The 57,671-nt window shown below is 46.6% G+C and carries 41 protein-coding genes; 4 read left to right on the plus strand and 37 right to left on the minus strand.

Translation table 11 applies throughout. The annotated features are described in order from the left end of the window. Window positions 1–143 precede the first annotated feature (143 nt). From ACDJ59_RS15315 to yicI, 4 genes are all read right to left on the minus strand, one after another. Complete coding sequence (locus ACDJ59_RS15315; RefSeq protein WP_413403943.1) at window positions 144–1,445, minus strand: MFS transporter; 1,302 nt, start codon at window positions 1,443–1,445, stop codon at window positions 144–146. An 82-nt stretch (window positions 1,446–1,527) separates the two neighbouring features. Continuing rightward, the gene (locus tag ACDJ59_RS15320; RefSeq protein ID WP_413403945.1) at window positions 1,528–4,476 is read right to left on the minus strand and encodes a glycoside hydrolase family 3 C-terminal domain-containing protein; all 2,949 of its coding nucleotides are present in this window, start codon (window positions 4,474–4,476) and stop codon (window positions 1,528–1,530) included. A 19-nt stretch (window positions 4,477–4,495) separates the two neighbouring features. Further along, window positions 4,496–5,506 carry a phosphotransferase family protein gene (locus ACDJ59_RS15325; protein ID WP_413403947.1) on the minus strand — a complete coding sequence of 337 codons (1,011 nt, stop codon included), beginning with the start codon at window positions 5,504–5,506 and terminating at the stop codon, window positions 4,496–4,498. Window positions 5,507–5,581: 75 nt separating this feature from the next. Further along, window positions 5,582–7,900 carry an alpha-xylosidase gene (gene yicI / locus ACDJ59_RS15330; RefSeq protein WP_413403949.1) on the minus strand — a complete coding sequence of 773 codons (2,319 nt, stop codon included), beginning with the start codon at window positions 7,898–7,900 and terminating at the stop codon, window positions 5,582–5,584. A 172-nt stretch (window positions 7,901–8,072) separates the two neighbouring features. On the opposite strand from yicI, the gene ACDJ59_RS15335 reads away from it, so the two are divergent. Further along, a complete protein-coding gene (locus tag ACDJ59_RS15335) occupies window positions 8,073–8,993 on the plus strand; it encodes an AraC family transcriptional regulator (protein ID WP_339198817.1) in 921 nt (306 codons plus the stop codon). A 167-nt stretch (window positions 8,994–9,160) separates the two neighbouring features. Here ACDJ59_RS15335 and ACDJ59_RS15340 read toward each other — a convergent pair whose 3' ends face one another. The 20 genes from ACDJ59_RS15340 to ACDJ59_RS15435 form a co-directional block, all read right to left on the minus strand. Next, a complete protein-coding gene (locus tag ACDJ59_RS15340; protein WP_413403952.1) occupies window positions 9,161–10,081 on the minus strand; it encodes a hypothetical protein in 921 nt (306 codons plus the stop codon). A gap of 385 nt (window positions 10,082–10,466) precedes the next feature. After that, complete coding sequence (gene ade / locus ACDJ59_RS15345) at window positions 10,467–12,326, minus strand: adenine deaminase (RefSeq protein ID WP_413403954.1); 1,860 nt, start codon at window positions 12,324–12,326, stop codon at window positions 10,467–10,469. Between the two features lie 311 nt (window positions 12,327–12,637). Then, a complete protein-coding gene (helD, locus tag ACDJ59_RS15350; RefSeq protein WP_413403956.1) occupies window positions 12,638–15,013 on the minus strand; it encodes an RNA polymerase recycling motor HelD in 2,376 nt (791 codons plus the stop codon). Window positions 15,014–15,258: 245 nt separating this feature from the next. Then, the gene (locus tag ACDJ59_RS15355) at window positions 15,259–15,690 is read right to left on the minus strand and encodes a pyridoxamine 5'-phosphate oxidase family protein (RefSeq protein WP_413403958.1); all 432 of its coding nucleotides are present in this window, start codon (window positions 15,688–15,690) and stop codon (window positions 15,259–15,261) included. A gap of 210 nt (window positions 15,691–15,900) precedes the next feature. After that, window positions 15,901–16,968 carry an FUSC family protein gene (locus ACDJ59_RS15360; protein WP_413403960.1) on the minus strand — a complete coding sequence of 356 codons (1,068 nt, stop codon included), beginning with the start codon at window positions 16,966–16,968 and terminating at the stop codon, window positions 15,901–15,903. Between the two features lie 300 nt (window positions 16,969–17,268). Beyond that, on the minus strand, window positions 17,269–17,991 hold the full coding sequence (locus ACDJ59_RS15365) for an HD domain-containing protein (protein WP_083656915.1): 723 nt from the start codon (window positions 17,989–17,991) through the stop codon (window positions 17,269–17,271). Window position 17,992: 1 nt separating this feature from the next. Next, entirely contained in the window at window positions 17,993–19,432 is a 1,440-nt protein-coding gene (locus tag ACDJ59_RS15370; protein WP_339300573.1) for an NAD-dependent malic enzyme, read from the minus strand. Between the two features lie 210 nt (window positions 19,433–19,642). Further along, the gene (locus ACDJ59_RS15375) at window positions 19,643–21,715 is read right to left on the minus strand and encodes a beta-galactosidase (protein WP_413403963.1); all 2,073 of its coding nucleotides are present in this window, start codon (window positions 21,713–21,715) and stop codon (window positions 19,643–19,645) included. Between the two features lie 89 nt (window positions 21,716–21,804). Next, entirely contained in the window at window positions 21,805–22,890 is a 1,086-nt protein-coding gene (locus ACDJ59_RS15380) for an arabinogalactan endo-beta-1,4-galactanase (RefSeq protein WP_413403965.1), read from the minus strand. A gap of 32 nt (window positions 22,891–22,922) precedes the next feature. Then, the gene (locus tag ACDJ59_RS15385; protein WP_017689296.1) at window positions 22,923–23,801 is read right to left on the minus strand and encodes a carbohydrate ABC transporter permease; all 879 of its coding nucleotides are present in this window, start codon (window positions 23,799–23,801) and stop codon (window positions 22,923–22,925) included. Window positions 23,802–23,830: 29 nt separating this feature from the next. Next, entirely contained in the window at window positions 23,831–24,721 is an 891-nt protein-coding gene (locus tag ACDJ59_RS15390) for an ABC transporter permease (protein ID WP_076326911.1), read from the minus strand. A 189-nt stretch (window positions 24,722–24,910) separates the two neighbouring features. Then, entirely contained in the window at window positions 24,911–26,596 is a 1,686-nt protein-coding gene (locus ACDJ59_RS15395) for a sugar ABC transporter (RefSeq protein ID WP_413403968.1), read from the minus strand. A gap of 123 nt (window positions 26,597–26,719) precedes the next feature. After that, window positions 26,720–28,348: a response regulator transcription factor gene (locus tag ACDJ59_RS15400; RefSeq protein ID WP_413403970.1), complete on the minus strand. Its 1,629-nt coding sequence runs from the start codon at window positions 28,346–28,348 to the stop codon at window positions 26,720–26,722. Between the two features lie 73 nt (window positions 28,349–28,421). Continuing rightward, entirely contained in the window at window positions 28,422–30,176 is a 1,755-nt protein-coding gene (locus ACDJ59_RS15405) for a sensor histidine kinase (RefSeq protein ID WP_036609555.1), read from the minus strand. 298 nt (window positions 30,177–30,474) lie between these two features. Continuing rightward, on the minus strand, window positions 30,475–31,173 hold the full coding sequence (locus tag ACDJ59_RS15410; protein ID WP_413403973.1) for a hypothetical protein: 699 nt from the start codon (window positions 31,171–31,173) through the stop codon (window positions 30,475–30,477). A 181-nt stretch (window positions 31,174–31,354) separates the two neighbouring features. After that, complete coding sequence (locus tag ACDJ59_RS15415; RefSeq protein WP_413403975.1) at window positions 31,355–32,884, minus strand: ABC transporter substrate-binding protein; 1,530 nt, start codon at window positions 32,882–32,884, stop codon at window positions 31,355–31,357. A 133-nt stretch (window positions 32,885–33,017) separates the two neighbouring features. Continuing rightward, complete coding sequence (locus tag ACDJ59_RS15420) at window positions 33,018–33,926, minus strand: carbohydrate ABC transporter permease (RefSeq protein ID WP_017689303.1); 909 nt, start codon at window positions 33,924–33,926, stop codon at window positions 33,018–33,020. A gap of 17 nt (window positions 33,927–33,943) precedes the next feature. After that, window positions 33,944–34,930 (minus strand): ABC transporter permease, encoded by a 987-nt coding sequence (locus ACDJ59_RS15425; protein WP_036670214.1) that lies wholly within the window; start codon window positions 34,928–34,930, stop codon window positions 33,944–33,946. A 180-nt stretch (window positions 34,931–35,110) separates the two neighbouring features. Beyond that, complete coding sequence (locus tag ACDJ59_RS15430; protein ID WP_076318456.1) at window positions 35,111–36,724, minus strand: helix-turn-helix domain-containing protein; 1,614 nt, start codon at window positions 36,722–36,724, stop codon at window positions 35,111–35,113. Further along, window positions 36,699–38,498, minus strand: a complete 1,800-nt coding sequence (locus ACDJ59_RS15435) for a sensor histidine kinase (RefSeq protein WP_282321978.1) — start codon at window positions 38,496–38,498, stop codon at window positions 36,699–36,701. Before ACDJ59_RS15435 ends, ACDJ59_RS15430 begins: the two co-directional genes overlap by 26 nt. 398 nt (window positions 38,499–38,896) lie before the next feature. Between ACDJ59_RS15435 and ACDJ59_RS15440 the strand changes: the two genes are divergently transcribed. Then, entirely contained in the window at window positions 38,897–40,339 is a 1,443-nt protein-coding gene (locus ACDJ59_RS15440) for a hypothetical protein (RefSeq protein ID WP_413403979.1), read from the plus strand. A gap of 19 nt (window positions 40,340–40,358) precedes the next feature. Here the strand turns inward: ACDJ59_RS15440 and ACDJ59_RS15445 are convergent, their stop codons facing one another. The 5 genes from ACDJ59_RS15445 to ACDJ59_RS15465 all read right to left on the minus strand — a co-directional run bounded on the left by ACDJ59_RS15445 (window position 40,359) and on the right by ACDJ59_RS15465 (window position 45,303). Next, window positions 40,359–40,934: a DUF4269 domain-containing protein gene (locus tag ACDJ59_RS15445; protein WP_413403981.1), complete on the minus strand. Its 576-nt coding sequence runs from the start codon at window positions 40,932–40,934 to the stop codon at window positions 40,359–40,361. A 20-nt stretch (window positions 40,935–40,954) separates the two neighbouring features. Beyond that, window positions 40,955–41,161, minus strand: coding sequence for a YwbE family protein (locus tag ACDJ59_RS15450; RefSeq protein ID WP_026081155.1), 207 nt, complete (start codon window positions 41,159–41,161; stop codon window positions 40,955–40,957). 214 nt (window positions 41,162–41,375) lie between these two features. Next, entirely contained in the window at window positions 41,376–42,164 is a 789-nt protein-coding gene (locus ACDJ59_RS15455) for a polysaccharide deacetylase family protein (protein WP_413403983.1), read from the minus strand. A 66-nt stretch (window positions 42,165–42,230) separates the two neighbouring features. After that, window positions 42,231–43,169: an aldo/keto reductase gene (locus ACDJ59_RS15460; RefSeq protein ID WP_413403985.1), complete on the minus strand. Its 939-nt coding sequence runs from the start codon at window positions 43,167–43,169 to the stop codon at window positions 42,231–42,233. A gap of 109 nt (window positions 43,170–43,278) precedes the next feature. After that, window positions 43,279–45,303, minus strand: coding sequence for a Na+/H+ antiporter (locus ACDJ59_RS15465; protein WP_413403987.1), 2,025 nt, complete (start codon window positions 45,301–45,303; stop codon window positions 43,279–43,281). Window positions 45,304–45,504: 201 nt separating this feature from the next. On the opposite strand from ACDJ59_RS15465, the gene ACDJ59_RS15470 reads away from it, so the two are divergent. Continuing rightward, the gene (locus tag ACDJ59_RS15470) at window positions 45,505–45,804 is read left to right on the plus strand and encodes a hypothetical protein (protein ID WP_413403989.1); all 300 of its coding nucleotides are present in this window, start codon (window positions 45,505–45,507) and stop codon (window positions 45,802–45,804) included. 96 nt (window positions 45,805–45,900) lie between these two features. On the opposite strand, the gene ACDJ59_RS15475 is transcribed toward ACDJ59_RS15470, so the two are convergent. Beyond that, window positions 45,901–46,383: a MarR family winged helix-turn-helix transcriptional regulator gene (locus tag ACDJ59_RS15475; RefSeq protein ID WP_036609579.1), complete on the minus strand. Its 483-nt coding sequence runs from the start codon at window positions 46,381–46,383 to the stop codon at window positions 45,901–45,903. A gap of 270 nt (window positions 46,384–46,653) precedes the next feature. On the opposite strand from ACDJ59_RS15475, the gene ACDJ59_RS15480 reads away from it, so the two are divergent. Further along, window positions 46,654–47,769 (plus strand): FAD-dependent monooxygenase, encoded by a 1,116-nt coding sequence (locus tag ACDJ59_RS15480; RefSeq protein WP_413403991.1) that lies wholly within the window; start codon window positions 46,654–46,656, stop codon window positions 47,767–47,769. Window positions 47,770–47,886: 117 nt separating this feature from the next. On the opposite strand, the gene ACDJ59_RS15485 is transcribed toward ACDJ59_RS15480, so the two are convergent. The 7 genes from ACDJ59_RS15485 to ACDJ59_RS15515 all read right to left on the minus strand — a co-directional run bounded on the left by ACDJ59_RS15485 (window position 47,887) and on the right by ACDJ59_RS15515 (window position 57,577). After that, entirely contained in the window at window positions 47,887–48,114 is a 228-nt protein-coding gene (locus tag ACDJ59_RS15485) for a hypothetical protein (protein ID WP_413403993.1), read from the minus strand. 213 nt (window positions 48,115–48,327) lie between these two features. Further along, entirely contained in the window at window positions 48,328–50,904 is a 2,577-nt protein-coding gene (locus ACDJ59_RS15490; RefSeq protein ID WP_413403995.1) for a beta-mannosidase, read from the minus strand. Between the two features lie 90 nt (window positions 50,905–50,994). Beyond that, window positions 50,995–52,581, minus strand: a complete 1,587-nt coding sequence (locus ACDJ59_RS15495; protein ID WP_413403997.1) for a helix-turn-helix domain-containing protein — start codon at window positions 52,579–52,581, stop codon at window positions 50,995–50,997. Next, entirely contained in the window at window positions 52,578–54,359 is a 1,782-nt protein-coding gene (locus ACDJ59_RS15500; protein ID WP_413403999.1) for a cache domain-containing sensor histidine kinase, read from the minus strand. The genes ACDJ59_RS15495 and ACDJ59_RS15500 overlap by 4 nt, the downstream gene beginning before the upstream one ends. Window positions 54,360–54,389: 30 nt before the next feature. Then, window positions 54,390–55,244 carry a carbohydrate ABC transporter permease gene (locus tag ACDJ59_RS15505; protein ID WP_413409829.1) on the minus strand — a complete coding sequence of 285 codons (855 nt, stop codon included), beginning with the start codon at window positions 55,242–55,244 and terminating at the stop codon, window positions 54,390–54,392. Window positions 55,245–55,283: 39 nt separating this feature from the next. Further along, window positions 55,284–56,162, minus strand: coding sequence for a carbohydrate ABC transporter permease (locus ACDJ59_RS15510; protein WP_413404001.1), 879 nt, complete (start codon window positions 56,160–56,162; stop codon window positions 55,284–55,286). Between the two features lie 101 nt (window positions 56,163–56,263). Continuing rightward, on the minus strand, window positions 56,264–57,577 hold the full coding sequence (locus ACDJ59_RS15515; protein ID WP_413404003.1) for an extracellular solute-binding protein: 1,314 nt from the start codon (window positions 57,575–57,577) through the stop codon (window positions 56,264–56,266). Window positions 57,578–57,671: the final 94 nt, after the last annotated feature.

The raw sequence follows: 57,671 nt of genomic DNA on the forward strand, positions 1-57,671 counted from the left end.
TCATTCTGAACCTAAAAACGCGTTTACACCGAGAAAGCAAATTCATCCGCTTTCTTAGGCGTAAACGCGTTTTTTATTAGAACAGATCTGAATGTTAAACTTAAGACAGCATGGAAATGAACGTAGCATTCAGTACCGTCTATCTAAAATGGACTTTTCTTGCGACCTATGGGAGCATACCCTCTGTTTGTCTCGATCACATCCATAGATGTTTCATCCTGTTTCTGCTTGCTTCCTGAAGTAGGTTGGTCTCCCTTATCCGGCTTAACTGCAAATAATGTGAGCAATCCGCCCACTGCGCCAGACGCGGCGAGCACACCAAAAAGCAAGAAATGATGAGAACCGATCAGCAAAGAAACGACAGGTGGACCGAGAGATACCCCAATGAATCGCATGCTGCTGAACAGAGCCGTGATTGTGCCCCGCTGTTTTTTGTCCACGCCTTCTGTAATCAAGGCATCCAGGCATGGTAACGTTGCGCCTATTCCGGCACTTCCCAATGTGAAAAGACCTACTACAACATAGATATTATCAAATAAACCTATAACGCCAAGGGATACCGTCAGAAGCGTAAGCCCTGCGAAGCCAAGCCATTTCATTCGCGTTTTGTTCTTGCCAATCCACTTCCCTGCCAGGAAAGAAGACAGACATAGCGCTGCCAGCGGAATCGCAAGGACAAGTCCTTTAAGAACACCTTTCAGGGCGAATTCGCTCTCCAGCGTTTCGGATAGATAATATAACACACCAAAGATGACAAACATGCAAATACCGCCGATTGCAAACAACGCATACAACCAGCGTCCCTTTTCTTTCAAGACGTCACGAATGGATGCCACAAATTCAGAAAAGGTGGGAGGCTTTTCTTTTTTCCGGGGAGTCTTCACCAGGAAAATAACAAGAACCAGCGAAAGCACACAAAGTATAGGAATAGCCATGAATGGCGCATACCACAACCAGACCGCCAGCGCTGCACCCAGAATCGGACTTATGACTTTACCAAACGTATTCGAGGTCTCAATGATACCCAGGCTTTTGCTAACTTCGTTCTCATCATTGAACATGTCCCCAACCAAAGGAATAACGATAGGAAATGCGCCGGCAGCACCTATTCCCTGCAATAACCTGCCACCCAGAATGGTCCAGTAGGCTATGTTTCCGTTCAGCATCCATGCTGCTACACCAGCGACAGCACCTCCGACGGCTGCAATAACGAGGCTGGGAATGATAACTGCTTTTCTGCCAAACCGATCCGACAAGTACCCTGCAAGAGGAATAAGCAGGATGGCAACTACAGCGTAGACTGTAATGAGCATACTGACCTTAAATGCAGATACCTTCAACTCACGTTCGATCTGTGGCAGGATCGGTATAAGCATGGAGTTACCCAAGGTCATAATTAAAGGGATGGAAGCAAGTGCGACGAGGTCCCACTTTTTATCGTTCATACCACAACCACCTTTACAGATTCTACACACAACAGCATTATTGTGCTTGTTTCGGAGGTTGATTATTCAGGACATGCTACAACTACAACAATCTAAAGTGCCGTAACGCTGCTCCACCTAAGAAGACAATATATAGCTCATTCACCTTATGTGGCGCCACAAGCGAACACTGGACCGTTGTCCACTTGATATCTTTCCCATTCACACTGCCTCCAGGTCCAGAAACTTCACACACACCGAGCAGTTCGCCCTCCAGTCCTCCGGAGCGAATCTCCAGTCTGCCCTCTTCCCCAAAAGCTGCCACTCTGGCTTCAAATCCTTGTACTTCTTGAACAGCATTATGGTTGAAAGCGATCCAGGACAACTGCGCCTCTCGATATAAGGGTTCTTCACGATTGATTGCCCGAACTGCCGAACGCCCTTCCAGACATTCATCCAGTAAAACACCTGCACAAGCATCGTAATTCTCGGCAAAGGTAAGCAAGTGCAGCGGACGATCAGGAATTGTCTCACCTTCAATTTCAATATCAGCCGACTGACGTATATCTGTGGAAGAACGCCCTGCCAGGATGGCCCAGGTCGCTGTCTCCACGCAGTATCGATCTCGGGTAACATCCCATAGCGCCAGCTTCTGAACAGGAACTTCGAATCTTATCGTAACACGCGTCCCTGCTTTGACATGAACACGACGGAAAGCAAGCAGTTGCTTCTGAGCGCGTTTCACACGCGAGGTATGTGAAGATCCATAGATCTGAACAACTTCATCACTGTCATGTTGACCTGTATTGTGTACCTCCACTTCAATCTTCAATTGATCTGTGGTGGTGGCTTCCGCCGTAGTATCACGACTTACACGAATCGCTTCGTATTCGAATTCCGAATAGGTCAGACCATGTCCAAATGCATATTGAACCGGTCCTTCATGATACATATAGGTCATACCATTCTGAATGATGTCATAATCCATCATGTCAGGAAGCTGTGATTCATCTTCATACCATGTCATGTTTAATCTGCCTGCCGGGGCATAATGACCTAACAGCACATCTGCAAGCGCGTTCCCCAATTCCTGACCTGCATGTGTCATATAAACGATTGCGCGGGCAATACCTTTCAACTCCTGCAAGGCAAATGGATAACTGCCCATAATGACAACTACTGTATTGGGATTGGCTTCACACACGGCTTTGACAAGCTCGACCTGACTCGGCGGAAGCAACAGACTTGGGCGGTCAATTTCTTCTTTGCCGTTGATGTATGGGCTGTTGCCAACAACAACGACAGATGCCTGACTGCTACGTGCAGCTTCTACGGCTTGTTGTTTTCCGCTTGTCACAATATCAATATTGAATGCAGAAGGTATCTGTGTATTGCCTGGTGACTGACTTGCGTGTCCAGATTCACCAACATCATTCGGATTTGTACCTGTAGCTGTAGTTTGTTCTCCTTGTGGCCGTGGTGGTGATACAGCAAACTGTCCCTGATATTCGCTCAGCCCAACAGGAATACCGTTCCATGTCCGCAAGGTGTTACTTCCATCCGTTAGAGGATCTATTCGAACAACTTCCTTCACAAACCAGCCACCAATCTCCGGTGCGTTTGCCTGATAGATGCCTTGCTCGGTTAAGCTAACGTATCGATTATTGTTCACACTTCTCAGCGTATGACTTCCCCAGCCCCAATCCTGATGCACGAACTCGGCTGCAGGTGTACTGCCCTCCTGCACAGCCACGATTGTACCTTCCGCACCAAGGGTAATAACCTTTCCGTCTACTGTCTTCAGACCAATACGATCATTCCCATCGACATAGGTCACGTCTGCTTCAGGTAGCCGATTACGCAGTCCATCGAGGACGGATACACGATAAGGCAGTGTGCCACTGTACCAATCGGTATAGACAACATCCGCAAGTGGCCCAATCACACTGATTTTCTGCAACACTTCTGGCTGCAACGGAAGCAATCCATCATTTTGGAGCAAAACAATCGATTCCGCAGCGGCACGATAACTGAGTTTGGCATGTTCCGATGCACATAATACCGACTCGGGAATAGACGCATATGGATTGAGCCCGGACTGATCGAGTTGTCCAAGTCGCATTCGCACACCAAAGATGTTGCGGATCGCTCTGTCCAAATCAGCTATTTCCAACAAATTCTGGTCAAGAGCCTCCTCCAGAGCAGATACAACAAGATCAACTTCATCCGTGAGACAATCCACTCCTGCCTTCAACGCACCTGATGCTGACTCGGCATGGCTGGTATGATAACCATGATAGTTCACCGTCTGTGACAGGTCTCCACCATCACATACTATGAAACCTCGCATCGCCCACTCACCCTTAACCACATCATTCACATATGGACTTTCAATGGCAGGTGTACCATTGATGGAATTGTAAGCTGTCATCATGGACAAGGCTCCACCTTCCACAAATGGTGTCTCAAATGCTTTCAAATAATATTCCCGCAGATTCCGCGGATCGATGCTGGATGAACAGTTTAGCCGATCTTTCTCATTATTATTAGCAAAAAAGTGTTTCAATGTAGCGACCATTTTCAGATAAAAAGGATCATTTCCCTGCATTCCTTTGACGAGAGCTGCCGACATTTCTCCCGTGAGGACCGGGTCCTCGCCATATCCCTCTTCCGTTCTGCCCCAGCGTGGGTCACGTTCCAGGTCAACCGTTGGTGCCCACAATGTTAACCCGTGAACTTCGGGATCACGGTGATGATATGCCCTCGCTTCATCGCCAATGACTGAACCAATCTCCCGCATGAGCCTTGTATTCCAGGTACTTGATAGACCGAGCGGTTGCGGAAATACCGTTGCCTCCCCTTTCCATGCAACCCCGTGGGCAGCTTCACCCCCAACGTTGTAGGCTGGAATGCCCAGTCTTGGTACAGCTGCTTCGCGTGTAGGAATTAGTCTGATCTTCTCCTCCGTTGTCAATCGTGCAATCAGGTCATCCAACCTTTCCTCAAGTGAAAGTGACGCATCCCACATCGGGTATTGATGATACTCCTTCATCCTTCATTCCCCCTGCGAATTAGTTAAGTCCAAGTTGCTTCCATTGCTCCAGTAAATCCAGCGTGCGCTGGCGATACTTCTGACCATCTTCAGGTTGATTGACCTGATGTTCATGAACGTAGGCATTAAAATACGAAGACAGTATTCGGTACGCTAGCCTGCGTGCCTGTCCTTCAGCGGATGAGTCCAGTGGACGATCATATCCTTCATGAAAAGCCGCTGATTCTGACGACAATATGGCTTCAAACTCCCTGTCGGCAAACATGGAACGATCTCCGTCGATGATGGCCGCAATGTTTAGCTCACCGTTTTCCACATGAACAAGTACGTTGGCTTCCCACAGGTCATTATGAACGAGAACCGGACGAGTCACTTGATCAAATAAGTCTTTATTTTTGATGAAAATAGCAGCGATCTCTTCTCCCACACCTGACATATAATCGGCTTGTGCCGCTTTAAGTGCCGTTTCTTCTGCAAAAGCGTGCAGCACCTCGGACCATTGATCCGAGCCTTTAATTGAACCGTCCCCCTGCGGCCAGCCAAACGATGCACCCTCGATCTGATGCATGATGGCGGTATAGACGCCAAGCTGATGATACAATCGCTCTTTGTCTATGTCTGAAATCGATGCGTGATCCAGCTGCTTACTCGGGATAAACGCCATAAACATGTACGTTCTTGGAATGATTAATCCGCTGTCATCACAGGCGATAATGTTGGGAGCAGGAATACCTGCCTTCCGGTAATATTCATACACAATCGGTTCAGCCGCCATCATCGTGCGTTCAAAAGAAAATAGGGGATCACTCGCAGAACCAGCCGCCATCTCTCCCCGCTCTGGAGCCAAACGTAAAATCACATCCGTATAGGGTGTATGTTCAAGTTGAATCCGATAGGTTGTATTAAAAAGTCCACCTTGCAGGAGACCAAACTCCTTTACTTTGGTATCGCTTCCAAAATTAATTTCTACCAGATGATGCAGCATCTCTGCTGATATCGTGCAGTGCAAACCCGAATTCATTGTACTCATTTCATTCAATCTCCTATCATCGTAGACAAACAGACGGCACCTTTCGGCACCGTCCTTTTCTTTTACTATATCATTTTACAGTTGGATTGTAAGCGCGTTTGCGCCTGTTGCTGCTGTAACGACAACACCATTTGCACCAGACACTTGGGAACCACCTTCAACGCTGGATACACTTTCAATACCGCGAAGTACGATGTTCCAAGGTTTGCCCGCACCTTCAGCACGAACATCCAGCACTGATCCATTACGTGTAACGTTAACTGTAAGCTCCTGTTCAGCCGCTTGGTTCACAACAACAGCTTGAGCCGTTTGACCATCAGCCAGTTCGAACAAGTGCAGGGACACATCATTCGCAAAGTCGTAATCCGGTTTGCTATCCACCGCACCTACAGCGATCAAGCTGTTTGGTTTGACCATCATTGGCAGTGTTTTGAAGTCATGGTTTTCACTGATCCAGCGTCCACCTTGTACTTTCGCTCCTGTCAGATAGTTCGTCCAAGTTCCTTCAGGCAGGTAATAACGCACATCGCCTTCCTTGTTGAAGATTGGAGCCACCAGGATTGAATCACCAAACATGTATTGCGTATCCAGGCTGTATGTTGTTGGGTCCTCTGGGAAGTCCAGCAGCATAGCGCGCATCATCGGAATACCTTTTACCGTTGACTCCACCGCAGAATTGTACAGGTACGGCATCAGGCTGATTTTGAGTTTGGTAAAGTCACGAACAACGTCCACGGATTCCTCGTCAAACAGCCAAGGCACACGATACGAAGTGCTTCCGTGCAGGCGACTGTGTGAAGATAACAGTCCGAATTGTACCCAACGTTTGTAGACATCAGGGCTCGCTGTGCTTTCAAAACCACTGATATCATGGCTCCAGAATCCGAAACCGGAAAGCCCCAGTGAGAGGCCACCACGAAGTGATTCAGCCATGGATTCATACGTGGAAGAACAGTCACCGCCCCAGTGAACCGGGAACTGTTGACCACCTGCTGTTGCAGAGCGTGCAAACAGGGCAGCTTCGTTTTTGCCAATCTTCTCTTCAAGCAATTCAAATACAGCTTTGTTATAGAGCTGTGTATAATAGTTGTGCATTTTAACGGGATCAGAACCATCGAAGTACACAACATCTGTCGGAATTCTTTCGCCGAAGTCGGTCTTGAAGGAATCTACACCTTGATCCAGCAGGACTTCCAGCTTGCTCTTATACCAGTTCACAGCATCCGGGTTTGTGAAATCAACCAGAGCCATACCTGCTTGCCACATATCCCATTGCCATACGCTGCCATCCGCTGTTTTCACCAGATAACCGTTCTCCATACCTTCATCGAACAAGTAGGACTTTTCTGCAATATACGGATTAATCCAAGCACAGATTTTAAGGCCCTTCTCTTTCAGACGTGCAAGCATGCCTTCCGGATCCGGGAACATCGCTTCATCCCATACAAAATCAGACCATTGGTATTCTTTCATCCAGAAGCAGTCAAAATGGAATACAGACAGCGGAAGATCACGTTCAGCCATGCCATCTACGAAATGGTTAACCGTTGCTTCATCATAATCCGTTGTGAATGATGTTGTCAGCCACAGACCAAAAGTCCATGCCGGTGGAAGCGCTGGTTTACCTGTTAATTTCGTATAATTATCAAGTACATCCTTTGGATTGTCACCGCCGATAATGAAGTACTCCAACGTCTCGCCTTCTACGCTGAACTGCACTTTAGATACATTCTCGGATGCAATCTCATACGATACGCGTTCAGGATGGTTTACAAATACGCCATATCCTTTATTGGACAAATAGAACGGAATGTTCTTATAGGACTGCTCACTGCTTGTACCACCGTCCTCATTCCAGGTATCGACGATTTGACCATTCTTAACAAACGGTGTGAAGCGCTCACCGAGTCCGTAAACGTATTCACCAATACCGAGATCAAGTTGCTCCCGGAAGTACGCTTCCTTGCTTGGACCTGTAATATAACCAGCAGCTCTTTGACCGCTACCTGTAATCCGTTTTCCTCCATACAGGAAGCTAATATCCCAACCGTTTGTTTTGTCGATTTGAACTTCCAGATTGCCACTTTTCAAAACAGCACCTTGTTCATTTTTTGAGATCTCAACGTTGGCTTCTTGTGTGTTAAGCTCAAATACAGGCCCTTTTTTCACGCCGCCTTTATGATGATTCAAGGTCACACGAATAACGTTAGGCATTGGTGAGCTGTACGTTGCTTTCAACAATGTACCGTTCAACGTGTCGCCTTTGGAACGAATATATTTAGTTGCCGCATATACGGTCACAGAATTATCTTTTTGCACAATATCACGAATGTCAGTCGGGTTTTGAATCTGGTACCCTTCACGAGTCATCCAGAATCCATCAGTAAATTTCATGTTTTCTTTCCCCCTTTGGTTATATTATAATAATATTGATATTAATAACGAATTTCTTCTCTTATTTTGACCAAATATATCACTATTTTGATAATAAACATCCGATTCTTGAACATCATCACCAATCTATGGAAACGATTACATTAATAATGATACAAAAGGAGAATCTGATATGGAACGTGAACGATTACGGGAAGACCGGATTCACGGCAATGCCATGTATCCCGTCAGTGTGTACCCGGATATTCAACAACTGAACGGGGATAGCATTCTGGATTGCCACTGGCATGATGAGATGGAGTTCACCATGGTGACCCAGGGCTGCGCCGTCTTTCAGATTGATATGAACACCGTTGAAGTTCAAGCTGGAGAAGCCATTTTCATCAATCGAGGTGAGATTCATGCGGGGTATCTGAAGGGCGATGTGCCCTGCGTATTCTCTTCCATTGTATTTAATCCCGAGCTGCTTGGCAGCCGTACCTTCGATACGGTCCAAGAGAAATTCATCGGTCCACTAGTACGCAAAACGGTGATTCCCCCCAGCCATATCAAGGCAGATGAGGATTGGGGACAAGAAATTCTGGATCACCTGAAACGCATATTTGCAGACCATGCCACCCGAACCGAAACGTGTGAAATGTCAACTAAAGCGTACCTGTACCTCATATTTGCCCGAATGTTCGAACATATGAGACCTGCTCCGCTCAAAGGCACTGTAGCTACAGGGAGTCATGACAAGGTAGAGCGCCTGAAATCCGTGCTCGGTTATATCCACAAACGTTATCCTGAACCATTGAAGCTGAAAGAACTAGCCGATGAAGCCAATATGAGCGAAGGACACTTCTGTCGTTTCTTCAAACAGATGGTGCAGAAAACCCCTGTAGATTACATTAACTATTACCGTGTTCAACAGGCCTGCGTTCAGCTTGAGAATACGGATCACAAAATTGTTGATATCGCCATGGATGTGGGTTTTGAGCATCTAAGCTACTTCATCACTACATTTAAAAAGCATAAAGCCACTACACCTTCACAGTATCGCAAAATGTTCTATGAGAACGTAGGAATGGAATCTGCCCTGGTTCAGGTGTAAAAGAAGAAGGTGCTCACAGCTCATCAGCTGCAAACACCTTCTTTATCTTTTTATCAACTTTCCTGGGAACGAGTGAGGTAAAGATCTGATCTGAGCCACATTGTCTCAGGTTAGAACTCATTTCATGTGCTGCTATCAGCCTTACGCTTTGAAGCTTAACATTGGCCTCACTTTTTCATTGTCTTCCATGAAGTGTACTCATGTACGGAGAAACCGTTAAAGGACGCATGCACTGAAGCCATTTTTTCGACCAATTTTAATTGTGCTTCCATATAAGCAGATCCCTCTTCATAAAAAGTAATGAAGTCGCCTTCCTTACTTTGCTTTGTTTCCACGGCGATTGAGATCGTCTTGCCAAGCAGAGCTGCTTCTGCAAGTTCATCCTTCGCTACACTATAGATTGCAGCAGCTGTATCGCGGTAAGCCATAATGGTGATGGAATCAAACTTGCGAATCATCCAACTGCTTACGGCCATCGTGGAACCCGGAATTTTGTAGTTATCGAGCCAGAAAGGCAGATCAGCCGCTACCGGCATCTTCATCCGCGATGCTCGCTCAACAATGTACTCCACATTGCCTTGCCACTGCGTAATCACACTAGCCTGATTGATTTTCCACTGCGGGTGCACATGTGGCTCAATATCCAGATGAATACCAGCAAACTTCTCATTAGGCAACGCCTGCGCCTGATATTCCTCGATCCAGTCTAAGAAAGATGCAATCTGCTCCCGGCTTTCCGTCAATCCCCACGCTGATCTTCCGTCCATGACGTCAACCGCAATGTTCTTGGCTCTCGCCTGACGGATAAAGCTTTTATAATCAGGAATTTTTATATCCCGGTTCATCTGCAGATAGATCGTATTGATCTTATTCGCTGTAGCGTAATTTAACACCTCTTGAGGATTACTTCGGATCTGGGTGGTATCCCACACCCAAGTCGCTCTCACCGGCACATCAAGTTTTCCATGAATCGTTGCATAACTGTCGACCGAACCATCCGCTATGGCTTTGGAAGAACAGGCTGTACTCGCACACAGGATCAAACAACTCAGTAATAAGATAAAACGGTAACCCCTTTTGCTTTTCATATTTGTACACTCCCTCTGAAGTTATCAGCTCTGACGTGCAAATCTGGATGAAATTGTGTCGTTTCATATTCATTTAATGGATACTTATTAGGTACGACGTATTTGGATTGCTTTTATATGCAATATCATCTTTAAGACTTACGACGAAAGAATCATATAACTATATTTCGGGAATTCGTAGTTCTGTATGTATAGTTCAAAAGTCACAATTATTCATTATTTTCAAATTCAATCCTTATTTCAGCATGACTTCAGTCATTATTGCCATATGTACACCAAGCTCCAGAAGACCTAGAAAGCGTTTTCTCTCAAAACACACCAAAAAACCGCCCTAAGGCGGCTTTACATGGAACCCTATTTAATGATGTCTGGTCGACATTTCCGTTCATTCGTTACCCGATAGAGCTACCGGTGTATTGTCAACCACTTCATCGAAAAGGGACACCAGTTCAATACCTTCTGCCGAGATCCGCACAAGACCCTTGTCAGACAAACGTAATTCTGGAATCACAACCAGCGCCAATAACGAAAGCGTCATGAACGCATTATTCAACGTACATCCTGCGGACTGTAAAGCTTCGCTGACTGCTGCCGATTGGGCTGCAACGACTTCAAAAGATTCAGTTGACATCAAACCTGCAATTCGCAGCGGGAATTCGGTTACCCCTGCTGCCGTTACCACGGCCACCCCACCTTGCATTCGAATGACACGGTTACCGGCTTCGGCCATCAGGGCATCATCATTACCGATAATCAACAGGTTGTGACTATCATGAGCAACTGTCATCGCAATCGCTGCAGGTGATTTGAAGCCGATGCCTCCAACAAGGGCTACCGCTCGATTCCCGGTTTGTTTGTGACGCTCCAATACCGCAATTTTGCATACTTCCCCTGAAGTTGAAACCACAACCTTGCCGTTCTCTACGGTAACAGGCAGATGTTTCTCATTTGTATCCACATGGTTCTCTGTCACATGAATGATTTTGGCACCAATCGTCCCCTCTGCAATCGGTGCAGCCAACTCCAGATCTTCCGGCTGAATATTAGCTTCTAACTTCACCGTGTTCAGCGCTTCCTCAGGGTACGTGAAGCTGTCCCAGACCGCCGTCATTTTCCCATTCTCGGCCACAACTTGCCCGGCAGCAATCGTCATGCCCACACGTACATCCGCCAACCGGCCGTCCAGCAGAATAATATCGGCTATGTTGCCCGGAATAATCGCACCAATGTCGCGCGCAACACCAAAGCGCTCAGCCGTGTTAATGGTTGCCATCTGGAAAGCCGTGACCGGCTTCACCCCTTGGGAGATTGCGAGACGAACAACAAAATCCATATGTCCTTCTTTGAGCAGCGATTCAGAGCTTCGATCATCGGTCACCAACATCATCCGGCGTGTATCCAGTCCAAGCTCAGTGCAGGCTTTGATCGTCTCTGCTACATCATGCCATGCCGAACCTTGGCGCATCTTCGCATACATCCCGAGCCGCAGACGTTCAACCACATCTTCCTTGGTCACACATTCATGATCCCCTGTAACCCCACTCGCTGCATACGCTGGCAGACGCCAGTCATCTGCTGCCCAGGTAAAGTGACCATCTGCCACTTTACCTGCCCGGAGGGTCGCCTGTATCTCCCCAATCATCGTCTCGTCCCCATAGACTACCCCAGGGAAGTTCATCACTTCACCAAGACCAATCATGTCCGGACCCCAGGAAAGAGCCTCAGCTACCTCTTCAGGTCCGATATAAGCACCTGTTGTCTCCAATCCTGGATGCGTGGAAGGCACACAGGAAGCCACCTGCATATAAGCTGCCATCGGTGTGGTCCGCGCTTCATCCAGCATCAGTCTCAGACCTTTGAGGCCGAGCACGTTAGAGATCTCATGTGGGTCAAAGAAACCTCCGGTCGTGCCGGAAGGCAATACCGCTCTCGCAAACTCGGTTACTTTCATCTGTGTACTTTCGATATGGCAGTGTCCATCCAGCAAACCAGGAGCGATATACTTGCCGTTCGCTTCAATAATCCGCGTATGTTCTCCGATGGTGTGGCTTACATCTTTACCGACATAAGCGATTCGAGCTCCTTGTACAGCTATGGACATCTCAGGCAAAATCTCGCCCGATATCACGTTTACCAGCGTACCTCCCCGAATGACCAAAGTCGCTGGCAAATCTCCCCGTGCTGTAGCGACCAGATCCGGTACACAATCGGCCATAAGTGGCCGTTCAAAAGATGATTTGTTCATTTTGTTGCCTCCTTTAAATAAACGATCCAAAAAAAATATATTGTTACGATTATATGAGTCCGGACTTCATGTGTAAAGAAAAATCACATCGATTGTGCTTAAATACAAATTATGAAGTCGTGTTTATCCACTGGACCCAATCCTTACGAATTCACGTTAGGAATTTTTATCAATACGATCACCTATATGGCTGTAACCTCATCACGTATAATTCCCTCGCTAAGCTAGCTTCTTCCCGATATATGTATCATATACAGAAAAACTCCCGTTCCATTGAACGGAAGCCTTCTTCATACATATGAAGTGTTATGTCAGTCCACTTGCGCAGCAGACACCTTGCCAAGATCATACTTTTCTTCCGACTGGGCGGTAATGAACGGACTCGGTGTGCCCACGCAGTAAACGTGCAGCAGATGCATCGCTCGTGTGCAAGCCGTATAGAACAACTTGCGTTCATGCTCCTGAGCATACTGCTCTGCAGAGCCGTCATAGATCAGGACAGCATCGAATTCCACACCTTTGGCCAGATACGCCGGGATCACATGAACACCCTGCTCAAAAGCCAGCGTCGTTTTCTTGATTAACTTCGGTGCTGTGGGCAGCGCCTTACTCAATGCAGCATGTACGTCTCTGCTCTCTTCGGCGGTTTTGCAGATAATTGCAACCGATTCGTACCCTTCCTTAATCAAGTGCTTGAGGTCTGTCGTGATGACATTCATATGACGCTCTGAATCAGAAGAAACGATCACTTTAGGTTTCTCACCGCTGCGGTTAAATGGAATAATCTCTTCCCCACCAGGCACCATACCACGGGTAAACTCTACAATCTCCCGGGTAGATCGATAACTTCTGGTCAGCTCAATGACTTCCGTGTTGTCTGGACCGTACAGGTTAGTCAAAGGTCCTGTCCCGCTAAGTACTGAAGAGTGGGCATAGATTGCCTGATTAAAGTCACCAAGTGCTGTTATTTTCGCCCGTGGGAACAATCTCTTCATAAATGCCAACTGAAACGCGGAATAATCCTGGGCTTCATCAATGATAACATGGCGAATATTGGAGTTAATATGGAATCCAAGCATAAGCTCACGCAAGTACAAGTATGGCGTAATATCTTCATATGCCAACTCCTGAAGCTTCAATCTGCGTAAAGTCATCTTACAGATTTCATCCCATTGAGCAGGCAGCACTTCGTCACCCAGCAATCGCTCCATCTGAGCCTGATCGTTGAATAGATGTGCATATAATTGTCTTATATCAACGAATCGTAAGGACTTAATCCATTTTCGCAACGGTTTGAGTCGGTCACTGACCACCATACGTGCCAGAATCCCTCTTTCCTGCTCGAAGTCATTAAACGTATGGGTCTTTCCTTTTTGCTTGCGCTTCAGCCGTTGATACGCACGTTGCAGATCCTCCGGCTCCATCAGATCAAGCTGCTGATCAACCCAAGGCGCATCCAGTTCACCTTTACCAAAGGCAGACAGTTCTTTCAGCATCCAGTCCCGTAACATCTCCAGTCGACTCACCAGCTTGACGGATGACTCGAAACTGTAGAATTTCTCAGCCATAGCCTCTGACGTGACAATCGCTCGGCCCTGGAAGCGAACCGGCTTGAATTTCATGCCACCTGACAACATACTTTCCTTATAACGTGTAATCACCTTGAGGAAAGTTTCGGACGACTTGAACCGAATGCTGGACATGCGAACATCGTAATCGGGATCTTCCGTCCCCGTAAGTACATATTCAAGCTGAATAAACGGATCTTCCAGTTGATATTCACGACCCAAACGGCGCTCCAGATACTCCTGGAAGGTCGTTTGCAACATGTTTTCCTCCCCAAGCTCAGGCAGTACCGTGGAGACATAACTGTTGAACATTGGATTCGGTGAAAAAAGAACCATCTGATCCGCTTGCAGATGCTCGCGGTATTTATAGAGAAGATATGCCACACGCTGGAGCGCCGCCGATGTTTTGCCACTGCCGGCTGCGCCTTGCACAATGAGCATACGTGTCCGGTCATTACGGATAATCCGGTTTTGCTCCTTCTGAATGGTCGCTACAATACTCTTCATCTGTGCATCCGAAGTTCGACTGAGCACGGCCTGCAACAACTCATCACCAATCGTAACCCCTGTGTCAAACATAAACCGGATACGACCATCCCGAATGACAAACTGTCGCTTCATCTCGATATCACCGCTGATCTCCCCACTGGGTGTATGATACGTGATTGGACCCGGTGCTCCGTCATAATACAGGTTGGAGATTGGCGCACGCCAGTCGTAGACCAGAAAAGATTCTTCCTTCTCATCCAGCAACGATGCAATACCCAGATAAATGCGTTCTGCATTTGGATACCCATCTTCCTTGAAATCAATGCGCCCAAAATACGGTGAATGATGCAGTCGTTTCATTTTATCCAACGCAGCTGCTGTATTTAGATGACTGCGCTCCCGATCGGACAATACCTGTGACTGCTGCCGCATGCTGGTTGAAGTCTCCCCAACATCATCCGCTTCGCTAAAGTTCATCGTGACTTCGTCCCAGAAGTCTTTTCTCATGCCAACCACTTCGTCACGGAAGGAACCAACTTCATCTTCCAGCGTTGTGATCTTGCGTTCAATCTGATCGGTCACGGTGTTGACCCGTTGTTGTTCCTCATTCCATTGCTGATCTGTACTCATATGTTAATAGCCCCTCTTTCCCCGGATTGTGTCCCCAAAATCCCATTTGACAAGCCCGAAAAGGCAATGGTATAATTATTAGAAAGTAAACATTTAAATTATATGTTAATTAGTTCTAATTTTCTGAAAACCATTTTTTATTGTACCAGTGACAACGTCCCGATGCAAGCGGAGGCGTTTTTTTGTTGTTTTCTTCTTCATTATTACCCAATCACCGGGTCCTCAACTGACTTAGCTACTCCTGCCTACTTTCGTAATTCTTCAATTGTCTCTTTCCAGCGTGTAATTGCTCCAAGTTCATCTTTTAATTGAAAGGTTATTCCTGAAGTGATCTCCGCATATGGCGCGTGATCCACACGTACATGGAGCACTTGTGCTTCAAAACGATCTCTCGGATGAACAGCCCCCTTCATCTCAGGCAGCCGTTCTACTTCTATACGGATATGCAGCAATCGATGTCCTTGAACCGCAATCAAGGTAGCCTTGCCTGTTTTGCTCATGTTCATACTGGTCTGTGTACCTTGCCATAGAGCCAGTCTAAGCTGATGCGGATTTATCGCAATCACTTCCCCCATACTAATCATCGCCTGATGCGGCCAATGATCCTTAGATACAGTTAGCAGTTGCATGGCTTCATGCTGTTTATGCTCCAGATTTGTCCCACTCAACCATTCCATTAGTTCAGCGTCCAATTCCTCTATAATCATGTCCCTATCCCTCAGTTCGTTAATATTCATTCATGCCCTTCAGCCATATGTATGACAAAACAACCCGGACACGATTGTCCGGGCTATGTTGTAACTACATTGTATATGATCGCCAAGCAGGTGCGCAATTCGCACTTAGAGAGGTTATTCAAAAAGTCTACTTTTGATTACGAATCATGCCTAAGGCCACTTAAGCCAATTCAAAATTTTGTCCTGTGATTCTTTGTCTTCACTGGCGCTATGCACATGTTCGGCAAGTCGATTCAAACGTTCCAACTGATATCCGTAATCATAAATCGCAGCAGCCACGATGGACAATCGTAACATCCCTTCCTTGTCGATATCAAACTGGGTGATCGCCTGCTCCATGAAACGGTCATTATCCAATACAAACTGTGCGGCCTCTTCGCCGTTCGGTTTCAGCTTATCCTCGAATTTGAGCAATGCATGCTCATGGAATTTGATAACCAGTTCCAGATGGGAGTCAAAAAACTGATCCATGGCCGTTGTCCGCGGTGCCTGGAAATAGTGGCGTTCCACCGAATCCAGCACCTCATACCCTTTTTGCAGACTCAGCAGCATCTGTTTGTAGACCACCATCTGCCGGGTTTCGCTGAATGTTGAACGTTTCATCTTTTTCTGTTCCTCTTCGAACAAGTTATACTTGTCAGACAAAGACTTAATGGAACCGCCCAGGTTGCTTTTCTCCTCCCGGAATACAACTTCCTTGATCTCATCCGAGATCGAAGTTCGCAGAAGCAACGACATACCGCTGAATACACTATGGATTTGCTTCACGAACTGTACCTTCGGTTTCGGAGGAAATACGGTAATGTTGATGAGAAACGCCGATACAATACCAACCAGTGTCAACAGAAAACGATTGAGTGCAAAATGCCAGTCACCCGAGGCTTCCATAATGGATACAACCGTGACCAGTGTCAGGCCAACCGTTTCACCCATATTCAATTTAAGACAGATCATGATGACAAGTACAATAATTAATCCAACGGCGATTGGCTCATTGGACAACACCATGCCTCCCACCAGGGCCACAATAGCTCCGAGTGTGGTCGTTTGCAATTGATCCAGGAAGTATTTCCAGGAACGATAGATGGAAGGCTGCATGGCGAATATAGCCGCGATTGCGGCAGGCACGGGAGATTGCGGGTTCAAGAACAGGCTGCTTAGGTACAAGGCAAGCGTGACCGCGATCCCCGTCTTAAGTACACGTGCACCAAACGACATGGTGGTGACCCCTCCTCTTTACCGAACCTGAAATTTCACATTTGATAATCATGTTCATTATTACCCCATATTTCTTTTTTTGCCTGAATTCATTCAGGAGAACGATTTATTGTACCATGTAAGGTCTTCCGTTGCCATGTCATAAGTCAGAGGTATTATGAAATTGATTTCTTTATGTATGTTAATACACATTATTAACCCAAAAAGAAGCAAATCTTCAAAATGGATTTTCGCCACTTCAAAGATTCGCCTCTGTAACTAATTATACCTCTTTGGAATAATCATGCTTATTATGCCTGCCTAACGGTCCGTGCCCTCCCATTCCCTTTTGAACTGGTCCACAAACTGCACCATATAATCATGACGCTGCTCCGCCAGCTCCTTGCCATAGGAGGTATTCATCAGGTCCTTGAGCTTGAACAACTTCTCGTAAAAGTGATTTATCGTTGTGCTGCGCCCATTGCGATATTCCTCACGGGTCATCTGCTCCCGTGGGGGAAGGGACGGATCGTACATCTCGCGCCCTCTGGCGCCTGAAAAGGCAAAGGTTCGCGCGATCCCAATCGCACCCAATGCATCCAGTCGATCCGCATCCTGTACAACCTGTGCTTCAAGCGAGCTGACCGCAGGACGCTGTCCTCCCGCATATGAGATGGTGCTAATAATACCCACAACCTTATTACGTATATCCGGGTCAAGAGGCTGGGTATCCAGCCAGTCATTCAGTTTGGCCATCCCGGCTTCCAAGCTCTCATTCAGCTTCTCATCCGGTACATCATGTAATAATGCAGCCAGTTCGCAGACAAATGGATCTGCACCCATACGGTGAGCGAGTTCAACCGCAAGTGCGGTTACCCGTTCAATGTGCGGCCAGTCATGACCATCACTATGCTTGGATGAGTCCCCTTGAACAAAGGATCGGGCGGCGCGCAAAACAGCCTCTCCTGCCGTTATTCCATCTATATTATGCATGTGCCCTAATTCTTGCAGATTCCCACCAGGTTGAAGAGGGTTCTCTGACATCTTACGATTCCCCGCCTTCACGGGCCTGTTCACGAGGAATACGTCGAGCTACACCCGTCTTAACAGCTGCTTCAATCACGCGACTGCGCATCGATTTGACCACTTTATCATTGAACACACTCGGAATAATGTAATAACGTGTACGCTCTTCGTCCGTAATGGCAGAAGCAATCGCTTGAGCGGCTGCCAGCTTCATTTCTTCATTAATTTCGGTGGCTCGGCAATCCAGTACTGCCCTGAAGATGCCCGGGAAACATAACACATTGTTGATCTGATTCGGATAATCGGATCGTCCTGTTGCCATTACAGCCACAATGTCTTCCACCAAGGCAGGCATAATCTCAGGCACCGGGTTTGCCATTGCAAACACGATTGGATCTTCTGCCATGGTCTGTACATCTTCGCGAGTTAACAGATTCCCGCGGGATAGGCCAATGAACACATCGGCTCCACGAATGACATCACGCAGCGAACCAGTCTCCAGTTCGGGATTAGTACGAGCTGCATAATCACTCCAGACTTCATTCTCATAGGTTTGTGTTCGTACAATTGCACCCTCACGATCGACACCTATAAGCCGGCTGGCTCCCGCGGACAATAATATATTGCTGCATGCTACACCTGCTGCACCGATGCCACAGACCACAATCTTCACATCTTCAATGGACTTGCCCACCAGTTTGAGCGCATTGATCAGGCCAGCATATAACACAACCGCTGTGCCATGCTGGTCATCATGAAATACAGGAATGTCCAATTCCTCATTCAGACGACGTTCAATTTCAAAACAACGCGGTGACGAGATATCCTCCAGATTAATGCCGCCAAAACCAGGTGATATCGCTTTCACAGTACGTATGATTTCCTCGGTATCCTGTGTGTCCAGGCAGATTGGGAAAGCATCCACACCAGCAAACTGTTTGAATAACATCGCTTTACCTTCCATGACAGGCATCGCTGCACGGGGACCAATGTTGCCCAGTCCAAGTACCGCACTGCCATCAGATACGACGGCCACTGTATTCCGTTTAATTGTCAATGAGAAGGCTTTGCCGGGTTCTTCTGAAATGGCTGAACATACACGAGCCACATCCGGAGTATACACACGTGACAGATCTTCCCGGTTTTGAATCGGGGTCTTTGGTGTTACTTCAATCTTACCGCCCAGATGAAGCAGGAACGTCCGATCCGATACATTAATAATGGACACACCTTTAAGCTGGCGCACCCCTTCTATAATTTTACTGTTATCTTGTGCATCTGTAACGGCGACCGTCAAGTCGCGCACGCTTACATCCTGATTGGTGGAAATCACGTCGATGGCAATGATGTCTCCCCCAGCTTCCGAGATGGCCGAAGCCACTTCGCCAAACTTGATATCCTTAGTTGTCATTTCCAGTCGAATAATAATGCTGTTACCATCCAGATTTCTTTGATTCATTTCCATTCCTCCCAGACTGACAGTCTTGAGTTACATGTTACGTGTTTGTCTTCGCTACGCGGACACGTTTATCCTTTATCTTGTCCAGAAAAAGTAGTTCAACAGCCAAATGCATAAATTAAAAAAGATGCCCTGAACACCAATGCAGGCGTTCAGGGCACTCTTTTCTTAATACTAACTTCATTTATTTAGTAGCATATAAAATCTATATTATTTCCGGGCAGCCGGTCTGCGCAGAACACAAATGTCATATGGCTTCAAGCTGAGACTTGCTTCCACAGCATCACCACTGAGCAGATCGGTATAGGACTGTCCATCTAGTTCAACCAGCTTCTCATCTGGCGTGTAGTTCTGTACAAACACATAATCAGCTGTACCATCTGTACGCGTATGTGCCGTTGTTCCGGCAGGCAGCTCGGTTTCAAGTCCACGCTCAATGTTCAGGTCAGCGATTAGTTTCGCATAGAAATCATCATAGAATGGTGCTTTCAGACGTGTCGCTACATAATATGCTTTTCCTGAACCCAACTGGTTAACCGTCAATGCCGGACGTCCGGCATAGAAGTCAGAACGGTACGTAGCCAGGGACTTCGCGCCTTCCAGATGAATCAGATCACACAGTTCAATTGCATCATACGCTGTATTGAGCTGAAGCTCATTGCCCTTCTCCGGGATGATTCCGTTCATATCACGATCATGCAGTCCGTCAATTTCCTCGGACCAGATGCCAAGTGTCTTACGCAGCGGGCCTGGGAATCCACCCAGGAAACACAGATCGTTTTCGTTAACAATTCCAGACCAGTAAGTTGCTACAAACGTACCACCTTGTTCTACAAACTTCTCAATGCGCTCCCCGACACCTTCACGCACCAGATAGAGCATTGGCGCAATCAGCAACTTATACTTGGACAGATCTGCATCCATATCAATAACGTCTACAGCGACTCCCTTTTTCCAAAACGCTTCATAATGCTCTTCCACCGTCTGCTCATACTTCACACCGATATTACGCGGACCCTGGGAATCATTAACGGCCCAGCGGTTTTCCCAATCAAATATGATTGCAACTTCTGCTGGAACCGCTGTTCCTACAATAGCTTCCATGCCTTCAAGAGCCGTTCCTACGTCGGTGACATCTTGGAACACTCGAGTGTGTTCCGTTCCTACGTGGTCTACCACCGCACCATGAAGTTTCTCACTGGACCCACGGCTTTTTCTCCACTGGAAGTACTGAACACTATCGGAACCGTGTGCCACAGCCTGGAGAGAAGAGAGCAAATGCATGCCAGGTTTTTTCAGTTTGCTGACATCTTGCCAATTCGTTGAACTTGGAGTACTCTCCATCAGCAAGAACGGCTGACCACCTTTGATAGAACGAACGATATCATGCATCATTGCGATCCGGGATGCCTGTTTCGCGTCGTCATCTGCATCATGCCAAGTCGGATAACTGTCCCAAGAGAGGAAATCCAGAATATCGGCGAACTTCCAATAGTTCAGACCACCATAGAATTCCATCAGGTTTGTTGTGACTGGCAGATCAGGATTCTGAGCTTTCAATGGTTTTGTTTCATGCACGATAAAATCAGCTGTCTGATCCGTAACGAAACGGCGCCAATCCAGATTCATCGCGTGTACCTGTGTCTCACCGTGTGGAGCCGGAGATTCCACTTGACTCCAGTCTGTAACCGTATGGCTCCAGAATGTGGTCCACCACGAATGATTCAGTTCATCGAGTGTTTTATACTTCTTCTGAACCCAACCACGGAATGCTTCCTGACAATAATCACAATGACAGTCTCCGCCGAACTCGTTCGAGATATGCCAGCCGATTACAGCCGGATGATCCGAATAACGTTCTGCCAGTTTTGTGTTGATCGCAGTAACCTTCTCACGGTATACCGGGGAAGTATAACAATGGTTGTGACGGAAACCATGCAGATTGCGGACACGCTTCTCGGATACGCGGAGCACTTCCGGGTACTTCGCGGACATCCAAGCAGGTCTAGCACCACTTGGTGTAGCGAGGAATGCATAGATGCCGTTTGCTGCAAAACGATCCAAAACCTGATCCAGCCATTCAAACGTGTATACGCCCTCTTCCGGCTCAAGGGATACCCACGAGAAGATACCAATGGACATCACGTTACACTTGGCAAGCTTCATCAAGCGAATATCTTCTTCCAGAACTTCAGGATAGCGGAGCCATTGCTCCGGGTTATAGTCTGCGCCATGCAACATGTGCGGGGCTTTGGAACTTACAGGTGGAAATTTGTATGTCATAAGGACAACTCCCTTGCATTAATTAATTACTGTTTTTTAGTTTATATACGATAACAACGACTTCACAGAACGATACGTATTACGCTAGATTACACGTATGTCACGACATCTGATTCTTCTGCAGTAGCAAGTGCTGTAAACGATTCCAACTTGCGACCTTTAAAATCAAACATGGTGAGGTTTCCCCAGTTATTCGGATGACCGACGGACCATTCTTCTTTACTTGGTATCCAGGCAGGTTCCCAATAATAGAATCCGTGACCCAAACCACCAGGAACTTCGCGAATAATCTGCAATAGATCCTTCAGATATTTGGTCTGTCCCTCTACACTTGCAGGGTATCCTGGTAACAACATATCTTCCTGATTCAAAATCCATTCAATGCCTTCCGGCTGCTCCAGCGTCCATGGATAAGCGGTTTCAACTACATTGATAGGTTTGCCATAACGCTCAGCCAGATCATGAAGATTGTCACGTAACGCATCAAGTGTGCCATGCCACCAAGGGTAATACGAAAGACCAATGATATCAAACTCCACACCCAGTGCTTCAAAGCGATCGTAAAACTTGCGGCTCTCGGCGTTATCTCCACCACGATCAATATGTATCATAATCTGAATATCCGCGTCAACGGATTTGACCGCAGCAATTCCGTACTTCACAAGGCCAGCAAAACGCTCCCACTGTTCATCCGTATCATGCTCTTCTCCACCTACACGTCCCTCATTCCATAACATACCTGGTGTAATCTCGTTGCCCACCTGCACCATGTCTGGAAGCGCATCGTGTTCCTTCAACGTTCTCAGAACGTCAGCCGTATACATGCATACCGCACGTTGAAGCTCTTCATAGGACAGATGCTCCCATGCTTTCGGCTTCCATTGATTGGCTGGATCAGCCCAGCGATCAGAATAATGGAAATCAAGCAAAAATTTCAAGCCCTGTTCCTTGATCCGTTTGGCTATCTCCACCGTCCGCTCCAGATTGCAGAATCCACCAACAGGATCATTCCAGATTCGAAGTCGTATTGCGTTAGCGTCATTAATCTTCAGGATGGACAGCAAGTTTTGTTCCTTGCCATCCACATCACTATAACTCCCGCCATGCTGTTCGATTTCATCCATAAAGGACACATCCATTCCCAGAATGAATGTTTTTTCCGTCAAGTTGCTCACTGTATCAACCTCCATTAATTTGGGGTACAGGCTCAGCCTTTAACTGAGCCCAACGTCATACCTTTAACAAAGAAACGTTGCAGGAAAGGATACACAATCAAGATTGGTGCACTTCCGATGAAGATTTGAGCTGCCCTTACCGTGGTTTGAGAGAGAGCTTCCATTTCTTTTGGATTCATGCTCATGCTACTCATATCACGTCCAATAATGACCGTTTGCATAAATGTAGCAAGTGGGTAATCCTTGGCGTTATTCATGTAAAGCAATCCATCAAACCAGGAATTCCAGTGGAACACCATACTGAACAATGCAATTGTTGCAATGGACGGCATCGAAATGGGAAGGAAGATCCTGAACAATGTTCTGAAATGGTTAGCTCCATCCATCAGCGCCGCTTCCTCCAGCTCTTTTGGAATACCGCGGAAGAAGTTCAGCATCAGAATGACAAGGAATGTGTTAACTGCTCCTGGGAGTACCAGTACCCAGAAGGAATCCATCAACCCGATCTTCTGGATAACCATGTAGAACGGCACCAGTCCCCCGTTGAAAATCATACTGAATACAAAAATCCAGGAGTAGATCGTTCTGCCTTTGAATTCACTATTCTCTTTGGACAACGGATACGCCGCCAGGAACGTAATCAGCAAGGTAATAGCTGTACCAATCACTGTACGTAGAAGTGAAATCCAGAGCGAGTTCAAGAAAATTGGATTGTTCATCGTCTTTTTGTAAGCCTCAAGTGAAAAACCTACGGGCCAGAGATTGACCAGATTGGCGTCGGCAGCAGCCTTTGTACTAAAGGATACTGCCAGGACATGAACCATCGGTATGATACACATAATGGCGATCAAAATCAGAAAGCAGGTATTGACTATATTAAACACGCGATAAGGCAATGATTTATGATACATCGTGGTCCCTTCTTTCTCTGTTCATTCGTTTAGAATATGCGATATCCAGCGTATTTTTTGGCTAAGCTGTACGATACAAGAATCAAGATCATACTAATGACCGATTTGAATAATCCGATCGCGGTTGCAAAGCCCATCTCACCATTCTGCATTGCGGAACGATATACGAATGTATCAATGATGTCACCCGTTTGATATACGAGCGGGTTATACAAGTTGAATATCTGGTCAAATCCGGCATTCAGTACGTTACCAAGCGCCAGTGTTCCTACAACCATCAGCATCGGCACAAGCGAAGGGATTGTAATGTGCAGTGTCTGTTTCCAGCGTCCTGCTCCGTCAATTTCCGCTGCTTCGTACAAAGCTGGATTAATTCCGGCAAGGGCAGCCAGAAAGACAATCATGTTATAGCCAAATTCTTTCCACACATCTGTCAGAATGACCGTAGATCGGAACCAACTGTTGTCTCCCAGGAAGAAATATGGCCCGAGTCCGAAGGTTCCCAGCACCCGGTTAACCAAGCCGCCTGTTGACAACAGATCTATCAAAATCCCGCCCAGAATGACCCAGGACAAGAAGTGAGGTAAATAGACAAGTGTTTGAATCGTTCGCTGTATAGCCATCTTGCGAACCTCATTCAAAAGAATGGCAAAAACAAATGGAACAAATAAATTGAAAATCAGTTTAAGTACAGCAATAATTAATGTGTTCCAGATGACCTGTAAGCTGTCTTCACGTTCAAACAGATATCTAAAGTTGTCCAGTCCAACCCATTCAGAACCGCTAATCCCAAGCCATGGCTTGTAGTTCTGGAATGCCATAACGATCCCGCCCATGGGCACATAACTGAAGATGATCAGAAAGATAATGGCTGGCAACAGCATAACGTGGAATGGCCAAGTGCGTTTCAAAGTTCTCATGATTGCTCCCCCTGTATTTCTTCCTACTCAAGTACTCCCTGAGTGGCTTATAATGCGATTATATCAACCTTTTACGGGGTCCAAACAGCACATAAAAGCAATATAAATGGCACAAATTCAACCACTTTGCCTTAGCTTGAATAAACAAAAAAAGCGCCCAGACGTTAGTCGTCTGAGCGCTGCATGTAACTATTTTTTCACACTGTCATACCATTCGTTAACCTCTTGCGTAATTTGGTCACCGCCACCCGATTTCCACGTTTGTACAAAGGTGTCAAACGCATCAACCGGATTTTTGCCATAGATAATTTCGTTAAATGCTTGATTCTCGATTTTGTTCAGATAGTCAAGCTTGGATTTCATCGTCTGTGTTGTCGGACCTGTGAACATGTTTTTAAAGGAAATTTCTTCTTGGCTAAGCAAGACTTTCGCTGCTGCTGGAGTCTCTTTACCGTAGTTGACAGCAACATCTTTTTCAAGCTTGGTTTCAGGCTCTTTGCCATTGGCCAAATTCATCAGAGCTTTCATCTGTGCATCTGGAATACGAGCACCGTCACGAACAAGCAAATAACGTACAACGTTCACGTATCCGCCTTCGATCTCGTCAATCGGCATTTGTTTTCCATCTGCATCCAATTGATAGTCATAGCCTGCAAACAGACCGTTGTCATACTGGCTACCCGGAGCCGGGTCAGCATAATTGTCGAACAGGTAGTTCTGATACGTAAAGAATGCTTCTGGGTGCGCCATATCTTTTTTGATCAACGTAACACCATTAACGAACTGTGTTCCGTGGCGCATCGCTTTTCCTTCAGGACCGGTAGGAATTTCAATCGGTTTCCATACCGCACTCGGTACATTTTTCACTGTATCGAGAAGTGGCCATCCACTCATCCAGTAAGGTCCTGGAATAATACCGGCAGTGCCTGCAACTGCTGGCTCTGCTGTTTTGTTCTCATCCCATAGAGCTGCTTCCTGCGGGATATATCCTTTTTTGAGCCATTCGCTCAATTTGGTCAAACCTTGTTTCATACCCGGATTGATGGAGCCATACTCCAACTTGCCGTCTTCCCCCAGATTCCATTGGAACGGCAATGTTCCATATGCTCCGAAGATCCAAGATGGGTCTCCCATCCATGTATTCATGGAAGTTTTGAAACCAATGCTGAGCGGAGTGACTTTATCAGGAGCCAAGCCGTCAGGGTTATTGTTTTTGAATGCTTCCATCACTGCTTCCAGTTCGTCGATGGTTTTTGGTGCCTTCATGTTCAGCTTATCCAGCCAATCCTGACGAATCCACAATAGATAATCATTGTTGTAGGCATAATCCAGAACAGGGATACCCATTCTTTTGCCATCACGACTATATTGGTTCCATACGTTTGGATCTTGTTCAATTGCTTTTTTCCATGTATCGGAAGCATACTTATCGAACAGTGGCCCTACTTCTTGATACATTCCAGAATCAATCAGATCCTGAGCAAGCAGATTATCACCCACGTTTACAATATCAGGCATTTCCTGTCCTGATGACATGGCAAGACGAAGCTTGGTTGCAAATGCTCCGTTTGTGTCTGTTACTGACCACAACGATTTGATTTCAATTCCGAATTGATCTTTGGCCCACTTGGTTGCCACGTTATTTTCCATGGATTCGCCATTTTTAAATTTCAGCTCTGGATCTATTCCCCATGCTGTTGTAATGGTTACTTCCGGATCATACTTTTCTTTGTATTCGTTTTGGGTTCCAGATGTACTTGGTGTTGCACTATCTCCGCCCCCACTGCCTCCTGAACATCCTGCAAGAACGACAGTTAGACTCAGCGTTGTAGCGAGAAGCGTCAAGAATCTCTTTTTCGTTGATTGCGCTCTCATGTTGTTCCCCCTTAAATCGTTTTGGTTACCCTTTCATTATAGGCTGACCAGGCCTTTGAGCCTATGATACGAAATCAAGATTTCTGCACCTTTGCCAACCTATATTCTGGAATGTTGTTGTAATTATGCCTGATCCCGAAATTCATTTGGTGTCATACCATAATGTTTTTTGAACATTTTGCTGAAATATTGCGGATTTTGATAGCCAAGTTCACTCGTAATCTCGTATATTTTTTTGTTGCTATTCTTAAGCAGATATAGAGCACGTTCCATGCGCATACGAATCATGTAGTCCCCAAGACCTTCCCCTGTCTCTGCCTTGTAAATTTTCGATAGATATACGGGGTGTAAATATACCTTGTCCGCAATCAACTTCACTGACAGATCCTGTCCTGTATCTCTTGTCACCAACTCCTGAACCTGCTTGATCACATGTCTGCGGCTCTGCACACCTTCCTGATCGGACAACTCTTCCTGAAGCTTCGCCAGCATTTCGGTTGCCCAGCGCCGCAGCTTCTCGGGGGACTGAATCAACTGGTGAGCAAGGAGCAGATCGAATCCCGCATGATCAATCTCATGCACCAGATGCCCCTGTTTATGGGCGATATACATAAATGCATTAGTTACCGACAGATACATCTCATACACATGTTCTCTGGACAATCGTACCTGTTCTGCCGCGTCAAAGACCGTGTTCAGCTTACGCGCTGCCGCTTCCCATTGCTTGGTCTCAAGCAATTGCGGAAGTACAGGTGGTTTGTACAGCTCTTCGAGCGCCTGCGTTGCATCATTCTCCGGTCTTTTGCTGAGTGCCTGATCCATGTCCATATATATAATCTGGTGTTCTTCCGGTCCTGAAAGGACAAGCGAACCCAGACTTTTTCGATAAGCTGCTGTCAACTCGTTAAAGGGAAATGACGGTGTAACTACCATGGACAGATCTCCCTGTAAATATCGAATGACATGCTCACGGAAAGTTTCAGCTGAGATTCTCAGCGTCTCCAAGTCCATCTGCGGAGCTTCGATCTGATCTTGATTCTGCAAGAACATAACCAGACACTCATGGGGTCCGCGACCAAACCACACGTTAAATTGCTCTCCGAGTACTTCCTCTGCAATATTACCTACCGCAAAATCCATCAGATCCAGAGACTGCTGGTCCATTGATGAGAAGCGTCCTGTAAGGCGAATCAGCATCATTACAGCCGATTGTTCCGGATCAATATGAATCTCATATTGTTGCAGTTGTTCCCGAAGTGCCCGCGCCGTGATCTCACGCCCCAGCAGCAGATCATGCATAAGATTTTCCCGCAAAATTTTATAGTCAGACTTCCGACTGTATAAAAGCCGGTGATATTTATCGAATTCATCCCACTCATCGCGAAGAGACGTGATAGCTGCCGACACCGATCCCATAAACTCATCATCGTTTACGGGTTTCAGGATATAATCCGCTGCCTGCAATTGAATGGCTTTTTTAGCATAATCAAAATCACTGTGACCCGTTAGTAAAATACAGCGGATATGAGACCAGCGCTTGCTTACCTCTGATATGAGATCCAGTCCTGACATGCCAGGCATGCGAATATCGGTAACTACGATGTCTACTGCATTTTCCTCCATAATCTCCAACGCTTCCTTACCAGATGCGGCACGCAGCACGGTCGTTACTCCAAGCTCTCCCCAGGGGATCGTAAGTTCCAGACTTTCTGTTACGTATGTCTCATCATCTACCAGTAATATATCAATCAAGTGATTCACTCCCTATTTCGTTCATTCTGCAAATGGATTCCATCGTTCATTATGCGCTACACATTCCAAGTGCTTATCCTTCATTCTCCAGAAGAAACTCCTGCTCGGCAGGCCATGACAGCGTAACGCGTAATCCACCAAGTTCCGATTCCGTTACATCCAGTCCTGCCTGCTCCCCATATCGAAGCTGGAGTCTCTGATTCACATTCCACAGGCCACAGCCCATCTCCTGATCCATCGTTCCCCTGAGCTTATTCAGAAGCGCCTCACGTGCCTCCTGCGTCATGCCTTGCCCATCATCTTCAACCACAAGAACCATGACACCGCCCTGTTTTTCCCCGGATACTCTTATTTCTCCGGCCTCCGCGTCCGCTTCGATACCGTGAATCACCGCATTCTCCACTAGTGGTTGCACGATGAGTGGCGGTACCTCCTGTCTTAACATCTCATCAGACAGATCAATCTTGTAATGAATGCGGTCCATACGCATCCGTTGGATCTCCAGATAACAGCTGACAAATTCAATCTCTTCTGTCAACGGTACCACGTCCCGCTCCTGTCTTGTTGTATACCGATAATATCGCGATAGATTATGCGACATCGCTACAACAGCGTCCATACGCTTGAGTTTCGCCATACTCGTAATGAAGGAGAAACAATTATAGAAAAAGTGCGGGTTAATCTGCGATTGCAGCTGCTTCAAGCGAGCTTCACGTACATGAATCTGTTCCAGGTAAACGTGTTCAAATAACTGCTGGATCTGCTCCACCATCAAGTTGAAACGTTCAGACAGGAAACTGAATTCATTGCGGCCCTTTGGCTTAATCCTCACTGAATAATCTTCCTGCTTCAATCGCTGGAACCCACGAATGAGTTGTTTCACTGGCACCTGCACCTGTACATAGAACAAGTACGCCACACCAAAACTCATCAGCAACAAACAAATCATGGAAGAATAGAACAGCATATTGGATTGGTGAATGGGCTTCAGAATATCTGACAGGGGCATGTAGTCCACCAAATACCAGCCTGTTGTACTGGATTTCACCGTGTTGACCATGTAAGGCTCGTTCCCGATCACTACTGTACGATTATCAACGTCCTGAAGTTTATGGATGGACAGTTCTTCCATCAACTGATTCGTTAATGAACGATCTGAAGTCCGGTTATAGATAACCCCCGATTCTTCACGGAAATAGAAGGGGTCATGCCTGCCATCGTCTTTGAATTTGTCGAGCATATCCCGAATGTTGTCACTATCAAACTCCAGTTTAATAATCGTTTCTGCATTATTAGCAGGATCTTTAATACCGTATGGAGATACAGTAATCCAGCTAAACATGAACCGATCATCTTCTCCATCCTGAATTTTGCGTACATCCCAGCCGGAAATGATATTTTCCCTTAGCGCTTCTTTATCGTAAGAACGTGCGTCCCTTTCGGAAACCACCCTGCCCAGCGAAGGAGAATACAGATATAATTTCGTGGCCCAATTGGATGAGCTTTCCTGAATACTCAGCTTATTCTGAATACGTTTGACCAGGTTGATTGCATCCAGATCAAAGTAGTTACTGTCCGCATAGATTCGCCGGAAGCTGCCAATATCAGGATCATGTATGAGCAGATTGGGCCATGAGGATAACAGTTCGATGTGTGTGTTCACTTGATTTTGGAAAAATTCAAGCTGATTACTATTCGATCGATTCAACTCATCTCTGAGAACAGCTGTTGTTTTGTGATTGGAGTACCAGTACAAAAGCACTACAGGAATCAGCATAATCAGAATAAGAATGACCATTTTGGAAAACAGGTTTGTCCGATATGACATCTTTTCATCTCACCTTGTCTTAATTTGTCGTGACATTAATTGTAATGATGTAAGCGCTAAAGACAAACTTTTTTTTGAGACAAACCGATTCATTATCTAGCGTAAGCGTTACCAATTCAAGGGGGAAGGAGATAAAACCAATATTTCTGCACTAAATGCAACTTCCACGCACAAAAAGAGCCAGCGATTAGCCAGCTCTCTATCTAATTTCAGTATATATCTTTAATCGTTCTATTCAACTCAAACTTTATTCCACTTCTGTTTATGTAATTATTCTTTTTTTCTATAAAAATATCAACTATGGAATATCATAATCAAATACCGTATTCGCTCCATCCACGCCTACATCCAGCACAATATCCATAAGTTTCCCATTGACGAACAGTGGGGATTCCGCTTTCCCGTAAAACTCCAACTTGCCTGTAAACGTTCCATGACGTTTAATCTCAACATGTACGGGCCTTAATTGGACAGACTGCAAGGCTTCCAATAGTGGATCGTCCTTAAACTTATAACTGCGTGCGAGATCAGGCAATAACACGGCGGATACGGAATCTCTGCCGTAATTTTTGAGTGTCAGGTCACAGGTTGCTCGGGTCTCACCCGTTTTCAGCACGTTAAAGGTACAAGAGCTTGCATTCTGTACATAGGATACCGCATTAATGCCTGAAGCTCCCCACTTGGCTACATACATGAATTTATCCGTCATGTACGAGTAACTGAGAACGATAGCGATAACTACGATCCATAACCCCTTTGCAAGACCGGGGAATGATTTTCCAATCTCTTTGCGAGTAAGGTAGAATCCACACGCGAATATCCCCAATCCGAGGAAAAGTGTGATATGAACTCCACTCAAGTAAGATGTAGTATACGGTGATATACCTATTGCTGACAGCATGGTATCTCCAACAGAAAAACCAAGATGATGGTTACATGTAAAGATAATAGCAAATAGCAATAAAGCCCCTGAGAACACAAGTCTGGTTCTCGACACACGAACACCCCCTAATCAACCACCTTATTATATCATATTTTTCCTATTTATGATTAACAATCCAAATCAAAAAACAACAATAAAAAGAACGTCTTCGGTTGTTCACCGAAAACGTCCTCCATTTTCACCGCTGACAAGAGCTTGTAGTAACACAGGTCTCTCTGTCATGGCTGACGATCATTTATTGCTTAGACAAGAATGCATCAAGTTGTTCCTGTTTGGCTGCAATAATTTTATCGATTCCCGCTGCTTTCAATTTCTCCAGATATTTCGGAATCATCTCATTTGGATCAACGGCGCCCGATGTCATACCCGGCTTGAACTGTTTGTTCACGTTGTTGACCGCCGCAATTTCATTTTTGACAGATTGGCTGTTGAACGTAAAGCCCAGTGCTGGCGACTTCACACCTTTGGCGTTAAACTCTTTGAACTTCTCCCATTTCTGTGGATCTTCATTATCCCAGAGGAAGTTCAGGAATTGGTTACCCAGTTGCCATTGTGCACCTGGATTGTAGGTACGACTGTTGGCATCTACGCCATCAGGGAGAGCAATGATATTATCCTGTCCGTCTTTTTTCACATAATGTGTACCTTCAATTCCGAAGTTCAGCAAGTTGTTAATTTCCTTGTCGGAATGCAACAGGTTAATGACCTGCATCGCTTTCTCCGGTTGCTCGGAGGAACGGGAGATTGCGAGCATCGCTCCAGATGCATCACCCGTCGTGATTGTTGGCTGTGTCATCTCAATCTGAGTGAGTGGGAAACCCACATACCCTTCTTCTTCTTTATCCTTGCCTGGCTTCATGCCATCTGTCCAGAGAAACGCTTTTCCAGCCTTCGCCTGGTCTTTCGGGAACACATTGGACGTAGCAGCATCACTGTTGATATATCCCGCTTGATACCACTTGCGAGCGAGTTCAGCCGCTTCTTTGAATTCTGGGGTCTCCACTTCATTCAGCACCGTTGTTCCGCCTGCTGTTTTGGAGATGACTCCAGGTACGGAAGCATCACCGAGATAATCCCAATCCAGATTCTCCAACAGCCCGTTACCGTTGGTATTGGACATATAGAATGGTGTGATGGCTGGCTCGTTTTCCTTGATTGTTTTGAGCAGAGGCTCCAGATCAGCCCAAGTTTTTACAGCTGTCAGGTCCAGCTTATACTTGTCAGCCAGATCTTTACGTACCAACACACCACGTGTGGCAGCGAGTTCCTTATTCGTAGGAACGCCGTAATTCACGCCGTCCACCTGGGAACCTTCCAGAAAGGCAGGGTCCAGGTTTTTCTTAATATCCTGACCATGTGCATCAAGCAGATCATTCAAGGGCAAGAATGCGCCTTTAGCTACATTCACCGTGTAGTTCTGCCAAGCTGCTGTGAATATAATGTCTGATTTTTCACCTGAGGAAATCATGAGATTCAGCTTGTTATCCCACTGTCCCCAGTCAATTGCATTGATCTTAAGCGTGGCTCCGATCTTTGGTTCCATCTTTTTGTTAATCTCGGCTTCCACCAGAGCGACATCCTTCTGTGGTGTCCCTGGGTAGAACAGTGTCACTTCATAGGGTTTGCCCCCAGCTTCACTTGCTCCTCCCCCTTCTGCGCCAGGTGTTGTTGTTCCACCCTTGTCTGATGAGCAAGCTGCCAGCACCAGGCTCAGCGCCATAACCGTTGCCATCATGCGTGACCATACCTTTAATGATCTAACCAATTGAACCCCTCCTGTCATGTGTTGAACCATTCAACCGAATTCCCCAATTCACAAATAAACCGATAACTACTTCTGTATATGCCCTTTCAGTCCATCTTCATTTACCTTGCCCACTCCGCTAACCGGTTCAGAGTTATCCCTTCACAGCGCCAACCGTAAGACCTTTGATGAAATAACGCTGGAAGAACGGATATGCCAGTACAATTGGACCAATACCGACTACAGCCATCGCCATTTGCAGAGTTTTGTTAGGCAGATTCAGCAATCCACCCTGCGACGAAATCTGTGAAGAGACGTTGGAGTTGGTTGTTAAATATTGAATATCGAGCAGCGTCCGGTACATAAGGTACTGAAGGCTGATCGTCCGGTTATCTGATATAAAAATCATGCTAAGGTACCAGTCATTCCAGTAATTCAATGTACTGAACAACGCAACGGTTGCCATTACGGGAAGAGAGAGCGGAAGCACGATACGTGCAAACGTTCTCAATTCTCCCGCACCATCAATCCGAGCCGATTCCAGAATAGACACCGGAATGGAGTTCGCGAAGAATGTACGCATGACCAGTACAAAGAATGGGGATAGCAGTAGCGGCATAATGAGTGCCAGTAGGGAGTTTTTCAGATCCAATACGTTGACATAGACCAGGTACCAAGGTACCAGACCCCCATTGAACAACATCGTAAAGAAGATGAAAAAGGCGAACCAGCCCCGGTAAGGCAGATCTCTCCGTGAGAGCGGATACGCATACAATGCGGTCAGCGCAACACTTGTAATGGTACCTACAACGGTAACGATAAAGGATATACCATACGAGTGAATGATCTGATCCATATCTCTGAACAGAAACTCATAAGCCGTCAGGCTGAATTTCTCTGGAATAAGCTTATATCCATTGGCAATTACTGTTGTCTCGTCCGAAAATGAGATGGCGAAGACAAGCAGGATCGGCACGATACAGGCAATGGCATAGAATAGAAACATCGCATGAATAACGGATGCGGAACGCTTCGATACGGCTAGTGGATCACGTGATTTCACAGCTGACTTGCCTCCTCTCAAAATAATGCATTATCTTTATCTATTCGCCTTACGATGGTATTGGATACAAGAACCAGCACAAATCCAACGATTGCTTGGTATAGACCGGCTGCTGATGACATCCCTATATCTCCACCGATAAGGAACGTACGATATACGTAGGTATCCAGTACATTCGTTACAGGGAACAGCGCTCCCGATTCCAATGGAACCTGATAGAACAGACTGAAGTCTGCATAGAAAATACGACCAATTTGCAATAACGTCATAATGACGATTAATGGGACGAGAAACGGAATGGTGATGAAACGTATCTGATGCCATTTGGTTGCGCCATCGAGCACAGCTGCTTCATAATATTCTTCATCGATACCCACGACAGCTGCCAGATAAATGACGGCATAATATCCAATATTTTTCCATGTGTTCACCAGTGGCAAAATATACGGCCAATACTTCGGCTCTGAATACCAGTCGATCGGCTGACCGCCGAACATCTGCAGAACCGTTGAGTTCATGAAGCCTGAATCCTTGCCCAGGAAAGCCAGTACCAGATAACTGACCACAATCATGGACAAGAAATACGGTAATAACATAAGTGATTGATATAACTTGGACATTGCCTTGTTCTTCACTTCATTGAGCAGAATAGCAAGCCCGACACCTACTAAGAGATTCAGTGCAATGAACACCGTGTTATACGCGAGTGTATTTCGGGTAATTTCCCATGCATCACTGGTTGAGAACAAATATTTAAAATTGTCCCATCCACTCCATGGGCTACCCCAAATACCATCAGCATAGTTTACATTTTTGAATGCGATCAGAACGCCGAACATCGGCATATAGTTGTTCACCAGTAGAAACAGGACACCTGGCAAGAACATGAGATACAGCACCTTGAATTTGCCAAGATTGTGCCACACAGACTTGCGCTTTCGGACTGTTTCTCCCGGTATTTCCGATATCCGTACTCCCTTACCCGCCTGGGGTTGTGTCTTCATAACTTGTTCTCCCTCACTCCTCTTGAATTCTTCCTCAGGATGAAGCTCCGTTGCGGCTCCTGTGGTTCAAGTATACGGCGGGGCGAGTAAGACCTCTATCTGCTGTGGTGACCTGTTGACTTATCAAATTATGACTTTAGTACCAAAAAAAACAAAAGACGCAGCATGCTGCGCCCTGAACTATACGGTACGTGACTGTTTTCGAAACTCCTGTGGCGTTATACCCGTGCACTTTTTGAACATTTTGGTGAAATGCGAGTAATTGTAGTACCCCACCTTGCCAGCGATATCCGTCACTTTGACGGTGGACTGGGACAACAATGTCTTCGCTTTGGCTACTCTGCCCTGCAGAATAAACTCAGATAGGGACATCCCCTTCTCTTTCCGAAACAGACGTGATAGATAAGCGGGATTGAATCCGGCAAAAGCTGCAAGTTCCTCTCGCATAAGTTCTTCACCAATATGAGTTTCAATATAAACGCACAACTGATCCACAATGGTCATAGGGCTATGATCGTCCGGGTACAACACCGGGATAACACGATCAATCAGATCAGCCGTCCACTGCTTCAACTGCGGCAACGACCTTGTCACCATACTCTCCTCCGGCTCCCGTTCACCCGGATACAGACTGCGTATTGACACGTTTTTCTGATGAAGCAGCGGATAGACCACATGCAGCATGGCATGATAGTAGAGATGCAGCATTTCAGGAGATAAACCCTCTTGGGCAGCAAGCAACTCAAAAATCTCATCCACACGTTCTCGCAAATCCCCTACTTTACCTGTCTCAAAAAGAATAGATAATTCCGAAAACCATGGAATAGGCAAAAAGCGATCTTCCTGATCTCTTCCCCGCTCATCATAGACAAAAACTTCTTCAAGCTCCTTAATATTGCGCCGCTCCATATCCATCAGTTCATTTAACATGCCTTGCAGCTCAGTCACAGCAACCGGGGCACCAACATAACAGGACAACCGACAGTAGAAATACGTACCACATTCCTGAATATATCCCTGACAACGTTGTGCCACTTCGCTCGCACTCGGAATGATGCCATCTTGCTCATAAGCAAGCACAATATTTAATCCACTTTGATCCTGAAACACCTCACCGGGCTTGTCGCTAAGCAGCATCTCTTTGGCTGCATTACGAAGGGCATATTCCAATACCTCTTCGTCACGCAAATCAAAATCACGCACCCATTCCTCTACTGAGATCACAATAGGTAACACACGAGCATGCGGATCAATCTCGGCACCATACAGTTCTGCGAGCTCTTGCAACCGTTGTTCGGTTAACGTGATACGCTGAGAGATGGCATCTTTCCAGAAGCGTTCCGTCAGTAGCGGTTTATGGGTTTTCCAACGTTTGTATACGGTCTCATAAACTTCGTTGGTACGGGTACGCTGCTCTCCATCCTTGATCTTCTCCACCGCCTGGGTTACTACCTTAATCAATTGATCCGCTGGAGCCGGCTTCAACACATAATCAAAGCTGTTTAGCTTAATGGCTGTCTGAGCATAATCGAATAAAGCATGCCCTGTCAGGAAAATGGTCATTATACCTGGATCATGTTTTAACACCCAACTTTGCAGGTCAAGCCCTGTTTCACCAGGCATCTCGATATCACAGATCATGATATCAATAGCATTAGCCTTTAAAATCTTTCTTGCCTCTTCGGCATCACCAGCACTGTATACCTGGTCAATGCCTGCTGCTTGCCAATCGACTCCTTCCACCATCGCTTGTAATGCATACACTTCATCATCCACGATCAACAGGTTCCGCATAGGCTCCCCCTTCTTCCTCTTCGGTCTGAGCGGGTAAATCAATGATGACTTTGGCGCCATGATCCACCTCATTGCCAAACTGCAAACTGGCTTGATCACCATACTTCACTAAAAGCCGATGAGCCACGTTCCATATACCGATATGCTGTCCACTCGGGTCTTCAGCGTATTGTCCATGTTGCAGACGCCCCAACAATTCCTCTTCAAATCCAACACCATTGTCCACAATCATCAGTTGAAGCACCGTCCCATCTACCTGACCGGACGACTTCTGACCGAGGCGCGCCACGATCCGAATGACAAATGCTTGTGTCCGGCGCTGAAATCCATGAATAATGGCATTCTCCACAAAAGGCTGAATGGTTAATGGCGGAATCACATAATGTCCCAGATTCGGTTCGATATCCAGTTCAAAATCGAATCTGCTTGGAAACCTCAGCTTTTGAATTTCTAAGTAATGACGAATGTGCTCGAGCTCTTCATCCAGACGAATAACACGTTTGCCTGCACGCAGACTGAATCGAAAATAATCGGCCAGATGACCAGCCATCTGCTGCACCAACTCATGTTTTTGCAAGGAAGCCAGACTATGAATAATATTGAGTGAATTCAGGTAAAAGTGAGGATTGATCTGCATCTGCAGTTGTTTGAACTCTGCCTCCCGCGTCCGCAACTGTTCCTCATACACATCAATCTTCAGATGCCTGATCTCACTGGTCATTTGATTGAAACTTCGTGTCATAAATTCAAGCTCCGACGAAGATGGCGGGTCCAGCTTCACATCGAGATCTCCACGGCTGACCCTTCTCATGCCTCGGATTAACGCATTCATCGGGCGGAATAACAGATGCCGCAAAAAGATCAGTGCAGTAACCAGAATTACTGCCGCACCAATGGGAAGCAGACGAATGATCTGCTGGAAAAACGGGAGGTTACGCATCATGTCTTCCTCAGGCAGCAGCACGATATAATTCATCTGGGACATGGCCGAGGCAGTACCCAACATCAAATATTGACGTGCTTCTCCCTTGTTCACAACTTCAGAGATCACCTGATACGGATTCTTCAGGCCGGGAAGATGCGCTGCAGCCAGCTGAATCTGTGCAGTATTTAATGTGGAATCCGATAGTGCCCCACCGTCTGTTCCAACAATGACTGCACCTCCCCGATCTCCGGATTCAGTGAATTGTTGTGTATGATTCAGTGCATTCATATCAACAAGTGCACCTGCATAGAACTGCTGGTTGATTCGCACCGTTTTCACCAGCGCATTCCACGTCCCGCCACGCACGATGCTCCATTCCGGCTTCTGGATATCCCCTTCCAATTGCTGCATCTGGACTGGCATACTCTCCTGCACAACCGACTTTTTGACATCATAGTTGCCTGAAGTGGCGAGCAGCAGATCATCATTCACGGCATCATATAGAAAAAAAGAATCGATTAGATTATAAAAACCGATATCTGTCATGAATTTGTTCATAATCCGTTGCTTTGCAATGATATAATCACCGCTGCCGTATTTCAGAAAAAACAGAGAGATAATATCCGGGTCCCGCTCGCCCAGACTATATAAATACCGATTCGTCTCCTGTAACACACGTTCATTCTGCTCCACACTCTTGGCGAGATGATTCATATTGGTGAGGGATACTTTGTCACGTACAACTTTCATGGCGTAGACGTTGTTGTAATAAAGCAGCATGAATAATGGCAGCATGATCAATGTAAGACCCACTATAAATTTAAAACGAAGTGAACGGATAAAGCTCATGGATTATGGATTCCCGCCCTTTTAGAGGTAGTTCAAAAAGTCCGCTGTACTGAAACCAGACTTTATGAACACACACTTTATTTCAACATAGTTTTTTCTATTTTCTTCCTTATGATGGCATGTTTATTGTAATCACCCCTGCTTGCCATTGTCTATGGGGTCCCGTGACCTTCACATATCAATTCTGGTGACTTCCATCCGCTCCAATTTCAAGAGTAACAAGCTTCATGTAGTAATAAATTCTCCAGTTGTAAAAAAAATCCTTCATTATTACTCAGAAGCTTCTCCCTAAAAATAAATGCTGCGGCAAGCCCCGGACTCCACGAACGCCCGATCTTGACATGCATACGATATATCACTCCTCGGGTTAGTCACCAGGATGTAGGGAGGCCTGTTCGATGAATATTCAACTCACTGCGTTACACTATGTCTATCTGGCATTTATCGTCTTGATTATTGCGGTAATGATCCGACGCAGGGATACTACCATCATCTGTGTTGCGGGTATTATGACCATTGGACTTCTGGCAACCGAAACCTTAAGCGGGTCAGTTGCCGGGATCTTCAGCAGTTTTATCTATGCAACAAAAGAATTGCTGAGTACGATCTTTATCATCTCGATTATTGTGGCGATGAGCCGTGTTCTGATCAGAACAGGCATTAATGAGGTCATGGTAACACCCGTCACCCGGTTTATCCGTTCCCCTCAGGTCGCGTACTGGGGTATCGGATTGATCATGATGGTAGTATCACTATTTTTCTGGCCATCCCCAGCAGTAGCTTTGGTCGGTGCAGTACTGCTTCCTGTAGCCGTGCGTGTAGGTCTTCCTCCGATTGGAGCTGCTATTGCCATGAACCTGTTTGGACATGGGATTGCACTGTCGGGAGATTACATTATTCAGGGGGCTCCCAAACTTACGGCCGATGCAGCGGGTCTACCAGTCACTTCCGTCATGACGGCCAGCATTCCTTTGGTCATTGTCATGGGCACCGTATCTACCCTTACAGCCTTCTGGATGCTGCGCAAAGAGATGAAATCAGGTTCACCTGTTCATTCCCCAAACGCTATATCAGGTACCGTGAGCACGGAACCTTCTTCTTCATCAGAGGCTGTGTCCACCTCCCTACCCACTGATCAGCCTGTTGAACGTCAAGCCATGTCACTCCGTTTGCAAAAAGCATTCGCTCTGCTTATCCCTCTGTTATTCGCAGTTGATGTGATTCTGATGTTTGTATTGAAATTGCAAGGCGGCGATGCAACAGCTCTGATTGGCGGAACCGCTGTGGTTATACTGATCGCCGTTACCCTTGCCGCACACCGACATGCGGGACCAGAGGAAACGACCAATTATTTAATAGAAGGATTTCAGTTTGGTTTCAAGGTGTTTGGACCGGTTATTCCCATAGCCGCATTTTTTTATCTGGGTGATGCTGCGATTACGGAGTTGTTCATCAACCCTCTTCCTGAAGGTTCACACGGGATTGTGAATGATCTCGGAGTCGCACTTGCTGGGCTGGTGCCATTAAATGATACGGTGGGCGCCATTACAATGACGGTAACCGGAGCAGTGACCGGAATGGATGGTTCGGGGTTCTCGGGGATATCCCTGGTTGGCTCGATTGCTTCCATGTTTGCAGGTTCGGCAGATTCCGCACCTGTGCTGACAGCATTAGGTCAGGTTGCAGCCATATGGGTAGGTGGCGGAACCTTGATTCCATGGGCATTGATTCCTGCGGCTGCAATCTGCGGAGTCAATCCTTTTGAACTGGCAAGACGCAACCTGAAGCCTGTACTGCTGGGACTCACGGTAACAACAATTGTAGCCATCTTTCTGATCTGACCAAAGGGTTCTAAACCGTTCAAAAAGACGTGCGCGAACGCGCCCAGTTCCAGAGATCTTCACGTTTCATCTCTGCCAGATGCAGCATGTCCACATATGGATCTCCCTGTAATCCAAGTACAGAAGCAAATGCAGGCTCCGTCTTCCACCCTACCTGTTTCAGTCTGCGGATCTCACGGTGTCCCGCGTCTCCCCACAGTTGCAACAATCTCCACTCTACGATCATATGTAAGTATGCATTTTGCCTGTAGACTGGCACGGATTGGGCAAAAATCTCCACAGGCCAATGTCCCACTTGCAAATTACAAGTCACATAAGGACGTTGGTCTGGAAGATCCCCACCACGTACACATTGAAACTCAGCAACGGCTCCCATTCGATTGTGTATCTCGGCTTCAAACACATCCAGATCCTCTGCATAACACAGCAGATCCAGATCACTGCCCGGAATATCAATATCAATTGGCACCGTTCCTGCTGGATATGGGTGATAGTCAGCTAATATATCAAGTAATCCACTGCTCTGTAACACATGATAGGCGTCCTGCTGACGTGTATTACCCGATGCCAGATGTGCCATTACTTCTGTACTCATCTCCCCGCCTTGGACCACAGTTAGTTCGAGCCTCCTGTAATGACCTGTTTCACACGTCCCACTTGACCACTCGTTAGTCGTACTTTGATTCCGTGTGGATGTGTAGGTGACTTGGTTAACAGATCCTTCACAATGCCACGTGTCAGCTTACCTGTAGCTTGATCCTGCTTCAGCACAATGTCCACTTCCAGGCCTGGCTTAATATTTACACGTTGTTGTCCATTCATTATGTTCACTCTCCTCTATGTCGTAATTCATACCATGTATACTATATAACCCTTAAACTCAAAGCTCCATCTATTGTAGACGTTTTGGTTTCAAAACAAAAGGGACACGGCAATAACCTTCACTCGTGGTTTCATGTTTCATATCGTGATCAATATAAAGAAACCGCTGGTCTCTACATACCGAGGCCTGCGGTTTCTAATTGATTCGCAATCTTTAGGGCTTTACGTTCTTCAACGAAGAAGAAGGTGAAGTCCCATCCTTCGCAGCTTCGCGTGCCTTCACAGCAAGCAGCTCAGACACCGTAACGAATTGGTACCCCTGCTGCTGCAGTTTCGGCAGAATCGTTTTGAGTGCTGCTACCGTATGCGACTTGCCTTCCACCTTATCGTGGAATAGTACAATATCCCCATTACGTGCGTTCTTCAACACTTTGTTAACGATAGCCGATACACCTGGAGAAGCCCAGTCCCGTGTATCCTGATGCCACGACCAGAGTACAATGGTATACCCTTTTTGTTTGGCAGCCTGGATGACCATGTCATTGTAATAGCCGCCCGGTGGCCTGAACAACAGGGGACGCTCCGCACCAGCTTTAATAATGGAACTTTCTGCTTCGTTCATATCCTTCATGTACTTGTCCGCACGTGTTGATCGAACTGCATACGTGTGCGCATACGTATGGTTGGCGATTTCATGCCCTTCGAGCTGTTCCTGCTTAATCAGTTTAGGAAATTTATCTGCCCATTTGCCAAGTACAAAAAAAGTTCCTTTAGCATGATACTGCTGTAACAAAGCCAGGATCTGCGGAGTCTGAATCGGATCTGGTCCATCATCAAAGGTAAGGGCGATGAGTTTATCCTGTGTGGGAACTTCCCACACAATCTCTCCTCGTTCCTCATAATACTGACGGTTCTTCTGTACAGGCTTTGCATAGGCAGAACTGCTACCCAGCAAAATAATTAGCGTGAACATTCCGATGAATCGGGCTGCCTTCAGGTTCATGTGGTGTCCTCACTTTGTCTTCATACGTAAACTCCCTGTTAGCATTTCCCGATTCACCCGAACTCATTAACGAAAGATCTGATCCACGACTGCAATTTCCTCAGCAGTTAATTCCACATTTAATGTTTGCAGATTGTTAATGACCTGCTCCGGTCGCTTGGCACCCGGAATCAATGCATCAATGGAAGGCTGTGTCAGGTACCAGGCCAGAACCAGATGAGCGACCTCAACATCCTTGGATTGTGCTATGCTGCGCAGTTGCTCAACTTTATCGAGATTTTCAATGAAAGCTTCACCTGTAAACAGCGGGTTCTTCGCCCGTCCATCCTGAAAGGTTGTATCACGATTATATTTCCCGCCCAGCAGTCCCGCAGCCAGTGGGAAGTAGGGTACAAAAGAAATGTTATGCTCAGCCGTATACGGCAACAGCTCTTTCTCCGCATCTCTTTTGAACAGATTATATTCAGATTGCAGTACGTCCACATACCCGTCCTTGTTGGCTTCACGCAACTGATCAATGGAGAAATTAGATACGCCAATAGCACGAATTTTGCCAGCGTCTTTTAATTGTTTTAACGTATCTACCGCTTCATCCTTAGGTGTATGTTCATCCGGAAAGTGGATGTAGAACAGATCAATGTAATCGGTTTGCAGACGTTTCAACGCCTCATCCACGGCTGTTTTCAGAAAAGCAGGTGAGTTATCTATGACAATCTTGCCATCCACTAATTTATGAGCTGCCTTGGTTGCAATGATGGTATTCTGCCGCTGACCGGTTTCCTTCAGTACTTCACCAATCAGTCGTTCGGAATGCTCCGGTCCATAGATGTATGCCGTATCCACAAAGTCAATACCTTGTTTCAAAGCTGTACGAACCACTTCCTTACCTGTCTCATCATTCAGCATGTCCGGATAGATATTATGTCCGCCTACTGCATTCGCACCCAATCCAATGGGATTCACGATCAGATCCGTCTTGCCCAACCGAATTTGTTGTTCTGCCATGTCTCATCTCTCCTTCACTGATCGAATAAGTACAATTTACTTGTAACGTCTTTCTTGTCCCATATTATATCAAACCGTTTAGCATATTTAAAATATCGGATTTATCGGATTAGGTGTTTTTCAGCGCAGTTGCTTCCACGTCGTTAATAAACCGGCGCAGTTTGGCAGCCACATCACGGGTGATTTCGCCGTTTTCATACAGTTGCTGAACCGTATTGCGCTGTTCCTGAATAGCTACCATCTGCAACTCCAATTTCTCCTGATTAAACGGATCTTCCGTTTTACCCTGGTTCCAGGTGCGCAATTTCGCAATTACACGCTCATACTTGGCAATGACCGACAGTGCAACTACTCGATTCCCATCGTTCATATGGGCACGAATGGCCTTAATTGCCGCTTCAGAGGTACGTAACTTCACCTGACGAAACAGTTCTGCATTTTCAAGCATAAATGGTTGATTCGGCTTCTGGGACCGATTGGTGAACAGATGTCCTAACACACGCCCGATCTCGCTGATCGAGGTCATGAACTGAGTGTTTGTGCGATTCGCCAGCATCATTTCCTTGCGATCCAGCCAGCTGTCACATTTGAAGGCCGCATCAGAAGCAATTGCATTTTCGTCTAACATTACTTCAACTTCTTTACGCTCCGCCCGGGTGGCAATCAGGTTAATAGCCGTTTCTTGTTTCTGAATATCTTTGCGTTTATCGGCGGTAAGCTGACCTGCGGCCTGTCTGATGTACTTGGACAAGTCGGAGACAACCGCGAGTGCCGCAGCTTTGTTCTCATCGTTCATTTCGGATTTGACAGCTCGTATTGCCGCATTCAGCATAATGTCATGTGCTTTTCGTTCTGACTTCTGCGGTGTTTCTTCTGTGGATTTCCCATCGTCCTTGGCCAGAACTGGAAGAAACACGCTCGCCGCAATCAGGGAGAAGAGGATAACCCCTGCCGCGAGGAAAATAATCAGATCCCGTTCAGGGAAAGGTGATCCATCCTGAAGCACATAAGGAATGGAGAACGCACCCGCCAATGTTACAGCCCCCCGCACCCCAGAGAGGGAAATGATCGTAATATCCTTGAATCTGGGCCGGCCAATAGAGGATTTGGTACGCAGCAATTCATTCCCTTGCCAGAACAGATAGATCCAGAGAAAACGTAGAATCAGCAGTAGCACCGAGATCAAGCCCACATATCCCAACACCTGCAGATTATTAAACGAAACATTTTCAAAAATGGTACTCAACACATCCGGGACCTGTACACCCAGAATAACAAACACCAGACCATTTAGTATAAATAAAATGACTGACCATGTGCTCGCAGATACCACCTGCATTTTCAACTGAACCGATTCAGCGCGGTCACGCTCAATGGCGTGGATAATACCGCCTGCCACTACCGCAAGAATACCTGATACCCCAATTTCTTCACTCACCAGATAGATGATAAATGGCGTCAGGATTTGCAGCAGCATGTGAATGGTCACATCTTCCATGCCCAATCTACGGATCCATACCCCTAGCCTGATTAACAGAAAAGATAACAATGCCCCGGCAAGAAGTCCGCCAATCGCAATCAGAATAAAACTGAAGGTTGCATTCGCCAGGGAAAATACACCTGTAACTGTGGCTGCAATTGCGAATTTGAAGGCCACGAGGCCAGATGCATCATTCATTAATGCTTCACCCTCAAGAAGCCTATGTATGCCTTTGGGCAGATGTACCCGGCCCGCCATGGCGCCAACGGCCACAGCATCTGTCGGGGACAATATGGCTGCAAGAGCAAAAGCAGCAGGTAACGGAATCGAAGGAATCAGCCAGTGAATGGCATATCCCGCCACGACTACTGTCACGAATACAAGCCCTAATGCAAGCAGAAGTATCGGTGCACGCAGATTCCATAATTCATTCCTTGGCGTTCGCTTACCATCGTTGTATAACAAAGGTGCGATGAACAGTACAAAGAACAATTCCGGATTCAACGGCAGGTGAACACCTGCGGGAAGCAAAGCTATAGCTACACCAAGCACGATTTGAATGAGCGGAATGGGAATAAAGGGTACAAACCGGTTTAAAATATTGGATAAACCGATCAGGACCAGTAACACAAGTACGGCAATAAATATTTCCATGATGACAATCCCTTTCCGCTATAGAAGTGGTGAAACCTTTGTTGTATAGGTTTATTTTAACATAATCCAACCTTTATTATAAAAATGTTGTCATACTCATATACCCATTCAACTGGTCTCAGACAGATTTCTGATGGATTCTGTATATAAGATGTTACAATATGCTCAGGACAATACCCGTTTGGAAAGGAACTTGCATCTATGGCATTTGGAATTAAACGACATGAGCTTGCTGCTTGGAAGGAACAAGTGGCTCGGGGTGAGATTGCGTACCTCACTCATTTCTGGATTGACAACCGATTTCCCGGTATCACCAGTGTCACCAAAGTGGGCTGCGCAGATCTGGAACGTCTCGAACGTTGGTGCAACGATCATGGGCTGGACCCGCGATACATTCATCGGCGGCAGCCATTTCCCCACTTTGACCTGATGGGCAGCAAACAAAAAGAAATTTTGATCCAAGAAGGCATGACGGATCATGTGGTTCGCTTTCATTTATGAACAAACTCAAAAACGCCAGTCTTCAAGGCTCACCCCTCCGCAATTAGGGACGAACTCATGAGGACTGACGTCTTCAAGGATCAAGTCATATATGGACTACCGATGAATCTGTTCAAACGATTTCATGTTCTCCAGCAGTTTCAGCTCAATTTTCTTCAGCATGCCAAACATCTGTTGTTGCTCCTCTTCGGAAAGTGCTTGCAACAATTCCCACGTCATTCGGCCGCGATTCGCATTAAGTGTCTTGGCAAGCTGCGCCCCTTCATCCGTTAAGGACAGCCACACAATTCTCCGGTCTTCTTCACTGCGCACCCGCTGGATCAACCCTTCCGTCTCCAGTTGATTCAGTACAATGGTGGTTGCGCCGGAAGACAAACTGAGTTGTCTAGCCACATCAACCGCCATGCAGCGTTTTTCACGTAAAATCATGCCCAATATATGACTTTTTGTCGGATTCAGTTTACAGTTGGTTTCGGTCTTCTGCTGCTGATCCAATACTTTATTTTTATATCTGAAGAAGGCCTCCAACAATTGATCTACATTTGCCAATTGAGAGTTTCGCTCCGTATCCGGGCTCATAAACGTTCCTCCGCCTTTCATCATAACCTACCTTATATTGTAACATATTTACACTATGATGTTTGTGAAAAATGCGCTTGTATCCGACACCCTATCGTTGACTGCAAGACTCTTGTTTTATTTTGGGTTTCACCTATTGCATTATGGCAACGGGATTGTTTATAATAACCTATATCTTTAAAGTTACTTTTAGTTACTTAATGATTTTATTAAATTTGTTGTTATAAAGTAAATAAAGCGTCACCATTATAATGCAAGGGACTTATGCACATGAATCAGAATACACAATCACAACTCAAAACGGATGTTTGCATCGTCGGCGCTGGACCTGGCGGTGCTTTGCTTTCTTATTTACTGAATCAAAAAGGAATTTCCACGATGCTCATTGAGCGGCAGCCCCACCTACACAAGTCGTTTCGCGGGGAGTTGCTCAATGTGGACGGCGAAGCCATTTTAAATAAACACGGCCTCTATTCCCTCATTCAGGAACGCGGAGCGCTGCTCTTGGAACAGATTCAGTATTGGGAAAATGGGCAGATTATTCATACGGTATCACCAGGCAATGGAGAATCTCATGTTGGTATTCATGTACCCCAAGATCATCTCCTGGAAGCCATCGTGTCGCATGCGCAGCAGCACAGTTCATATGAACAAGTACTATTCAATACGATTATGACCGGTTTGTTACGAGACAAGAACGGCCAGGTCGTGGGTATTAACATTCGGCAGAACGGCGTTCCTGCCTCCATTGAAGCATCTGTTATTGTTGGTGCTGATGGCAGATACTCTGCTGTACGCAAACATTCCGGTATGACCCCGAAGGTTCGCAAGCATGGGTATGATCTGCTCTGGGCGCGTATTCCGGCACCCGTAGGTTGGGAACCCGCTGTCCGGATGGCCAGCATGGATGGTCAACAGCTCGCACTGTTCTCACAGTTCGGCGGTTATGTTCAGATTGGATGGAACATTCCCGAGGGAGCTTACTCCAAGCTGCGAGAGCAGCCGATTGCTCCTTTTGTAGATAAACTTGTATCTGCTTTTCCTTGCCTGTCTGATTCTGTAGCTGCTAACATTCAGAGCTGGAGTGATTTTGTTCTGTTATCTGTTGAAAGCAGCTATTGCCAGTTGTGGGCACAGGAAAATGTTGTACTCATCGGTGATGCCGCTCATACCATGACACCAACCGGTGCGTTTGGACTTAATGCCGCGCTCGAAGATGCGGATGTGCTCTCCGAATTACTAGTCCAAATGGCTGTAGATCAATTCAGTTCCACTGCACAACTTCAGGAACTTCAGACGATTCGCGGTGCAAAGGTACAGCAGCAACTTGCACGACAAGTGGAGATGGAATCCTCTTTCCAACAGCGTTATGAATCCTTTCTCTAAACCCAGTTAATACGGATAAAATGCCTATATGCCCAAACAGCCGATCACTTCATCATAGAGAAGAATCGGCTGTTTGGCTTGTTGGTTTATCTTTTTTATGTAATTCCGTATCCTTCTTCATTTTCGTTTGCGTGGAGCAAACGTGTCTTCTCTGAGTGCTTCTTGTACAGTATCAACGTCCTTCGGATAGGATGAGATGTTATCTTTTTCATATACTGCTTTCTCCAGATTGCTTAAGCGGCGCAATACTTGTTTGCTTTTACGAACGATATATACAATACCAATAATCAGCAGGATCAACATCAGAATGAATATAACCATCTCCGGGTAAAAGACAAATGACATGAATCCACCTCCTTTTGAAAACGATTTCTCTATATCATTCTAACCTTAATGATTCAAGATGTGAACCCGATTGGAAGTTTCGCTTGTGGAATAAGGACTAAACCACCTGACACAACGACGGGAACTCACCCTGCTGCAAAAGTAAAAAAGGCGGCATCCCTGATCAGGATGACCACCTTGAACCTCGAATAAGATTCGAAGTCTATTATTATTTTATCCTTCTCTGCCGTTCATGGCACTGACCCGAAGTTCCGTCAGAGGCAGAGAAGACTGCTCTGGATGACGTAGTCTCACTGTTCGACTCTCACCGGGAAGCAGATCGAAATAGTTGTCACTGAACCGGACACGACCAAGCGGAAGCTCCAGCTTCACCAATCGTGCAATCGCTCCACTGGCCGTAACCGTTACAGACTGTTCCTCTTCATTCACATGTACGCTCAATTGCGACTCTGGCAACGTCACATCCTTAGGATCACGCAAGAAGTATCGATTACTCGGTGCCGCAAATCCTTCGGATACCAACTCAACCATTACTTCCTCCGCGCGTCTACCCTGTAACACCTCTACTTCAGTTAATTCAGCAATACACCGTGAGGATTGGGATGTTACTTCAACAACATGTGAGCTAGAGTAGATCTTCTCTCCATTCAATGCATAGACATTGAGTCGAAGCTCCCCTTTCAAGACGTCCTGTGTATCATTCACAACCCACAACGCAAGCGGCTCCCCCGGCTCATGCTCCAGTGACAACAGGACAGGATGAAAGAATATTTTCCCGTAATAAAAGGATGCCTTCGGCAGCAGTTCATAATCAATCATGGACCAGCTTGTTCCTGGCCAACTGTCGTTCAATTGCCACACAAGCGCTCCGCTGTTACGGTGATTGATGCGCCGGAAATGTTCAATTCCATAGCGCAGCCCATCTGCTTGAGTAAGCATGGAATAATTCATATACTCTTCTATATTTTGCGGAATGCCTGTGTAACCCTCCATCAGCAAAATACCTTTTTGATGATTGGTATCCTTATTACGATAGGCCATCTCCGGACTGCCCCAGTAAAACTGACCTGCGGGCATATTTTTCTCCAGTGTGTAACGATTGGCCGAGGCGTGCATACCAAATTCACTGCTGAACAATGCATGATCCTTTTTATAATTTTTGAACGTTACACCTTCAATGCTGTAGTCCAGCAGTGGCGGCTCTCCATGCTTCCTTGGATAGACCGAACCATGCCATACCTGCCAATTGTGGCGATCCCCCACATCCGGGTCATTCGCATCCTGACCGTTACTGTCCCCGAACGGCGAAGAAGGCCAGTACGGACGAGACAGATCCAATCGCTCCAGCACTTCAGGGATCAGCTCATGATAGATAAGTTCGCCATAGAACGGGCTGGTAATATCTCCACTTGCAGACTTCATATCATAGAGCCAATCTATTTCATTATTCCCACACCAGAGGGCCAGCGAGGCACGGTTACGCAGACGTAAGACATTGTTTTCTACCTCTTGCCGTACATTATTCATGAAATCACGATTGAAATCCGGGAACAGTGCATTCGCGAATGCAAAATCCTGCCACACCAACACCCCTTGCCGATCACACTCATCGTAGAAGACATCCTTCTCATATATACCACCAGCCCAGACACGCAGCATGTTCATATGCCCTTCCACCAACAGCTCGACAAGCTCACGATACCGAGAGTTCGGGATGGCGCCAATCAGATGATCAGCCGGGATCCAGTTGGCACCCTTGGCATATACTTTGACTCCGTTCAGAATAAAAGTAAAAGCATCTTCACCCCGTTCATTGTGAAGAGCCAGCTCAATCGTTCGTAACCCATAAGGCTCGCTATAACGATCCACCTCAACGCCATCTGCGAGTAATGTAACCTCAAGCGTATACAGATACGGCTCACCCAGATCATGAGTCCACCATAACTGAGGTGACGTAACGTTTAATATGGTATCCGCTTTGCCACCCTCTACGGGTAGTTCAGTGACACCTGCCACCTCGTGTCCGCTGCGATCCAACAGACGAACATTACAGGTCGCAACCACAGCCTGCTCACGTTTCTGTCTGCTACGGTAAGACAAGACCGACTTCACATCCGCTGTGACATGTAAGACTGCCAACTCTGAACTGACTGATTCCGTACGAGCATACACATTTTCCAGCTTGGCGATTGTTCGTTTTTCCAGCCTTACCGTACCCCAGATCCCCACCGTAACCATGCGTGGACCCCAGTCCCAGCCAAAGTTCATCGCTGCTTTGCGCAACCATGGCCGTTCCTTCGTATACGAGGACCAGTCAAAGGTTTCTTTGTCCCGGTGATGCAGGTGAAGCGGATCAAACTTGACAGCAATCGCATTCCAGCCGTTGCGTACCAGAGACGTTACATTAAACGTATGTGACATAAGCATATTGGCCGTTTTCCCGACTTCATGGCCGTTCACGTAGACCGTTGCAAACGTATCCAATCCTTCGAACACCAATTCAAAGTGCTCCTCCGTCTCTGCATCTCTCACCAGATTGAAGGTTGTGCGGTACCACCATTCCTTTTGCTCAATCCAGCGACTTTTGGCATCATTATGTCCGTAATAGGGTGGGTCAATGATACTGCGCTCAACCAATGAAGCATGTACATCGCCAGGCACTTCAGCCCCGATCCAGAAACGGTCATCCAGTGCAGCTGCTGCCACATCCATTGCCCGCTTCTCTCCAACTTCAAAATGCTGTATCTTCCATTGTCCCGATATATCCTGACTTGAATTATAGGTCTTCATCAGTATGCCCTCACTCTCCAATAACCCTGAGTAATACCATATCGAAAACGTTTGCAGAAAGGCAAGACATGTTTCCTAATCTGCTCATTTCTAACTTCCCGAAGGCTTGAACGACAACGCCTCTTCGCGATATTCACTCGGGGTCTTGCCGGTATGTTTTTTGAACAGTCTGCTAAAATATTTCACGTCCTCGTAGCCGCTGATGGCAGCGACTTCACTGACCTTCGCTGGAGACACCGCGAGCATATCCATCGCTCTTCGTATACGCATATCGGTGACAAAATCTCCGAAGGTCACACCCATTTCTTTTTTAAACAGCTCACTGAGGTGACCCGGATGCAAATGAACATGTCCAGCTACCAGCTGTAAATTAATATCGTGTGCCAATGATGATTCAATATAACCAATAGCCTTCTGCACATGGGCAGCCTGTCCCTGACCCATTCGGCTATGATAGACATGCATCAGACCATACAGATGATGGAACAGCATATCCCCGAGGTCACCAGCTTCAGCATCCGGTTCCGGCAACCAGGGCTCGAGCCTTGCGGGTTCTTCACGCCCTGTAGCTCGCATTGTGCGAGTCAGCCAGCGATGACCGGCAATGATGGCCGAGTGCAAACAAGCACTGAACGAATCTGGTGTGACCTCCGGTTCTGTAATCAGATTAGCCACAAGTTCCCGCGTCCATGTCGTTAACGTGACTGAATCATTATCCAGCAATATTGTACCAAGTCTGGTCTCCTCTTCGTGCGTAAGTACGGTTTTGCCACCTTGACGATCCTGAATGTGCTCATAATGCCATACTTTATAATCCATCAAACCCCGATATCGGAATGCAGCTGAGGCAGTACTGTAGCTTTCGTGCAGATCTGCATATCCACGCATAGCCAGACCTACCGCTGCGCGGAGGGTGCACTTCAATAATTGCTCCACCCGACGTAATGCACTCTCCAGCCTGAACGTAGTTTCATGTTCCACAGGCGGCCATGAAACTACGCAGATAATTTGCTGTTTCTCTACATGAGCAATGGCACCAGGTAACATATCCTCCAGGGTATTCTGCACCGCAAATCGTAATAGCGCATCCGAGGATCGATCCCAACCCTCTGCTCGAAGAATAATGACTTGTCTGAGAATCTGTTCATCATTAAGGTCACCAACCCCTGCCTCTTTTCCAGCATCTGATCGCAAGAATGAAGGGAAATGACCCGAAGCGGTATCACCATCAATAATCCATCCGGCAAACAACCGCTCTCGATTCTCCCGCAAGAGCTGTCCCTCTCTGGACTTCTCTGCCCAACGTTCCGTGATTCGCTGTTTGGCCTGTAATACGGTCTTGATGATCTCTTCCGGCTTGCTTGTTTTGAGCAGATAATCTGTAACACCTTGGCGAATCGCCTGTTGGGCATAAGAAAAGTCATCGTATCCGGACAAAATAATAACCTCCAGCTCAGGTAGCAATCGCAGACCCTCTTCTGCCAGTTCCAGTCCCGATCTGCCAGTCATCCGAATATCCGTCATCAGGATATGCGGACGTTCCTCAGCCATGCGTGTTAACGCCTCCTCTGCCGAGGCAGCAGGTTGAAGAAGTTCAATTCCGAGTTCATGCCAAGCGATAACGCTGGCAAGCCCTGTACGGATAATCACTTCGTCATCAACAATTAATAGTCTCATGGCGAACCCTCCAAGATTGGAATGGAAAACGAAATCCGGGTACCTCCCCCAACCCTGCTGTCTACTTCAAGCTGTGCATCCGCTCCATAATGGAGCAGCAGTCTCTCATTCACATTGCAGAGCCCATAACCGCCTTGGTTTAGCTGTTTTTCCGGCTGTTTTCCCTTCCATTCCCTAATACTTATCCTTAATTGTTCCAGCCTGTCCGGCTCCATGCCGATACCATCATCGAGTACCAGCACATTCATCTGTTCATTATCCGGGTCCTTGCGGATCATTATGGTGATGGTACCCACGCCTGCTTTGGGCTGAATGCCATGAATCATGGCGTTCTCAACAAGCGGTTGCAGCAATAGCTTCAGCATCATTCGCTTCTCAAGCGCTGGATCTACGATATAATGCAACACAAATTGATCAGGGAAACGAATCGATTGCACACGCACATAATGGCGAATATGAGCAATCTCCTGTTCCACAGGGCAGTAATCCTGACCATTATTCAAGCTGATACGCAGAAAATCACTCAGGCCCTCGACCATATCCGCAATCCGCTTCTCTTCAGACATTAAGGCAATCCAGTGAATCGAAGAGAGCGTGTTATAGAGAAAGTGCGGGTTAATCTGCGCCTGAAGCACTCGAAGATCTGCCTCTTTTTTGCGAGCTTCACCTCGAATAACCTCTTCCTTCAATAACTGAATATGTGCACCGAGCAGATTGTAACTCTCCCCAAGCCTGCCAATCTCGTCATCACTTTCAGACCGAAACAGCGGAAGAGGACGTTCCGGATCAATTCGGGACAGATGTCTGGTAAGCACACGAAGCGGCCTCGTCACACGACGCACCGTAAACCAGACCAATCCAGCACTGATCGCAGCAGACATAGCAACAGCGCAACCGGTTAGAATAAGGATATACCGATTCTCCGACTTGTACTGGTCATAAGGAACCGTTCCAACCAACGTCCAACCGGTCAGTTCTTCCGGATAATAGAGCAATGTCCGTTTATCGTCACCACTGCCATATGTGGTGGTTCCACTACCGCCATCCTGAATTAACGTCGAAATCCCTGGTTCGACACCTTCCAGCTTAAGTCCAAGCCGGGATTTGTCCATCGAAGACAGAATCTCTCCAGAACTGCCGATGAGCTCCAGTCTGCCTTGCCCTCTGCCTAATCCCAGAGCGGCCCATCCCTTGGATATGGCCTTCTCATCCAGACTAATGGCTAACCAGCCGATGGGTCGATAATCATGGATACTGCGGATTGGCCGAACCAATGTGATTACATTTTGAATACCCGCGTAATTCTGCACCGGGTATACACCCGTCCATTGTTTGACTGCTTCACCGCTTGGAACAGAGGGATACGAAAGATTGGATTCATTGGATTCATACCAGGTAGCGGTTGACAATGTGGCATCAAAACGTCCCGGATATATGGCGATGTTGGCGATATATTTCTTGGAAGCAGCCAGATTGGTCATCCTGCCCAGGATATCCACCCGGTCCAGCTCATGATCTTCATTGTGGCTAAGATACTGCTGGATGTCCCGTTCTCCAATCAGAAAAATCGATAGGTTCTCGGCATCTTGCAGCATATAACGAAGATTTGCTTCCACCTGTTTCAGCGTATCCATGCCAGACAGTTTTGTTTTTTGCTCTGTAATGCGGGAAGAGATCAGAAAGGCGAACAGACCCAACGCCAGCAATGGCACAATCATTGAAGCCGTCACGACGACCGATAGCTTCCTTTGTAACGAAGATGTGAGCCAGCGTGCCAAACGTTTCTCCTCCTCTGGATGCGCTTTCGCTTATCCTTTGACAGCTCCAGCTGTCATGCCTTTCATAACCTGTTCCTGGAATATGAGATACAAGATAATGGTTGGAATGACCGACAGGGTCATGGCAGCAAGCGTTAATCCGTAATCGGTTTGATACCCATCCGCAAAGTTCGCAATGGCCAGCGGTAACGTTTTCAATCCGGTTTTGTTGATGAATACAAGCGCAAATGAAAAGTCATTCCACGCATGCAGGAAACTCAGGATCGTAACCGTTGACAACGCAGGCACAGACATGGGTAGCATGATTCGGGTAAACAGCCCCCAAAGTCCTGTTCCATCAATAAAAGCCGCCTCTTCAATATCACGTGGAACACTTGTCAGATAAGCAGTAAGCACAAAAATGGCCGTAGGCAATGCAAAAGCCGTATAAGGTAATATTAATGCCCAGTACGTATTTAGCAAGGACATCTGTTTCATTAAAATAAATAAGGGGACAAGTGTACTATGGATCGGAATGAGCATGCCAATAACAAAGAAAGTCATGATCAACCCTTTCCAGCGAAACTGGAAACGAGCCAGGATGAATGAAGCCAGCGCTGCAATAAACAGCGTCAGAATAAGTGAACCCACCGATACGATTAGTGAATTTCCAAAAGCGGTCCCTAGCCTGGAGCTTTCCCATGCATTGCTGAAATTGGCAACATTCCAGTTTTCCGGCAGACCAAAGGGCCTGCTATAGAAATCTTCATTTGTTTTGAATGCACTAATCACGAGCCAGTAGAACGGATACAATGTTAAAATACCATAGACCGTTAGCAGCGTCCAAACAATTCCGCTACGTAAGCGACGAATCGGATGGCCCGAGCTGCTTTGTGGTGATGGCATGGATACAGGTGTCACGCGCATGATAGCTCCTCCTCTCTATTAATTCTCTTTTCGTTTGCGACTGGTTAGCCACTGGCTTGTTCCGATCAGCAGCAGGGAGATTAGTACGATGGTTGTGGAGATCGCACTACCAAAACCGTATCGATATGTTGTAAATGTTGAATTGTACATATACGTTGCAAGCAGTTCCGTCGCATGTGCCGGCCCCCCCTTGGTCATGATGTAGACCAGATCGAATGATTTCAGACTACCCGAAATACATAGAATGATCGCAACCTGAACCGTACCCCAGATTATGGGCAAAGAGACCGATACCAGTTTCCGGATTCCTGAAGCACCGTCTATTTTGGCAGCATCATGAATCTCGCCTGGAATATTCTGTAGTGCCGAGATAAAGATAATCAGATACAACCCGACAAAGCTCCAGAGCAGCGGCGGTACCAATGAGAAAATGGCAATCTTGTCATCGGAAAGCCATTGCAGCTTCCAACTTTCCAGCCCCAGCGCGTCCAGCAGAAAGTTCAATATCCCGATCTGCGGATGATAGATATACTGCCAGATCATACCGATAACGACAGTGGATAACACCATCGGCAGAAATACGGCTGAGCGCAGAAAGCGCTGTAATGGATTGCTTTTGTGTAAGATGACCGCCAACATCAGCGCTAACGGAATTTGTCCAAATACCGATGCCAACACAAAAATAACGTTATTTTTCAGTGCCCGCCAAAATACAGGATCATGCCAGATCTCCACGTAATTATCCACACCAATATATTTGGATGCCCCGATGCCGGACCAGTTGAAGAAACCGTAGTATGCCGACCACACGACCGGTACAAATACAAACAATGCATAAATGATGACTGCCGGGGCCAGCCCCAGCATAATAAAACGCCGACTGCGCAGTGCGTTCATCTGTTCACTTCCCTTCCATTAATGCCTTTACCAACTTGCAACTGACTACCTCATTCATACTTAAAACCCCTCCCCTGCCGGGAAGGGGTTTTAACGAATGGTTACTGACTAACTGCATTGGCTTGAGCCGCCTGAATTTTGGCTGCAATGTCTTCGGCCTTGCCGCCCATAAGCAACTCTTGCAATGCATTATTAATAACCTCAACCGTTGCCGATCCCAGCTTGGAATCGTATACTGGCGTGATCTTCACTTCCTGCATCAGATCATATAATTCTACGAACAATGGATGTGCTTTGGTTTTGTCCAGATCAATCTTGTAACTCACCAATGTGCTGCTATCCAATGTGGCCTTCTGACCATCAGGTCCTGCCAGCGCATAGAACAGCTCCATCGCTGCCTCTTTTTGTGCACCGCTCAGCTTTTTACTTACACCCAACCCGGTTCCTACTACACCGGATGTTGTTCTTGGTTCACCCTGACCTCCGTCCACTGGAGGAAGAATCGTAATATGTGTGTTGTTCAACACCTCTTCAGGTGCATTGTTCACCAGATTAGCCAAGGCCCATCCGCCGTTCATGACCATCGCTGCCTTACCTTGGAAATAAAGCTGCATCATCTGTGTCTCATCGATACTGTTGAATCCATCCTGGAATGCTTTGGTGTTGCCTAGCTCCTGCATCTTGTTCAAGGCTTCAATAAATTGTGGATCGGTAAAGCTTGCACCCTCTTGTGCTGCCGCTTTCAGGAACCAGTCTGTGCCGGTAATCCGATCAGCCAGTGTACTGAATATCGTTGATTGAGCTACCCAGTTGGCCTTGTTGCCAAGTGCCATGGGAATGACTTTATTTTGATTAAATGTAGCTATCGCTTGTTCCAGTTCCGCCCACGTCTCAGGTACTTTTACGTTGTACTGCTTGAAAAGAGCTTCATTGTAATAAATGAAGGAACTTGGCGCCAGATTCATCGGCACGGAGTAGATATTCCCGTCTAAGGTGTATCCGTCCAGTGCATTCGGGATAAAGTTATCTTTCCACTCCGGCTTTGCGTCCAGCTCTGCATTAATGGGCTGTAACAGGTCACCTTTCACAAATTCCTTAGTCATGGCATCCGGCCACATCACGAACAGGTCTGGCATCTCGTTGGCAGCGGCCACCGTACGAAGCCGGGTTTTGAGACCATCTGTTGGCAAGCCTTCGTCCACAACTTCAATATCTGGATGCGCCGCCCGAAAATCTTCAATTATTTTGCGCATCGCAACCGCCTTAGCATCCTGTCCAGTCCAGTTGTGCCAGAGTGTGACGGTTACTTTGTCGTTGCCGCTGCCTCCTTCTGAAGTGTCCCCGCCAGCACAGCCAGCCAGAATAATGGAGAACAATGTTATTGCTAGGAAACCCGAAAGCCATTTTTTCAACATCTCTATAATCCCCCTCGGCGATTTGAATACACTTATTGTAAATGTTAACGCTATCATACCGTAAGGTGACGATCCACGGATGCAGGGGTGAAAA

Source organism: Paenibacillus amylolyticus (assembly GCF_047302515.1).
Classification (GTDB): Bacteria; Bacillota; Bacilli; order Paenibacillales; family Paenibacillaceae; genus Paenibacillus; species Paenibacillus amylolyticus_G.

Bases quoted from the DNA above. Each gene is read 5' to 3' on its own strand.
- ACDJ59_RS15485 (WP_413403993.1), bottom strand. From the start codon at position 48,114: ATGTCATTTGTCTTTTACCCGGAGATGGTTATATTCATTCTGATGTTG.
- ACDJ59_RS15335 (WP_339198817.1), top strand. From the start codon at position 8,073: ATGGAACGTGAACGATTACGGGAAGACCGGATTCACGGCAATGCCATG.
- ACDJ59_RS15360 (WP_413403960.1), bottom strand. From the start codon at position 16,968: ATGTCGTTTGGTGCACGTGTACTTAAGACGGGGATCGCGGTCACGCTT.
- ACDJ59_RS15495 (WP_413403997.1), bottom strand. From the start codon at position 52,581: ATGAGACTATTAATTGTTGATGACGAAGTGATTATCCGTACAGGGCTT.
- ACDJ59_RS15365 (WP_083656915.1), bottom strand. From the start codon at position 17,991: ATGTCAGAGAACCCTCTTCAACCTGGTGGGAATCTGCAAGAATTAGGG.
- ACDJ59_RS15475 (WP_036609579.1), bottom strand. From the start codon at position 46,383: ATGAGCCCGGATACGGAGCGAAACTCTCAATTGGCAAATGTAGATCAA.
- ACDJ59_RS15430 (WP_076318456.1), bottom strand. From the start codon at position 36,724: ATGCGGAACCTGTTGATCGTGGATGATGAAGTGTATGCATTACAAGCG.
- ACDJ59_RS15465 (WP_413403987.1), bottom strand. From the start codon at position 45,303: ATGGAAATATTTATTGCCGTACTTGTGTTACTGGTCCTGATCGGTTTA.
- ACDJ59_RS15505 (WP_413409829.1), bottom strand. From the start codon at position 55,244: ATGCCATCACCACAAAGCAGCTCGGGCCATCCGATTCGTCGCTTACGT.
- ACDJ59_RS15370 (WP_339300573.1), bottom strand. From the start codon at position 19,432: ATGAATCAAAGAAATCTGGATGGTAACAGCATTATTATTCGACTGGAA.
- ACDJ59_RS15435 (WP_282321978.1), bottom strand. From the start codon at position 38,498: ATGAGCTTTATCCGTTCACTTCGTTTTAAATTTATAGTGGGTCTTACA.
- ACDJ59_RS15450 (WP_026081155.1), bottom strand. From the start codon at position 41,161: ATGAATGGACAACAACGTGTAAATATTAAGCCAGGCCTGGAAGTGGAC.
- ACDJ59_RS15510 (WP_413404001.1), bottom strand. From the start codon at position 56,162: ATGAACGCACTGCGCAGTCGGCGTTTTATTATGCTGGGGCTGGCCCCG.
- ACDJ59_RS15355 (WP_413403958.1), bottom strand. From the start codon at position 15,690: ATGGAATGGTTGAGTGGGACAAATCTGGAGCATAAACAGCATGAAGCC.
- ACDJ59_RS15340 (WP_413403952.1), bottom strand. From the start codon at position 10,081: ATGAAAAGCAAAAGGGGTTACCGTTTTATCTTATTACTGAGTTGTTTG.
- ACDJ59_RS15455 (WP_413403983.1), bottom strand. From the start codon at position 42,164: ATGAACCTGAAGGCAGCCCGATTCATCGGAATGTTCACGCTAATTATT.
- ACDJ59_RS15515 (WP_413404003.1), bottom strand. From the start codon at position 57,577: ATGTTGAAAAAATGGCTTTCGGGTTTCCTAGCAATAACATTGTTCTCC.
- ACDJ59_RS15470 (WP_413403989.1), top strand. From the start codon at position 45,505: ATGGCATTTGGAATTAAACGACATGAGCTTGCTGCTTGGAAGGAACAA.
- ACDJ59_RS15325 (WP_413403947.1), bottom strand. From the start codon at position 5,506: ATGAGTACAATGAATTCGGGTTTGCACTGCACGATATCAGCAGAGATG.
- ACDJ59_RS15445 (WP_413403981.1), bottom strand. From the start codon at position 40,934: ATGAGTACAGAAGTAATGGCACATCTGGCATCGGGTAATACACGTCAG.
- ACDJ59_RS15460 (WP_413403985.1), bottom strand. From the start codon at position 43,169: ATGGCAGAACAACAAATTCGGTTGGGCAAGACGGATCTGATCGTGAAT.
- ACDJ59_RS15395 (WP_413403968.1), bottom strand. From the start codon at position 26,596: ATGAGAGCGCAATCAACGAAAAAGAGATTCTTGACGCTTCTCGCTACA.
- ACDJ59_RS15405 (WP_036609555.1), bottom strand. From the start codon at position 30,176: ATGTCATATCGGACAAACCTGTTTTCCAAAATGGTCATTCTTATTCTG.
- ACDJ59_RS15490 (WP_413403995.1), bottom strand. From the start codon at position 50,904: ATGAAGACCTATAATTCAAGTCAGGATATATCGGGACAATGGAAGATA.
- ade (WP_413403954.1), bottom strand. From the start codon at position 12,326: ATGAACAAATCATCTTTTGAACGGCCACTTATGGCCGATTGTGTACCG.
- ACDJ59_RS15315 (WP_413403943.1), bottom strand. From the start codon at position 1,445: ATGAACGATAAAAAGTGGGACCTCGTCGCACTTGCTTCCATCCCTTTA.
- ACDJ59_RS15375 (WP_413403963.1), bottom strand. From the start codon at position 21,715: ATGACATACAAATTTCCACCTGTAAGTTCCAAAGCCCCGCACATGTTG.
- ACDJ59_RS15320 (WP_413403945.1), bottom strand. From the start codon at position 4,476: ATGAAGGAGTATCATCAATACCCGATGTGGGATGCGTCACTTTCACTT.
- ACDJ59_RS15480 (WP_413403991.1), top strand. From the start codon at position 46,654: ATGAATCAGAATACACAATCACAACTCAAAACGGATGTTTGCATCGTC.
- ACDJ59_RS15440 (WP_413403979.1), top strand. From the start codon at position 38,897: ATGAATATTCAACTCACTGCGTTACACTATGTCTATCTGGCATTTATC.
- ACDJ59_RS15425 (WP_036670214.1), bottom strand. From the start codon at position 34,930: ATGAAGACACAACCCCAGGCGGGTAAGGGAGTACGGATATCGGAAATA.
- helD (WP_413403956.1), bottom strand. From the start codon at position 15,013: ATGAGTACAGATCAGCAATGGAATGAGGAACAACAACGGGTCAACACC.
- yicI (WP_413403949.1), bottom strand. From the start codon at position 7,900: ATGAAATTTACTGATGGATTCTGGATGACTCGTGAAGGGTACCAGATT.
- ACDJ59_RS15385 (WP_017689296.1), bottom strand. From the start codon at position 23,801: ATGTATCATAAATCATTGCCTTATCGCGTGTTTAATATAGTCAATACC.
- ACDJ59_RS15390 (WP_076326911.1), bottom strand. From the start codon at position 24,721: ATGAGAACTTTGAAACGCACTTGGCCATTCCACGTTATGCTGTTGCCA.